The sequence below is a fragment of the Pseudomonas cichorii genome (genome assembly GCF_019719005.1).
GTDB classification, from domain to species: Bacteria; Pseudomonadota; Gammaproteobacteria; order Pseudomonadales; family Pseudomonadaceae; genus Aquipseudomonas; species Aquipseudomonas cichorii_E.
This window is the reverse complement of record NZ_JAIGPJ010000009.1, coordinates 27,115-72,931: the sequence shown is the minus strand read 5'-3', so window position 1 is coordinate 72,931 and position 45,817 is coordinate 27,115. Positions and strand designations below refer to the sequence as shown.

At 59.2% G+C, this 45,817-nt stretch carries 42 protein-coding genes; 21 read left to right on the top strand and 21 right to left on the bottom strand.

The window, feature by feature from the left end:
• Positions 1-57 precede the first annotated feature (57 nt).
• From mdtD to K5D32_RS09455, 9 genes are all read right to left on the bottom strand, one after another.
• On the bottom strand, positions 58-1,455 hold the full coding sequence (gene mdtD / locus K5D32_RS09495) for a multidrug transporter subunit MdtD (protein ID WP_221600019.1): 1,398 nt from the start codon (positions 1,453-1,455) through the stop codon (positions 58-60).
• A gap of 96 nt (positions 1,456-1,551) precedes the next feature.
• Complete coding sequence (locus K5D32_RS09490) at positions 1,552-2,877, bottom strand: TldD/PmbA family protein (protein WP_221600017.1); 1,326 nt, start codon at positions 2,875-2,877, stop codon at positions 1,552-1,554.
• The gene (locus tag K5D32_RS09485; RefSeq protein ID WP_221600015.1) at positions 2,877-4,319 is read right to left on the bottom strand and encodes a TldD/PmbA family protein; all 1,443 of its coding nucleotides are present in this window, start codon (positions 4,317-4,319) and stop codon (positions 2,877-2,879) included. The genes K5D32_RS09490 and K5D32_RS09485 overlap by 1 nt, the downstream gene beginning before the upstream one ends.
• Positions 4,320-4,435: 116 nt before the next feature.
• A complete protein-coding gene (gene betA / locus K5D32_RS09480; protein ID WP_221577069.1) occupies positions 4,436-6,142 on the bottom strand; it encodes a choline dehydrogenase in 1,707 nt (568 codons plus the stop codon).
• A 133-nt stretch (positions 6,143-6,275) separates the two neighbouring features.
• Positions 6,276-7,748 (bottom strand): betaine-aldehyde dehydrogenase, encoded by a 1,473-nt coding sequence (betB, locus tag K5D32_RS09475; protein WP_221600012.1) that lies wholly within the window; start codon positions 7,746-7,748, stop codon positions 6,276-6,278.
• A 106-nt stretch (positions 7,749-7,854) separates the two neighbouring features.
• On the bottom strand, positions 7,855-8,448 hold the full coding sequence (gene betI, locus K5D32_RS09470; protein ID WP_221596794.1) for a transcriptional regulator BetI: 594 nt from the start codon (positions 8,446-8,448) through the stop codon (positions 7,855-7,857).
• Positions 8,449-8,602: 154 nt separating this feature from the next.
• Positions 8,603-9,781: a choline ABC transporter ATP-binding protein gene (choV, locus tag K5D32_RS09465; protein ID WP_221577066.1), complete on the bottom strand. Its 1,179-nt coding sequence runs from the start codon at positions 9,779-9,781 to the stop codon at positions 8,603-8,605.
• Positions 9,778-10,623 carry a choline ABC transporter permease subunit gene (gene choW, locus K5D32_RS09460; RefSeq protein WP_025258191.1) on the bottom strand — a complete coding sequence of 282 codons (846 nt, stop codon included), beginning with the start codon at positions 10,621-10,623 and terminating at the stop codon, positions 9,778-9,780. The genes choV and choW overlap by 4 nt, the downstream gene beginning before the upstream one ends.
• Before the next feature lie 64 nt (positions 10,624-10,687).
• On the bottom strand, positions 10,688-11,635 hold the full coding sequence (locus tag K5D32_RS09455) for a choline ABC transporter substrate-binding protein (protein WP_200993913.1): 948 nt from the start codon (positions 11,633-11,635) through the stop codon (positions 10,688-10,690).
• A 706-nt stretch (positions 11,636-12,341) separates the two neighbouring features.
• On the opposite strand from K5D32_RS09455, the gene K5D32_RS09450 reads away from it, so the two are divergent.
• Positions 12,342-13,445 carry a GlxA family transcriptional regulator gene (locus K5D32_RS09450; RefSeq protein ID WP_198724245.1) on the top strand — a complete coding sequence of 368 codons (1,104 nt, stop codon included), beginning with the start codon at positions 12,342-12,344 and terminating at the stop codon, positions 13,443-13,445.
• Between the two features lie 155 nt (positions 13,446-13,600).
• Positions 13,601-14,059 (top strand): REP-associated tyrosine transposase, encoded by a 459-nt coding sequence (locus K5D32_RS09445; protein WP_221600011.1) that lies wholly within the window; start codon positions 13,601-13,603, stop codon positions 14,057-14,059.
• A gap of 65 nt (positions 14,060-14,124) precedes the next feature.
• Here the strand turns inward: K5D32_RS09445 and K5D32_RS09440 are convergent, their stop codons facing one another.
• On the bottom strand, positions 14,125-15,750 hold the full coding sequence (locus tag K5D32_RS09440; RefSeq protein ID WP_221600009.1) for a methyl-accepting chemotaxis protein: 1,626 nt from the start codon (positions 15,748-15,750) through the stop codon (positions 14,125-14,127).
• 379 nt (positions 15,751-16,129) lie between these two features.
• Between K5D32_RS09440 and K5D32_RS09435 the strand changes: the two genes are divergently transcribed.
• Together K5D32_RS09435 and K5D32_RS09430 are read left to right on the top strand one after the other, a co-directional pair.
• Complete coding sequence (locus tag K5D32_RS09435; protein ID WP_025258195.1) at positions 16,130-16,363, top strand: hypothetical protein; 234 nt, start codon at positions 16,130-16,132, stop codon at positions 16,361-16,363.
• Positions 16,360-16,662: a cell division protein ZapA gene (locus tag K5D32_RS09430; RefSeq protein WP_198724251.1), complete on the top strand. Its 303-nt coding sequence runs from the start codon at positions 16,360-16,362 to the stop codon at positions 16,660-16,662. The genes K5D32_RS09435 and K5D32_RS09430 overlap by 4 nt, the downstream gene beginning before the upstream one ends.
• 63 nt (positions 16,663-16,725) lie before the next feature.
• Here the strand turns inward: K5D32_RS09430 and K5D32_RS09425 are convergent, their stop codons facing one another.
• Positions 16,726-17,766 (bottom strand): low specificity L-threonine aldolase, encoded by a 1,041-nt coding sequence (locus tag K5D32_RS09425; protein WP_025258197.1) that lies wholly within the window; start codon positions 17,764-17,766, stop codon positions 16,726-16,728.
• Between the two features lie 103 nt (positions 17,767-17,869).
• Here K5D32_RS09425 and K5D32_RS09420 point away from each other — a divergent pair, with 103 nt between their 5' ends.
• The 10 genes from K5D32_RS09420 (at position 17,870) to K5D32_RS09375 (ending at position 30,183) form a co-directional block, all read left to right on the top strand.
• On the top strand, positions 17,870-18,613 hold the full coding sequence (locus K5D32_RS09420; protein ID WP_221600007.1) for a TraX family protein: 744 nt from the start codon (positions 17,870-17,872) through the stop codon (positions 18,611-18,613).
• Between the two features lie 224 nt (positions 18,614-18,837).
• Positions 18,838-20,040: an alanine transaminase gene (gene alaC, locus K5D32_RS09415; protein WP_221536589.1), complete on the top strand. Its 1,203-nt coding sequence runs from the start codon at positions 18,838-18,840 to the stop codon at positions 20,038-20,040.
• 219 nt (positions 20,041-20,259) lie between these two features.
• On the top strand, positions 20,260-21,513 hold the full coding sequence (gene glyA / locus K5D32_RS09410; RefSeq protein WP_221577061.1) for a serine hydroxymethyltransferase: 1,254 nt from the start codon (positions 20,260-20,262) through the stop codon (positions 21,511-21,513).
• A 17-nt stretch (positions 21,514-21,530) separates the two neighbouring features.
• Positions 21,531-22,781 carry a sarcosine oxidase subunit beta family protein gene (locus K5D32_RS09405; protein WP_025258201.1) on the top strand — a complete coding sequence of 417 codons (1,251 nt, stop codon included), beginning with the start codon at positions 21,531-21,533 and terminating at the stop codon, positions 22,779-22,781.
• A 158-nt stretch (positions 22,782-22,939) separates the two neighbouring features.
• Positions 22,940-23,236: a sarcosine oxidase subunit delta gene (locus K5D32_RS09400; RefSeq protein ID WP_221577060.1), complete on the top strand. Its 297-nt coding sequence runs from the start codon at positions 22,940-22,942 to the stop codon at positions 23,234-23,236.
• Complete coding sequence (locus K5D32_RS09395) at positions 23,233-26,253, top strand: sarcosine oxidase subunit alpha (RefSeq protein ID WP_221600004.1); 3,021 nt, start codon at positions 23,233-23,235, stop codon at positions 26,251-26,253. Before K5D32_RS09400 ends, K5D32_RS09395 begins: the two co-directional genes overlap by 4 nt.
• A 194-nt stretch (positions 26,254-26,447) precedes the next feature.
• Positions 26,448-27,080 carry a sarcosine oxidase subunit gamma gene (locus K5D32_RS09390; RefSeq protein ID WP_221600002.1) on the top strand — a complete coding sequence of 211 codons (633 nt, stop codon included), beginning with the start codon at positions 26,448-26,450 and terminating at the stop codon, positions 27,078-27,080.
• A 192-nt stretch (positions 27,081-27,272) separates the two neighbouring features.
• Positions 27,273-28,130, top strand: a complete 858-nt coding sequence (purU, locus tag K5D32_RS09385) for a formyltetrahydrofolate deformylase (protein ID WP_025258205.1) — start codon at positions 27,273-27,275, stop codon at positions 28,128-28,130.
• A gap of 128 nt (positions 28,131-28,258) precedes the next feature.
• The gene (gene fdhA, locus K5D32_RS09380; protein ID WP_221577057.1) at positions 28,259-29,458 is read left to right on the top strand and encodes a formaldehyde dehydrogenase, glutathione-independent; all 1,200 of its coding nucleotides are present in this window, start codon (positions 28,259-28,261) and stop codon (positions 29,456-29,458) included.
• Positions 29,459-29,616: 158 nt separating this feature from the next.
• Complete coding sequence (locus K5D32_RS09375) at positions 29,617-30,183, top strand: DUF2780 domain-containing protein (protein ID WP_216704738.1); 567 nt, start codon at positions 29,617-29,619, stop codon at positions 30,181-30,183.
• Here the strand turns inward: K5D32_RS09375 and K5D32_RS09370 are convergent.
• Positions 30,163-31,062 (bottom strand): acyltransferase, encoded by a 900-nt coding sequence (locus tag K5D32_RS09370; protein ID WP_221600000.1) that lies wholly within the window; start codon positions 31,060-31,062, stop codon positions 30,163-30,165. The genes K5D32_RS09375 and K5D32_RS09370 overlap by 21 nt on opposite strands.
• A gap of 187 nt (positions 31,063-31,249) precedes the next feature.
• Between K5D32_RS09370 and K5D32_RS09365 the strand changes: the two genes are divergently transcribed.
• The 4 genes from K5D32_RS09365 to creD all read left to right on the top strand — a co-directional run bounded on the left by K5D32_RS09365 (position 31,250) and on the right by creD (position 35,377).
• Entirely contained in the window at positions 31,250-31,750 is a 501-nt protein-coding gene (locus K5D32_RS09365) for an ATP-dependent zinc protease (RefSeq protein WP_221577056.1), read from the top strand.
• 59 nt (positions 31,751-31,809) lie between these two features.
• On the top strand, positions 31,810-32,496 hold the full coding sequence (gene creB, locus K5D32_RS09360) for a two-component system response regulator CreB (protein WP_221599998.1): 687 nt from the start codon (positions 31,810-31,812) through the stop codon (positions 32,494-32,496).
• Complete coding sequence (gene creC / locus K5D32_RS09355; protein WP_221599996.1) at positions 32,496-33,911, top strand: two-component system sensor histidine kinase CreC; 1,416 nt, start codon at positions 32,496-32,498, stop codon at positions 33,909-33,911. Before creB ends, creC begins: the two co-directional genes overlap by 1 nt.
• A gap of 101 nt (positions 33,912-34,012) precedes the next feature.
• The gene (creD, locus tag K5D32_RS09350) at positions 34,013-35,377 is read left to right on the top strand and encodes a cell envelope integrity protein CreD (protein ID WP_221599994.1); all 1,365 of its coding nucleotides are present in this window, start codon (positions 34,013-34,015) and stop codon (positions 35,375-35,377) included.
• A gap of 121 nt (positions 35,378-35,498) precedes the next feature.
• On the opposite strand, the gene K5D32_RS09345 is transcribed toward creD, so the two are convergent.
• The 7 genes from K5D32_RS09345 to K5D32_RS09315 form a co-directional block, all read right to left on the bottom strand.
• Positions 35,499-36,128, bottom strand: a complete 630-nt coding sequence (locus K5D32_RS09345) for a glutathione S-transferase family protein (RefSeq protein WP_198724271.1) — start codon at positions 36,126-36,128, stop codon at positions 35,499-35,501.
• 123 nt (positions 36,129-36,251) lie between these two features.
• Positions 36,252-36,419 (bottom strand): hypothetical protein, encoded by a 168-nt coding sequence (locus K5D32_RS09340; protein WP_038399736.1) that lies wholly within the window; start codon positions 36,417-36,419, stop codon positions 36,252-36,254.
• Positions 36,416-37,522 (bottom strand): PepSY domain-containing protein, encoded by a 1,107-nt coding sequence (locus K5D32_RS09335; protein ID WP_221577051.1) that lies wholly within the window; start codon positions 37,520-37,522, stop codon positions 36,416-36,418. The genes K5D32_RS09340 and K5D32_RS09335 overlap by 4 nt, the downstream gene beginning before the upstream one ends.
• Positions 37,523-37,583: 61 nt before the next feature.
• The gene (locus K5D32_RS09330; protein WP_221599992.1) at positions 37,584-40,001 is read right to left on the bottom strand and encodes a TonB-dependent siderophore receptor; all 2,418 of its coding nucleotides are present in this window, start codon (positions 39,999-40,001) and stop codon (positions 37,584-37,586) included.
• 88 nt (positions 40,002-40,089) lie between these two features.
• A complete protein-coding gene (locus tag K5D32_RS09325; RefSeq protein WP_221599990.1) occupies positions 40,090-41,088 on the bottom strand; it encodes a FecR domain-containing protein in 999 nt (332 codons plus the stop codon).
• Positions 41,085-41,603 carry an RNA polymerase sigma factor gene (locus tag K5D32_RS09320; protein WP_221577048.1) on the bottom strand — a complete coding sequence of 173 codons (519 nt, stop codon included), beginning with the start codon at positions 41,601-41,603 and terminating at the stop codon, positions 41,085-41,087. Before K5D32_RS09320 ends, K5D32_RS09325 begins: the two co-directional genes overlap by 4 nt.
• Positions 41,604-41,752: 149 nt before the next feature.
• A complete protein-coding gene (locus K5D32_RS09315; RefSeq protein WP_221593190.1) occupies positions 41,753-42,574 on the bottom strand; it encodes a DeoR/GlpR family DNA-binding transcription regulator in 822 nt (273 codons plus the stop codon).
• 152 nt (positions 42,575-42,726) lie between these two features.
• Between K5D32_RS09315 and K5D32_RS09310 the strand changes: the two genes are divergently transcribed.
• From K5D32_RS09310 to K5D32_RS09300, 3 genes are read left to right on the top strand one after another with little or no spacing between them, the layout of a single operon-like run.
• A complete protein-coding gene (locus K5D32_RS09310; protein ID WP_221577046.1) occupies positions 42,727-43,566 on the top strand; it encodes a DMT family transporter in 840 nt (279 codons plus the stop codon).
• Between the two features lie 9 nt (positions 43,567-43,575).
• A complete protein-coding gene (locus K5D32_RS09305; RefSeq protein WP_221577045.1) occupies positions 43,576-43,974 on the top strand; it encodes an MAPEG family protein in 399 nt (132 codons plus the stop codon).
• 30 nt (positions 43,975-44,004) lie between these two features.
• Entirely contained in the window at positions 44,005-44,454 is a 450-nt protein-coding gene (locus K5D32_RS09300) for a cytochrome c (RefSeq protein ID WP_221577156.1), read from the top strand.
• A gap of 28 nt (positions 44,455-44,482) precedes the next feature.
• Here K5D32_RS09300 and K5D32_RS09295 read toward each other — a convergent pair whose 3' ends face one another.
• Positions 44,483-44,884: a DUF1090 domain-containing protein gene (locus tag K5D32_RS09295; protein WP_038399737.1), complete on the bottom strand. Its 402-nt coding sequence runs from the start codon at positions 44,882-44,884 to the stop codon at positions 44,483-44,485.
• Positions 44,885-44,939: 55 nt separating this feature from the next.
• Positions 44,940-45,817: helix-hairpin-helix domain-containing protein (locus tag K5D32_RS25935; protein ID WP_260407326.1), on the bottom strand; the 878-nt coding region annotated here is incomplete at its 5' end.

Below are 45,817 nucleotides of genomic sequence, written 5' to 3'. Positions count from 1 at the left end.
GGGCCTTGGCCGCGACAGTCGCGGCCAAGGCCCCTCCCACAAAATCAGAGGCAATATTCAAACCGCCGCCTTCTTACCCTCCTGCGCAGGCAATTGCAGAAATATCCCCGCCGCAAACATCGCCAGTACGCCCACGCTCAGGAAGGTCAGCTGGAAAGCACCCAGCACACTGCTGACTTCGCCCGCGGCTACATCATCGGTAAAGCCGCCCAGCAGGGCGGCAGCGGATGCCACGCCCAGGCTCAGTGACAATTGCGCGACGACCGACAGCAAGCTGTTGCCACTGGCGGCGCTGGCGTCGTCCAGGTCGATCAGGGTGACGGTGTTCATGGCGGTGAACTGCAAGGAGTTCACCGCGCCCAGCAATCCCAGATGAACCAGCAGAATCCAGTAAGGCGTTTGAGCGTCGACCAGCGCCAGGGTTGCCAGCAGTATTCCCAGCAGCAACGTGTTGCCGGTCAGGATGGTGCGATACCCCAGGCGCTCGATCAGCCAGCGGGCCACGGTTTTGGCGAACATCCCGGCGGCTGCCAGTGGCAACATGCTCATGCCGGCCTGCGCCGCTGAATAACCCAGGGCGACCTGCAGCAGCAACGGCACCAGAAACGGTAATGCGCCGCTGCCAAGGCGGGCAAACAGATTGCCCAAGATGCCCACTGCAAAGGTCCGGGTGCGAAACAACGACGGTGCAAAGAGTGGAAATTCCACATGCCCGGCCCGCAGCCAGTAGGCCGCCAGACAGCCCAGGCCGGCGAACAGCAGCAAGACCACACGCATATGTGGCAGGTGCAGTTCGCCCAGGCCTTCCAGTGCAATGGTGATCAGCACCATCGAGGCGCCGAAAAGAATGAACCCTGTGCCGTCGAATCGCGTGCGCCCGCCACCTGGGATATCCGGGATGAAATGCTTGACCGCATAACAGCCCAGCAACCCCACGGGAATATTGATCAGGAAGATCCAGTGCCAGCTCATGTACTCGACCATCCAGCCGCCCATGGTCGGCCCGAGTAACGGCCCCAACAGGCCGGGCACGGTAATGAACCCCATGATCCGCACCAGCTCCGAACGCGGGTAGGCGCGGAGCACGATCAGGCGCCCGATAGGCAGCATCAACGCGCCGCCAAGCCCCTGAATGACCCGTGCTGCCACCAGCATATTCAGCGAGTTGGACAGTGCGCACAGCAACGAACCAAAACTGAACAACAGGATGGCGCTGAAAAAGATGCGTTTGATGCCGAAGCGATCGGCAATCCAGCCCGAAGCGGGAATCAGCAAGGCGATGGTCAACATGTAGGCAATGACCACCGACTGCATGCGCAGCGGGTCTTCTTCCAGCGAGCGGGCCATGGACGGCAGGGCGGTGTTGAGGATCGTGCCGTCCAGGCTTTGCATGAAGAAGGCGATGGCGATGACCCAAGGCATCCAGCGCAGGGTTTTTTCGTCCAGGTGCGGCATGTGATTTCCTGTGATTCTTTCGCGAATAAGCGGAGCGCCGCCCGATTCGCTCCCACGGGGTTCATTCGTAGGAGCGAATTCATTCGCGAAGAAGGGCTACAACGTCAACGTCAGTTTGCTTATCAAAGCCCCAGGCAACTGAATGGAGGCTGTCTGGCGCTGGCTATACGTGCTGGCCGACAGAATCAGCTCCCGCTCGCGGGTCAGATTCTCCAGAGCGTTGCCCAGCAGGCTGTAGGCACTGTCATCAAAACGCATGCTGCTGACCGGCGCCACGATCTTGCCGTCTTCGACCCAGAAGGTCGCAAAACGGGTCATGCCGGTCAGGCGTGCGGCCGACTGGTCGGAAAAATTCAGATACCAGAGGTTGCTGATATACAGGCCAGTGCCGAGCTGCTTGAGAATCTGTTCCTGCTCCAGAGTGCCACTTGCCATGCTCAGCGCACTTGGCCATTCCCCGTTGTCCGCGCCGTTGGCTTGCAGGCCGTATTCAGCGGCGCTGCTGGAGTCGACCAGTTGCTCGCGGGCTTCACCGCCGGCAATCAGGGACAGGTCCTTGCGTGGATAACCTTCGCGGGAGAACGCCGGTGACAGCGAACCGCTGACCTGTTCATCCAGGCTGAACAGCGGGCTGAAACGGGTATCGCCGCTGTACAGCCGCTGCAACGGGCTGTGCTTGCTGGCCAGCGCCTGTGCGGAAAACCCGCCCCAGCACAGCATGCCGATGATTTCATCCAGTGCGGCAGGTGCCAGGTAAGCGCGGTATTGACCAGGCTCCAGAGTGCGCAGCGGACGACCGAGAAACTCCAGCTGCTCGCGAGCCTGATTGAAGCGTCTGCCAAAGGCCTCGCTGTTCCAGTCATGTCCGGCATAGTTGGCCTTTACGGCCTGGCCGTTCTCGTGGAACAGGCTCCAGTCGAAATTGAAGCTATTGGCCTGATGCCAGCCCAATGCGCCCCAGGAACTGGCGAAGCCGCGATAGACCGGCCCGGCAGCGTAGAAGCCCACCAGATCCAGACCTTGTGACAATTCGCTGATCTGCTCCACGACTTGCCCGCTGTCCGGCAACGGCGGCTCTTGCAGGTTGTTGCTGTGCCAGGCCTCGGTATTGGGCAGCAGATACGGGTCCCTGGCGAGTGATACCAAGGTTTCGCGCAGTTGAACCAAAGCCTCGCTCAAACGCTGGCTGTCGACCTGTGCATCGCCCGAAAGCGTCAGTTCCAGATCGGCATGCCGACCGTCGTCGATCAGTTTGAAGGTCACGCTGGCTTGCTGCACATGTCCGGCCTGACGCACCTGGCCATGATTGAAGCGAATGAAGTCCGACGCTTCGGCGTTATAGGTCAGGGTGAAGTGTTCGTTCGGGCCGATATCGGCCTTAAGGGCGGCGACCAATGCCTCGAATTGCTGTTGATGAGACATCAGGCGTCACCTCCAAATACATCGACATTGGCGAACACACAGGCTGGGGAAGCGTGACCGACACGCACCACCTGATTGGGTTCGCCTTTCCCGCAATTGGGTGTGCCCAGAACCTTGAAGGTGCTGGCGTCGCCGACCGCGCTGAGGTTGCGCCAGAACCGCGCGGAAATCGCCCGATAGTTGGGGTTCTTGACCACGCCCTTGAGTTCGCCGTTTTCGATCAACTGGCCCCACTCGCAACCGAACTGGAATTTGTTGCGCGCATCGTCGATGGACCACGAGCGGTTGGTGGACATCAGGATGCCGTGCTCGATATTGCCGATCAGTTGCTCCAGCGACTGGTCACCCGGCTCGATATTCAGGTTGGCCATGCGGTCGATGGGCGGACGGTTCCAGTTGCAGGCGCGGCTGTTGGCGACGCCCGGCAGGCCTGAGCGGTATTGCGACAGCGCACCGCCCAGAGGGCGCTGCAACAGGCCGTTGCGAATCAGGAATTGTTTGCTTGCTGCGGTGCCATCGTCATCATGCCCGTAGCTGGCCAGTTGCTCGGGAATCTCGGGGTCGAACGTCACGTTTAGCAGGCTGGAGCCGTATTGCAGCGTGCCGAAGTCCGATGCCTTGACGAAGCTGGTGCCGGCGTAATTGCGCTCGTCGCCCAGAATCCGGTCCAGTTCCAGCGGATGGCCGATGGATTCGTGGATCTGCAGGATCATCTGGTCCGGCATCAACAACAAGTCACGAGGGCCTGTGGGCGTATTGGGGGCCAGGATCAATTGCAGCGCCTGATCGGCCACCTGTGCGGCAGCGCCGATCAGCCCGCAATTGCTGATGATCTCTGCGCCGCCTTGCTGGCCAAAGTTATCGCGGCCCAGGCTGCGGGTCTGGCTGTCATGCCCGTCATAGGCGGTCACTGTCATGCCCGGAAAGACAAAACGCTGTGCCTGACGAATCTCGGCCCCGGCGCTGTTGAGGTAAATCTGCTCGACGTTTTCAAGACCCAGACCGGCCTGCCAGTTCACCAGACGCTCGTCTTTTGGCACCGAGTTCGACTCGCTCATCAGCAGGTCGATGCAATCGCTCAGGCTCGGGAAGGCATTGCTCAGGTTGGGCGACAGGTAATCGGCGCGGGCTGTCGAGACAGCCTGGTCGGTGAGGTTCAGTAGCGAGTGTGGTGCCAGGCGGCGAGCCAGCTCTTCAGCCTGTTGCAGGGCTGCCTGCAAGCCTCGCTGGGAAATATCGTTGGTGGCAGCGTAGGTTTCGACACCGTTGAGGCGCACGGTCAGCATCGCGCCTTCATCGCTACCCAGCGACGGCGGCTCGGCCACATTCTTGCGCACGCTCAGGTGCTGGCTGGTCCTGCGCACATAACGTACGGAAAAAAATTGCGCATCGCTCTGCAGTGCGGCGAACCGCTGCTTGAGCTGAGCGGAGAAATCGAACATGCAGAGAGGCTCCTTGTTGAGAGGGGCAAGGTGTTCGCAAATGAATTCGCCCCTGCTGTAGGAGCAAATTCATTCGCGAAGGGGGTATGACTTGCCCGCAAATCATAGAGCCTGAATCACACCTGTGCTACTGCGCCTCGCACCGGCGTACCGCGTGCCGGTTTGTCGCCTGCCACGAAGTAGTCGGCGGTGCTGCGCGGCAACGGCTGACGGCCACGGATCCTGTCGGCGATCTTCTCGGCGATCATGATGGTCGGGGCATTCAGGTTACCGGTGGTGATGATCGGCATGATCGAGGCATCCACCACGCGCAGGCTTTCCAGGCCATGGACACGGCCCTGACCATCGACCACGGCCATGTCATCGGTGCCCATCTTGCAGGTACACGAAGGGTGATACGCCGTTTCGGCGTGTTCACGGACGAACTTATCCAGCTCTTCGTCGGACTGCACTTCGATGCCAGGGCTGATTTCGCGGCCACGGTACGGGTCCAGTGCCGGTTGCTGCATGATTTCCCGGGTCAGGCGGATGCCGTCGCGAAACTCCTGCCAGTCCTGCTCGGTAGACATGTAGTTGAACAGGATGCTCGGGTACTCGCGTGGGTCCTTGGACTTGACCTGCACCCGGCCACGGCTCGGTGAGCGCATGGAGCCGACGTGAGCCTGGAAACCATGCTCTTTCACACCTTTGGTGCCGTTGTAGTTAATGGCAACCGGCAGGAAGTGGTACTGGATATTCGGCCACTCGAATTCTTCGCTGGAGCGGATGAACCCGCCCGCTTCGAACTGGTTGCTGGCGCCTATGCCTTTGCCCAGGAACATCCACTCGGCGCCAATGGCTGGCTGGTTCCACCACAACAGGGAAGGGTAGAGCGAAACCGGCTGGGTGCAGCTGTATTGCAGGTACATCTCCAGGTGATCCTGAAGGTTCTGGCCTACGCCCGGCAGGTCGTGAACCACGGGAATATCGAGCTTGTTCAGCAGTTCGGCCGGGCCGACACCCGAGCGTTGCAGGATCTGCGGCGAAGCGATGGCTCCGCTGCACAGCAGGACTTCCTTGCGGGCACGGGCTTCGATGCGAGTGTCGCTGTCGCCGCGCAGATACGCCACGCCGACGGCACGTTTGCCCTCGAACAGGATGCGATCGGTCAGCGCGTGAGTGACGATGGTCAGGGTCGGGCGCTTCTTGGCTTCGTCCAGATACCCGCGAGCGGTGCTTGCGCGACGGCCATTGGGCGTCACGGTTCTGTCCATCGGGCCGAAGCCTTCCTGTTGATAACCGTTGAGGTCGTCGGTGCGCGGATAACCCGCCTGCACCCCAGCTTCGACCATGGCGTGGAACAACGGGTTATTGCCTGCCTTGGGCGTGGTCACGCTGACCGGACCGTCGCCGCCGTGATAATCGTTGGGGCCGATGTCGCGGGTTTCGGCCTTGCGGAAATACGGCAGGCAATCGAGGTAGCTCCAGTCTTCCAGACCCGGCTCCTTGGCCCAGCCGTCATAGTCCATGGCGTTACCGCGGATGTAGCACATGCCATTGATGAGCGACGAGCCACCCAGGCCCTTGCCGCGACCGCATTCCATGCGGCGGTTGTTCATGTGCGGTTCCGGCTCGGTTTCATAGGCCCAGTTGTAGCGACGGCCTTGCAGGGGAAACGCCAGCGCTGCGGGCATCTGGGTACGGAAATCCAGCCGGTAGTCAGGGCCGCCGGCTTCCAGCAACAGAACGGTGACGCCCGGATCTTCGGTGAGACGGGCTGCCAGGGTGTTACCGGCAGAGCCGGCACCGATGATGATGTAGTCGAATTCGGATTGCGTGGTCATAGAAAGTCCTTCGTAGGGCTGCAAGCCTCAAGTTTCAAGCTGCAAGCAAAGGCATTCAGGTGCTGCCTGTGAGAATGAGGGCGGCAAGCTACTTCACTTGAAGCTTCTAACTTGCCGCTTGAAGCTGACGGTCTTAAAACACCGACGCGTAATCGCCCAGTTCCACCTGCACGGATTTGATGCGTGTGTATTGCGCCAGCGAGCTGATGCCGTTTTCGCGGCCAACGCCCGATTGCTTGTAGCCACCGACCGGCATTTCTGCCGCAGACTCGCCCCAGGTATTGATCCAGCAGATGCCGGCTTCAAGCTGGTGAATCACGCGGTGCGCACGGTTCAGGTCGCGGGTGACGATACCGGCGGCCAGGCCGAAGTCGGTGTCGTTGGCGCGGCGGATCACTTCGTCTTCGCTGTCGTAACCGAGGATGCTCATCACCGGGCCGAAGATTTCTTCGCGCACGATGGTCATCTCGTCGGTGCAGTCGGTGAACACGGTCGGCGCCACGAAGGCACCTTTGGCGAGGTCGCCTTCGGTCAGGCGTTCGCCGCCGCACAGCAGGCGCGCACCTTCTTCCTTGCCTTTGCTGATGTAGCCCAGCACGCTTTCCATATGCTCGAAGCTGACCAGCGGGCCGAAGTTGGTGTTGTCATCTTCCGGGTTGCCGATGCGGATGCGTTTTACGCGCTCCAGGATTTTGGCTTCCAGTTGCGCCTTCAGGGCGTTGGGGACGAAAACCCGTGTGCCGTTGGTGCAGACCTGACCGGAGCTATAGAAGTTGGCCATCATTGCAATGTCGGCGGCGCGATCCAGGTCCGCGTCGTCGAAGATGATCAGCGGCGACTTGCCGCCCAGCTCCATGGTCACTTCCTTGAGCGAAGAACTCGAAGCACTGGCCATGACTTTCTTGCCGGTGTCGGTGCCGCCGGTGAAGGACACCTTCTCGATGCGCGGGTGCTCGGTGATCCAGGTGCCGACTTCTCGGCCGCTGCCGGTCAGCACGTTGAACACGCCATCGGGTACGCCGGCTTCGGTGTAGATTTCCGCCAGTTTCAAGGTGGTCAGGGAAGTGACTTCACTCGGCTTGAAGATCATCGCGTTGCCCGCTGCCAGTGCCGGAGCGGATTTCCACAGGGCAATCTGGATCGGGTAGTTCCAGGCGCCGATACCGGCCACCACACCCAGCGGCTCGCGGCGGGTGTAGACGAAGGAAGAATTACGCAGCGGGATCTGTTCGCCCTCGATAGCGGGGACCAGACCTGCGTAGTACTCCAGCACATCGGCACCGGTCACGACGTCGACATAACGGGTTTCGGAATAAGCCTTGCCGGTATCCAGGGTTTCCAGTGCTGCCAGTTCATCGTTGCGCTCGCGCAGTATGTCCACAGCACGGCGCAGGATGCGCGAACGCTCCATGGCGGTCATGGCGGCCCAGATCTTCTGGCCTTTTTCTGCACTGGCGACAGCGCGTTCGACATCGTCTTTGCCTGCGCGTTGTACTTGCGCGAGCACTTCGCCATTCGCCGGGTTGATGGCATCGAAAGTAGCGGGGTTGCTGGCGTCTACGTAGCCGCCATCGATATAGAGTTTCTGCAATTCAAAACGGGCCATAAAGTCCTCGCAAATTCATGTGGGGGGCGATGACTGATCTCAGCTTGCCGGTATGTTTGGTCAACATTCGGCGCCAGTCGTTCGATGAAAAGGGCTCTTGAGCGCTTCAGTCCACCGCTTTCGCCAGTTGAAAATCCATGTATTCGTAAGCGATCTGCTGCGCCTGCTCCGTGTCGAAAGCATCACCTGACAAGGCGCCGCGCAGCCACAAACCATCGATGAGCGCTGCCAGCCCGCGGGCTGCGCTGCGTGCCTGCTCCAGCGGCAATACGCGGCGGAACTGGCAGCACAGGTTCGAGTACAGGCGGTGATCGTTGATCCGCTGCAACCTGTGCAGTGACGGGTGATGCATGCTGGTGGCCCAGAAGGCCAGCCAGGTTTTCATCGCCGGGCCATTGACCTGGCTGGCATCGAAGTTGCCCTCGATGATGACTTGCAGATGCGCCCTGGGGCTGTCATCGGTCAGCGCCTGACGGCGTTCGTTCACGCTCTGGATCAGGGCATTCATCAGGTGGCGCATGGTCGCCGCGATCAGGCCGTTCTTGTCCTGAAAGTAGTGGCTGATGATGCCGTTGGAGACACCGGCCAGACGTGCAATCAGAGCAATGCTGGCCTCGCTCATGCCGACCTGATCCACCGCGGTGAGCGTGGCCTGGATGAGTTGCTGACGGCGGATGGGTTGCATACCAACCTTGGGCATTGGTTCGGGTCTCCGTGGCTTGCTGACCCTTTTTAGCCTAATTGTTTTTAATTGAACGATCAATCAATAAAAAATTACAGGCGTGACAAAATCGCCGTAGGAGCGAATTCATTCGCGAAAATTGACCTTCGCGAATGAATTCGCTCCTACGGATTTACCCCAGATTCTTGCCCAGCAGCGCGTGATACAACTCGCTGTCTCCCAGGATGCCGACCACCTTGTCGCCATCTTGCAGTACCAGTTTGTTGCCGGTCTGGTAGCGGATCTGCAAGGCATCGCGCATGCCGATATTGGAGTGAACCAGTGTCGGACGGCGATCCAGGCTGGCGACGTCCTGGCCTGGTGTCCAGTTCTGCAAGTCGAGCTGCGCAGCCCCCTGGCGAGCGCTTTTGATCACGTTGCCTTCGGCCAGATCCAGCCAGGAATCCACGCCTGGATCCAGGCACACCGAACCGTTGATCCGGGTGCAGTTGTCGACGCTGCGCATCAGGCTGCGGCCGCACAGCACGTTGAGCGGATTGGTGTGAGCGACGAAGGTACGCACGTAGTCATCGGCCGGGTTGAGGACGATCTCTTCGGGCACGCTGTATTGAATGATCCGGCCGTCTTTCATGATCGCGATGCGGCTGCCCAGCTTGAGGGCTTCATCCAGGTCGTGGCTGACGAAAACGATGGTCTTGCTCAGTTTGCTTTGCAGGGCCAGCAGTTCGTCCTGCAGGCCTTGGCGGATCAGCGGGTCGAGGGCCGAGAAAGGCTCGTCCATCAGCAGGATGTCGGCGTCCATCGCCAGCGCCCGCGCCAGACCGACACGTTGCTGCATGCCGCCGGACAGCTCATCGGGTTTCTTGTTACGCCATTGGGTCAGGCCGACCAGTTCAAGCTTTTCGTCGACCAGCTTGCGTCGTTCCTTTTCCGGTCGCCCCTGCATTTCCAGGCCGAAGCTGATGTTCTCGCGCACGGTCAGCCAGGGCATCAGGGCGAACTTCTGGAACACCATCGCGATGCGCTGGGTGCGCATCATTTTCAGTTCTGCTGCCGTGCAGTTGGCGATGTTGATCTGCGAGCCTTCATGCTCGACATACAGCGAACCACGGCTGACGGTATTGAGACCGTTGATGCAGCGCAACAGACTGGACTTACCCGAGCCGGACAGGCCCATCAGGACACAGATTTCGCCTTTCTCGATTTCCAGTGTGGCTTTTTCCACGCCGACGATCTGGCCGATTTTTTTCAGGATCTGGTCACGCGTGAGGCCTTGGTCCAGCAGCTTGAGAGCCTCACGCGGATCCTTGGCGAAGATGACGTCTACCTGATCGAATTTGATGATACTCATGCGTCGGACCCTACCTTGGCTTCGGGTTGTTTGCAGATACGGTCGAGCATGATTGCCAGCAATACGATCGCCAGACCGGCTTCGAAGCCCAGGGCGATATCAGCGGTGTTCAGTGCGTTGACCACGGGTTTGCCCAGACCGTCGGCACCCACCAGTGCTGCGATCACTACCATCGACAGCGACAGCATGATGCACTGGGTAATGCCCGCCGCGATGCTGGGCATGGCGTATGGCAGTTCAATACGGGTCAGCAACTGGCGACGTGACGAGCCAAAGGCCTTGCCCGCATCGAGCAGTTCATGGGGCACATCGCGAATGCCCAGATACGTCAGGCGGATCGGCGCGGCGATGGCGAAGACCACTGTGGAAATCAGGCCGGGCACCACGCCCAGGCCGAACAGGGTCAGGGTTGGAATCAGGTACACGAAGGTCGGTACGGTCTGCATCAGGTCCAGCAGCGGACGGATGACGGTGTAGAACATGGGTTTGTGGGCAGCGATGATGCCCAGCGGCACACCGATGACCACGCAGACCAGTGTGGCGAACAGCACCTGGGCCAGTGTTTCCATCGTTTCCTGCCAGTAATGCAGGTTCAGGATCAGCAGGAAGGCCAGGATGACGAATACCGTCAGGCCCCATTTGCGCTGGATGTAATGCGCCAGTGCCGCAATCAGGCCAATCAATACCAACGGGTTGAACCAGGTCAGGCCGAAGGTCAGGCCGTGGATCATCATTTCCAGGGTCGAGGCGATGGCATCGAAGTAGTTGGCGCCGTTTTGCGTCAACCAGTCGACAAAGGCCGCGATGTACTCGCCCAGAGGGATTTTATGGTCAGTCAGCATGGTATCGATTGTCCGCTTGCGGGAAGAAATGGGACAGCAGGCGGGCAGGCCGCCTGCCATCGTCTTACTGTGTCAGTTTGGCCTTTGCAGCCTCCAGGCCTGGCTTGCCGTCTACGGTGGTGACTCCGGCGAGCCAGGTGTCGAGCACTTGAGGGTTGTTCTTGATCCACGCCTTGGCGGCGGCATCGGGTTTCATCTTGTCGTCCAGTACATTGCCCATCAGGGTACTTTCCATGTTCAGGGTGAACGAGAGATTCTTCAGCAACTGGCCGACGTTGCTGCACTCTTGCACGTAACCTTTGCGTGTATTGGTGAAGATAGTGGCCTGGCCGAAGTTGGGCCCGAAATACTCGTCGCCACCGGTCAGGTATTGCATCTTGAAGCGGGTATTCATCGGATGGGGTTCCCAGCCCAGAAAGACCACGTCTGTAGAACGTCGCGTGGCACGGTCAACCTGCGACAGCATGCCGGCCTCACTGGATTCGACGACCTTGAAGCCGGCGTCCTTCAGGCCGAAGGCGTTCTTGTCGATCATGCTCTGGATCAGGCGATTGCCGTCGTTGCCCGGTTCGATCCCGTAGATCTTGCCGTCGAGCTCTTTCTTGAATCTGGCTATATCGGAGAAGTCCTTCAGGCCCTTGTCGTAAAGCGCCTGTGGCACGGCCAGCGTGTACTTGGCGTTTTCGAGGTTGGCGCGAACGGTTTCCACGGTGCCCGCTTCGCGGTAGGCCTTGATGTCGTTTTCCATGGTGGGCATCCAGTTGCCCAGGAAGACGTCCATGTTCTTGCCATCAGCCAGGGACTTGTAGGTCACTGGAACTGAAATCATGGTGGTCTTGGTCTGGTAGCCCAGAGACTCGAGTACGACGCTGGTCACCGCAGTGGTGACGGTAATGTCAGTCCAGCCGACGTCCGAGAATTTGACTGTGTGGCAGGCCTCTGGCTCGGCGGCCTGGGCCAGCAGCGGCAAACCGAGCGTGGCGGCCAACAGCAAGGATTTAGAACCTTTCATGGGGTGGACTCCTGTGAATTCTGTCTATTCATCTCATCAGCAACGGGGCGCTGACGCGGCTTGTTGTGTTGGCAACGTTTATTGCGAAGCTCTTTCACTGCGCCCGGCGATCGAGTCGAAGCCGATCATGTAACAGTGAAAATCAAACGCCTACAGGGGGCGTCGTATCCAGTACAGGCGGGGTCGCATCCAGTGTGAGCAACGTCGCTTACAGCTTTTTTCCCACCTGCAAGCGCACTTTTACCGGGTTGGGCCAGCTAAAAACGGCCAGATAATGGAGACGACAAGGTGTATTGAAGTTCACTTGTACGGCACCTTCTTGCCTTTGGACAGTGAATGGCTTGCTCGCTTTTCGACCATGGCTGCCAGGAGCCGCCACCTTTTAGCGCGAAAAGAATGGGTTATGGCGCCGTGCTATTGCCCTGTGCGATGAGTGACACCGTCGGGCAACATCATTCGTTCCCGTTTCCCGAAAGTGCTACCGAACTGCTCACGCTTCCTTGTCGTGCGTGGCTCCCACGTCGCAATTGGATACGCCGGTCGCGCCTGAATAGACACATCACGACGTCGCTTTCAGGGGTTATTGAATGGCTATTCAGTTTTCGGCATGGGATTTGCGATGGGGTTGGAAGGCCATGCATGAAGCAAGGCTACTAAGAAGAGCCTCGCCTGAGGCCAACTACCGCCAAGAGTGAGGAGATACGTGATGACTTCGTTCAATGCAGGGGCACAACCCCAGAACCGCGCGCCACAGTCCATCGGCTTTCTGTTGCTGGACAACTTCACCCTGATCTCACTCGCATCGGCGGTCGAACCCCTGCGCATGGCCAATCAGCTTTCCGGTCGTGAACTCTATCGCTGGACCACCTTGAGCGTGGACGGCAACCAGGTCTGGGCCAGTGATGGTCTGCAGATCACTCCGGATGCCGCGATGCAAAAGGCACCGGCACTGGACACCATCATTGTCTGTGGCGGCGTCGGGATTCAGCGCACCGTTACCCGTGAACACGTGAGCTGGCTACAGAGCCAGGCCCGCCAGTCCCGTCGTTTGGGCGCTGTATGTACTGGCAGTTGGGCATTGGCCTGTGCAGGTCTGCTCGACGGTTTTGATTGCAGTGTTCACTGGGAGTGTCTGGCGGCGATGCAGGAAGCTTTCCCGCGTGTCTCGATGAGCACTCGCTTGTTCACTCTGGACCGCAACCGTTTCACCAGCTCTGGTGGCACCGCGCCGCTGGACATGATGCTGCACCTGATCAGCCGCGATCATGGCCGTGAACTGTCGGCGGCGATTTCCGAGATGTTCGTCTACGAGCGTATTCGTAACGAACAGGATCACCAGCGCGTACCGCTCAAGCACATGCTGGGTACCAACCAGCCCAAGTTGCAGGAAATCGTGGCCTTGATGGAGGCCAATCTCGAAGAGCCGATCGATCTGGATGAACTGGCGGTTTACGTGGCGGTTTCCCGCAGACAACTGGAGCGGTTGTTCCAGAAGTACCTGCATTGTTCGCCGTCGCGTTATTACCTCAAGCTGCGCCTGATCCGCGCCCGGCAACTGCTCAAGCAGACGCCCATGTCGATCATTGAAGTGGCATCGGTCTGTGGCTTCGTGTCGACGCCACATTTCTCCAAGTGCTACCGCGAATACTTCGGTATCCCGCCACGCGACGAACGTGTGGGTTCAAACACCGCCCAGCAAGTCGCCATGATGCCAATCCCTCAGGCTCTGGTACTGGCCCCACTGTCTGGCCCCATGTCGGCATTGAGTCAGGCGCGTAACGAGTCGACGTTTGCGAGTGTGCGGTTGTAAGGCCCCATTTCGCGAATGAATTCGTTCCTACCCCGACCGCAAGGAGCGAATTCATTCGCGAAGGCCCAGAAATATCCCGCCAGACTTTAGCGTAAGCACTGTTCTTTCATGCAACTAAACTCAGACTCTGTCTCATTAGCCATGGATGGCAAAAGATGTCTGAGCGCGCACAAGCATGCCGTCTGCGGATCGGTCGATATTCTCAAACAGGGCAAATTTATCTGGTGACATCGGTGGTAAAAGACCGCTGTCCGATATTCAGTGATTTGAGCTTGGGACGGCTGGTGGTCGAGGAGTTCAAGCGCGCCCAAATCCAGAGGCAGGCCACGTCGCTGGCCTGGGTCGTAATGCCTGATCACTTCCACTGGCTGCTGGAGCTAGGTGAATGTTCTTTAAGCTTGCTCATGAAGCAGACCAAAGCGTGCAGTTCTCTTTCAATCCAAAGAGCGACCCAGAGAGAAGGAAGACTCTGGCAGGCGGGTTTTCATGATCGAGCGATCCGGCGCGAAGAGTGTATTCAAGACGTGGCTCGCTATGTTGTGGCTAATCCGGTTCGAGCAGGTTTGGTAAAGCGTTTGGGGGATTACTCGCTGTGGGATGCCATTTGGGTTTGAGCAGGTTTTTCGCGAATGAATTCGCTCCTACGAAATCCGTAGGAGCGAATTCATTCGCGAAGGCATTACAGGCTGAATCGCGAAACCATGCTGTTCAGGTCGACTGCCAGACGCGACAGCTCATTGCTGGCGGCTGTGGTCTGGTTGGCGCCTGTGGTGGACTGGGCTGACAGGTCACGGATGTTCACCAGGTTGCGGTCAACTTCCCGGGCGACTTGAGCCTGTTCTTCGGCGGCGCTGGCGATGACCAGGTTACGTTCGTTGATTTCTTCCACCGCCGCGTGAATGGTTTCCAGCGCCAGGCCGGCGCCTTTGGCGATGCTCAGGGTCGATTCCGCACGCTCGGTGCTGTTGCGCATCGAGCTCACGGCCTGTTCGGTGCCGCCCTGAATGCTGCCGATCATGCGTTCGATTTCGCTGGTCGATTGCTGGGTGCGGTGCGCCAGTGCGCGGACTTCATCGGCGACCACCGCGAAACCACGTCCGGCCTCACCGGCGCGGGCGGCTTCGATGGCGGCGTTGAGGGCCAGCAGGTTGGTCTGGTCGGCCAGGCCGCGAATCACATCCAGCACCTTGCCGATATCCCGGGACTCATTAGCCAGATTGCTGATGAGTTCGGCTGTGCTTTGCACGTCGCCGCTCATGCGCTCGATGGCATTGACGGTTTCCACCACCAGATCGCGACCGTCGCCAGCCGACGTGGTTGCGCTCTTCGAGGCTTCGGAGGTGCTGGTTGCGTTGCGGGCAACCTCTTCGACGGCGCTGGTCATTTCGTTGACCGCAGTGGCTGCCTGTTCGATTTCGTTGTTCTGTTGCGACAGCCCCCTAGCACTTTCGTCGGTGACCGCATTCAGTTCTTCTGCTGCCGAAGCCAGTTGGGTAGCTGAGCCGGAAATGCGTTGCAGGGTGTCACGCAGCTTGCCTTGCATGGTTTGCATGGCCAGCAGCAAACGGCCTGCTTCGTCGGTGCCGTCGACTTCGATCGGACGAGTCAGGTTGCCTTCGGCGATGGTTTCGGCTGCATGCAATGCCGCTGAAATCGGGCGGGTAATGCTCTTGGTCAACAGCCAGGCGAACAGGATGGTCAGCAGGGTGGCGATGATCAGCAGGCCGATGACCAGATTGAAGGCCGAAGCATATTCCTGGGCGGCCTGTTTTTTGGTGTTGTTCAACTGTTCCGTGTTGATGTCCACCAGTTTGCTGAGCACGACGTTCATCTGGTCGGAGTTGCTGAGCATTTCGTTATTGAGCAGGTCTTGCAGCTCATCGACCTTGTTGGCCCGGGTCAGGACTTTCATTCGGTCTTCGAGCTGGCGATATTGACCGAGCAATTGCACGTACTGGTTGTAGAGTGCTTGCTCTTTCGGGTCACCGATCAGTCTTTCGTAAATGGCCTGGGCTTCGCTGATCTGCTTGTTGCGCATGGCCAGCAAGTCGATGGTCTTCTGCTGGATATCCGGTTCCCGATTGACCAGTAGTCGATAGGAGAGCACCCGCAGGCGGATACTCACTTCTGCAAACCGATCCAGACTTTTGATGCTGGGCACACTGTTCTCGGCCAGGGTATCGGTCGCTACGCGGATCTTGCTCATCTGCGAGAGCGCGAAAAAACCGAGAATCAGCATGAGTGCGCCGATCACGGCAAACCCGAGAAACGCGCGTGGCGCGATATTCATATTACGTAATGACATGGAAGCTTCCAGAAGTCAGGCGCGTTCCATGCGTCGTATAAAAGAAAAGGCAATTTCGTGATGTTGGCTGCCTATCGGTTCTACGATGAAAGTCTTGAGGCCAGGGCACGTGCTTTGACGTGTATCAATTTCTGACGGTTTTGGAAAAAAATCGAAAATAGCCTGCAAGTGCTTGAAACCACTGGGTCGGGCGCTTTCGGAGGGATGACACCGAAATTTTTGCTGTGCGCTTTTGTCGCAGCGGCGGTGTTCTGACGGGCCGCAGGAACCTGGTGGTTAAAATGCAGTCACATGGCCCCTGAAGCCTTGCTTTGTTCTGGCATGCGTAGAGACTTTTCTTTATCGTGTGCGCCCGTTGAAATTTGCTTGAGAAATCAGAATGTTGGAAACCTCCCTTAGCCAGTTGGAACAGCTTGTCGGTGATCTGGTGCAACAGAACCAGCAGCTACAGGACACAAACGCGCAACTGAGCGCCGAACTTGCCAAAGCCAGGGATGAGAACGACAGCCTGCAATTGAGCCTGATGGAACAGGAAGAGAAACAAGGCAGTACCGCTGCGCGCATTCAGGCACTGGTCGAACGCGCAACCAGCGCCAGTGCTGTCAGCGCATGAACTACGACAGAAACGGGGTAACCGTTCTCTCCATTCTGGGTAACGAGTATTCGGTCAAGGCGCCGGCAGGCGAGGATAAGACTCTTCTGCAGGCCGCGGCGATGCTCCAGGCATCCCTGACCGATACCAAGCGCAAATACCCGACCCTGATCGGCGACCGCCTGCTGGTGCTGGCGGCTCTGAACCTGTGTTCGCAGCAGATCGAGCTTGAGCAGCAGCACAAGGTCGAGCTGGCACGTTACCAGGAACAGGTGAGTGCGACGGTGGATGTGATTTCAAAGACGATTTCACAGGGTTGAGTTGTTGCCGGTTGTGGGAGCGGATTTGTCCGCTCCCACACAGTCTGCACAAGGCGATAACCCTTAACCCTGCATCACCAGGCGAATATCCGCCGCCAGTTCCCGCACCCGTGCTTCTTCGGTATCCCAGGAGCACATGAAGCGTGCGCCGCCCTTGCCGATGAAGGTATAGAAACGCCAGCCCCTGGCGGTCAATGCGGCAATTGCCGGCTCCGAGAGTTGCAGGAACACGCCGTTGGCCTGCACCGGGAACATCAGCTCCACGCCTGGAATATCCTTGACCAGTTCGGCCAGCAGTTGCGCGCAATGGTTGGCATGGCGCGCATGTTTGAGCCAGGCGTCGTTTTCCAGCAGCCCGACCCATGGCGCGGACAGGAAGCGCATTTTCGAAGCCAGTTGCCCGGCCTGTTTGCAGCGATAGTCGAAGTCTTCGGCCAGATCATGGTTGAAGAACAGGATGGCTTCACCCACCGCCATGCCGTTCTTGGTGCCGCCAAAGCACAGCACATCGACGCCCGACTTCCAGGTCAGCTCGGCGGGTGAGCAGTCCAGATAGGCGCAGGCATTGGAGAAGCGGGCGCCATCCATATGCAGATGCAGGCCCAGCTCCTTGCAGGTTGCGCTGATCGCCCGCAGTTCTTCCGGCAGGTAGACACCGCCGACTTCCGTTGCCTGGGTCAGGGTTACGACCCGGGGTTTGGGATAGTGGATATCCTGACGCTTGAGCGCCACTTCGCGGATCGATTCAGGCGTCAGCTTGCCGCCAGCGCTTGGGGCTGTGAGCAGTTTCGAGCCGTTGGAGAAGAACTCCGGTGCGCCGCATTCGTCTGTTTCGACGTGGGCAGTTTCCGAACAGATGACACTGTGATAACTCTGGCACAGCGACGACAGTGCCAACGAGTTGGCCGCTGTGCCGTTGAAGGCAAAGAACACTTCGCAATCGGTCTCGAACAGTCGACGGAAATCGTCGGAGGCGCGGGCAGTCCACTGGTCATCGCCATAGGCACGTTGATGCCCTTTGTTCGCCTGTTCCATGGCCGCCCAGGCTTCGGGGCAGATGCCGGAATAGTTGTCGCTGGCGAACTGTTGGCTTTGGTCTGTCATGGCCGATTCCTTGTGGTCGTTTATGGTGCGCACTTTAGCGAACAATGCCGTGTTGAGTAACGCCATTGTTAATGGTTGAAATGCTTTTATTTTCGGGAGCGACATGGATCTTTCAAACCCGCCCTTTCTGCCGGGACGCGACAAGGCGCTGGATCTGCTCAAATGGCTGGCGATGCTGAGCATGGTGCTCGATCACCTGCGCTATGTGGGCTGGGCGGTGAATGTTCTCTACGTGCCGGGGCGTCTGGCCTTTCCCTGGTTTTGCCTGGCGATTGCCGTCAACCTGGCGCGCCGCAGCGCCGCGTTGGTGACGCCCCGGGTGCAGTGGCGTTACTTGGGCTGGGTGTTGGCGTTTGCGGTCTTGTCTGAGATTCCCTATCGATTGTTCATGGCCGATGCCACGACCCTGAACGTGATGCCGACCCTGCTGCTCGGGCTTCTGGTTGCCCAAGGCTGGCGACACCGCAATGTCATGACACGACTCATGGCCATTGTTGCCTTGTTGTTTGCCGCGCTCTTTCAGCAACACCTGATGTTCGGTTTTGCGGGCGTGCTGCTGCCGCTGGCATTGCTGCTGGTCTTGCAAAAACCGCTCGGGTACGCGGTTTTTCCGGCGGTGCTCTGTGTCGCAGCCAATGCCTGGCCCGACATGTTCGCCGGTGCAGCGTGGGGCGATCCGATTTCCATCGGCTCAATCATCGCCTGCCTGATCGCGCCAGCCATGGGCATTGCACTGCTGCGCAGGAAACCAGGGTTTGCGGTAGCTCCCATGCGGCGCTGGGCTTATGCGATCTATCCCGGCCACTTCCTGGTGCTGCTGGGGCTGCGGGAGTTGCTGGCTCTCTAACCATACCTCAACCCCGTAGGACCGAATTCATTCGGGAAGAGGCCAGCCCGGACGCCAGATTTATATCTGGCCCACCAACGCCTTCCCGAATGAATTCGGTCCTACACAGTCTGTACAGATATCTGTAGACAAATCGCCATGACTGCACTTATCTTCGCCGCAGGCCGCCTCATGTGGCCAACGTCGCTCGGACGGTTCCGGGCGCTTACGTCTGCGAGATACCCATGGCTGACCAAGGTTTGCCGCGCCGCTTTGCGCGCATAGATCGACTCCCCCCTTACGTGTTCAATATCACTGCCGAGCTGAAAATGGCGGCTCGTCGTCGTGGCGAAGACATTATCGACTTGAGCATGGGCAACCCCGATGGGGCGACGCCACCGCATATCGTCGAAAAACTGGTCACCGTTGCCCAGCGCGAAGACACCCACGGTTACTCGACCTCACGGGGTATTCCTCGTCTGCGTCGTGCCATTTCCAACTGGTACAAGAAACGCTACGAGGTCGATATCGATCCGGAAAGCGAAGCCATTGTCACCATCGGTTCCAAGGAGGGCCTGGCGCACCTGATGCTCGCCACCCTCGATCAGGGTGACACGGTGCTGGTGCCCAACCCCAGTTACCCGATCCACATCTACGGTGCCGTGATTGCCGGCGCCCAGGTGCGTTCAGTGCCACTGGTGCCGGGTGTGGACTTCTTTGCCGAACTGGAAAAGGCCATTCGCGGCTCGATTCCCAAGCCAAAGATGATGATCCTCGGCTTTCCGTCCAACCCCACCGCCCAGTGCGTGGAGCTGGATTTCTTCGAGCGCGTGGTCGCACTGGCCAAGCAGTACGACGTTCTGGTGATTCACGACCTGGCCTATGCCGACATCGTCTATGACGGCTGGAAGGCTCCGTCGATCATGCAGGTACCCGGTGCCAAGGACATTGCGGTGGAGTTCTTCACCCTGTCCAAGAGTTACAACATGGCGGGCTGGCGTATCGGCTTCATGGTCGGCAACCCGGAACTGGTCAGCGCTCTGGCACGGATCAAGAGCTATCACGACTACGGCACCTTCACACCCTTGCAGGTGGCGGCGATTGCCGCGCTCGAAGGCGACCAGCAATGCGTGCTCGACATCGCCGAACAGTATCGTCAGCGTCGCAATGTGCTGGTCAAAGGGCTGCACGAACTGGGCTGGATGGTGGAAAACCCCAAGGCCTCGATGTACGTCTGGGCGAAAATCCCGCCTGCCTACGCGCACCTCGGCTCGCTGGAGTTCGCCAAGAAGCTGCTGGCCGAAGCCAAGGTCTGTGTGTCGCCGGGTATCGGTTTCGGTGAGTACGGCGACGACCATGTCCGCTTTGCCCTGATCGAAAACCAGGACCGCATCCGTCAGGCCGTACGTGGCATTCGCGCCATGTTCCGGGCCGACAAGCCTGCCTGAATGTAAGTTTCCCCGGATGAACCCGCTCCTTCGGACCTCGCAGGAGCGGATTCATCCGCCAATCGATTTATCCCTCCCCGCCATGCCATGTCGTAAACGCACCTTTGTGTGGCGTCCGTAGGCATTTGGCCGGTTTGCGTCGGCCCTACCATCGCATCCAAAGGGCACTCACAGCCCTGCCGACAAGCCAGGCGCAACGCCGCCGCTGGGAGAACCGCGATGTTCAGCAAGCAAGACCAGATTCAGGGATATGACGATGCACTGTTGTCGGCCATCAATGCCGAGGAGCAGCGTCAGGAAGACCATATCGAGCTGATCGCCTCCGAGAACTACACCAGCAAGCGCGTCATGCAGGCCCAAGGCAGCGGACTGACCAACAAATATGCCGAAGGCTACCCGGGCAAGCGTTATTACGGTGGCTGCGAGCACGTCGACAAGGTCGAGCAACTGGCAATCGAGCGGGCCAAGCAACTGTTCGGTGCCGATTACGCCAACGTTCAGCCGCATTCCGGCAGTCAGGCCAACGCCGCTGTCTATCTGGCTCTGCTGCAAGCGGGCGATACCGTACTGGGTATGAGTCTGGCCCATGGCGGTCACCTGACCCACGGCGCCAAGGTGAGTTTCTCCGGTCGCCTTTATAACGCTGTGCAATACGGCATCGACACCAATACCGGGCTGATCGACTACGACGAAGTCGAGCGTATCGCCCTGGAAACCAAACCGAAGATGATCATTGCCGGTTTCTCGGCCTACTCGAAAACCCTGGATTTCCCGCGTTTTCGCGAAATCGCCGACAAGGTGGGCGCTTACCTGTTCGTCGACATGGCCCACGTGGCCGGGCTGGTGGCTGCTGGCTTGTACCCGAACCCGCTGCCATACGCCGATGTGGTGACCACCACCACCCACAAGACCCTGCGCGGCCCGCGTGGCGGTCTGATCCTGGCCAAGGCCAACGAAGAGCTTGAGAAAAAACTCAACTCCGCCGTATTTCCTGGCGGGCAGGGCGGTCCGTTGATGCACGTCATCGCCGCCAAGGCCGTGTGCTTCAAGGAAGCGCTGGAGCCAGGTTTCAAGGCTTATCAGCAACAAGTGATCGACAACGCCCAGGCCATGGCGCAGGTCTTCGTGGATCGTGGTTACGACGTGGTATCGGGCGGAACCGACAACCACCTGTTCCTGGTCAGCCTGATTCGCCAGGGCCTGACCGGCAAGGACGCGGACGCCGCTCTGGGCCGTGCGCACATCACCGTCAACAAGAACTCGGTACCGAACGACCCGCAATCGCCGTTCGTGACGTCGGGTCTGCGGATCGGCACCCCGGCCGTCACCAGTCGCGGTTTCAAGGTGACCCAGTGCACCGATCTGGCCGGCTGGATCTGCGACATTCTCGACAACCTCGGCGATGCCGATGTCGAGGCCAACGTCGCCAGTCAGGTCGCGGCACTGTGCGCCGATTTCCCGGTTTATCGCTGAGTCAGGAGTAGCCTTTCATGCAGCATTACTCAGGCTTCGGCCTTTTCAAACACTCCCTCAGCCACCATGAAAACTGGCAGCGCATGTGGCGCACGCCGACGCCCAAGAAAGTCTACGACGTGGTGATCGTCGGCGGTGGCGGGCATGGCCTGGCAACGGCCTACTACCTGGCCAAGGAGCACGGCGTGAAAAACGTGGCCGTGGTCGAGAAGGGCTGGCTGGGCGGCGGCAACACGGCGCGCAACACCACCATCGTGCGTTCCAACTACCTGTGGGACGAGTCGGCTCATCTCTATGAGCACGCAATGAAACTGTGGGAAGGCCTGTCCCAGGACCTGAACTACAACGTCATGTTTTCCCAGCGCGGCGTCTACAACCTGTGCCACACGCTGCAAGACATGCGCGACTCGGAACGTCGGGTCAGCGCCAACCGCCTGAACGGCGTGGATGGCGAACTGCTCAATGGTAAACAGGTCGCTGAAGAAATTCCGTACCTGGACTGCTCGAAGAACACGCGTTACCCGATCATCGGTGCAACGGTCCAGCGCCGTGGTGGCGTTGCCCGTCACGATGCCGTGGCCTGGGGCTTTGCCCGCGCCGCCGATGCCCTGGGTGTGGACCTGATCCAGCAGACCGAAGTGATCGGTTTCCGCAAGGAAAACGGTGTTTGCATCGGCGTCGAAACCAACAAGGGCTTCATCGGCGCCAAGCGTGTCGGTGTGGTGACAGCCGGTAACTCCGGGCACATGGCGAAACTGGCAGGCTTCCGTCTGCCGATCGAATCCCATCCGTTGCAGGCGCTGGTGTCCGAGCCCATCAAACCCATCATCGACAGCGTGATCATGTCCAACGCCGTTCACGGTTATATCAGCCAGTCCGACAAGGGTGACCTGGTGATCGGTGCCGGTATCGACGGCTGGGTCGGCTATGGCCAGCGCGGCTCGTACCCTGTGATCGAACACACCATCCAGGCCATCGTCGAGATGTTCCCTGTGTTGTCGCGGGTGCGCATGAACCGTCAGTGGGGCGGCATCGTCGATACCACGCCGGACGCCTGCCCGATCATCTCCAAGACACCCGTACCGAACATGTTCTTCAACTGCGGTTGGGGCACCGGTGGCTTCAAGGCAACGCCTGGCTCGGGCAACGTGTTTGCCGCCAGCCTTGCCAAGGGTGAAATGCACCCGTTGGCCAAGCCTTTCTCCATCGACCGTTTCCACAACGGCGCCCTCATTGATGAGCATGGTGCTGCCGCGGTCGCCCACTAACAAAAACCACGTGAGAACTACTGCGCTCGGTAATACGGCGTTAAAAACAGGCGAGAAATGCTCATTTAGATTTCTAAACTCCGCTTTCTCGCCTGTTTTTGCCTTGTCTTACCTTCGCTCGCTACGTTCTCACGAGGTTTTAAGAAGGAGAGCTTTTTATGTTGCATATCTTCTGTCCTCACTGTGGCGAACTGCGCTCCGAAGAGGAATTTCACAGCTCTGGTCAGGCGCATATCCCGCGTCCGCTGGACCCGAACGCCTGCACCGATGAACAGTGGGGCGATTACATGTTCTTCCGTGACAACCCCCGTGGCCTGCATCACGAGTTGTGGATTCACGCTGCCGGTTGCCGCCAGTATTTCAATGCCACCCGCGACACCGTGACCTACGAGATTCTGGAAACCTATCCGATTGGCGCCAAACCACAGTTCACGGCCAAGGGAGACAAGGCATGAGCCAGACCAACCGACTGCCCCACGGTGGCCGTATCGACCGTAGCAAGGTGCTGAATTTCACCTTCAACGGCCAGTCTTATCAGGGTTTCGAGGGTGATACCCTGGCCGCTGCGTTGCTGGCCAATGGTGTGGATATCATCGGCCGCAGCTTCAAGTATTCCCGTCCTCGCGGCATTTTCGCGGCGGGCTCCGAAGAGCCGAATGCGGTCTTGCAGATCGGCGCGACCGAAGCGACCCAGATCCCCAACGTGCGTGCTACCCAGCAGGCGCTGTATCCGGGTCTGGTGGCGACCAGCACCAACGGCTGGCCGAGTGTTAACAATGACGTGATGGGGATTCTCGGCAAGGTCGGCGGCAAGCTGATGCCACCGGGTTTCTACTACAAAACCTTCATGTACCCGCAATCGTTCTGGATGACTTACGAGAAGTACATCCGCAAGGCCGCCGGTCTTGGCCGTTCGCCGACCGAGAACGATCCGGACAGTTATGATGCGATGAACCAGCACTGCGACGTGCTGATCGTCGGCGCCGGGCCTGCCGGTCTGGCCGCGGCCCTGGCCGCTGCGCGCAGTGGCGCACGGGTGATTCTGGCCGATGAGCAGGAAGAGTTTGGCGGCAGCCTGCTCGACAGCCGTGAAAGCCTCGATGGCAAACCGGCAGCCGAATGGGTCGCGACCGTCATCGCCGAACTCAAGGGCCTGAAGAACGTGACCCTGCTGCCTCGCGCCACGGTCAACGGCTATCACGATCACAACTTCCTGACCATTCATGAGCGCCTGACCGATCATCTTGGCGATCGCGCCCCCATTGGCATGGTGCGTCAGCGCATGCATCGCGTACGCGCCAAGCGTGTCGTATTGGCCACCGGTACTCACGAGCGCCCTCTGGTCTACGGCAACAACGACGTTCCGGGCAACATGCTGGCTGGCGCCGTCTCCACTTATGTTCGCCGTTATGGTGTGGCTCCGGGCCGCAAGCTGGTGCTGTCCACCAACAACGATCACGCCTACCGCGTTGCGCTGGACTGGATCGATGCCAGCCTGCAAGTGGTGGCGATTGCCGATGCACGCCATAACCCGCGTGGTCCGCTGGTTGAAGAAGCTCGGGCCAAGGGTATTCGTATCCTCACCTCCAGCGCTGTGATCGAAACCCGTGGCAGCAAGCGCGTAACGGCTGCCCGTGTGGCGGCCATCGACGTCAAGACACTGAGCGTCACCAGCCCCGGTGAATGGCTTGAGTGTGATCTGGTTGCCAGCTCCGGCGGTTACAGCCCGATCGTGCATCTGGCTTCGCACCTGGGCGGCAAGCCGGCCTGGCGTGAAGACATTCTCGGTTTTGTACCGGGCGAAGCACCACAGAAACGTGTCTGTGTCGGCGGCGTGAATGGCGTCTACAGCCTGGCTGATACCCTGGCCGACGGCTTTGAAGGTGGTGCTCGTGCTGCCAGCGAGGCCGGTTTCAAGGCGGTGGAGGGCGTCATGCCCAAAGCCCTGAGCCGCGCAGAAGAACCGGCGCTGGCGCTGTTCCATGTGCCCCATGAAAAAGGCACGGCCCGCGCACCCAAGCAGTTCGTCGACCTGCAGAACGACGTCACCGCCGCCGCCATCGAACTGGCGACCCGGGAAGGCTTCGAGTCGGTCGAGCACGTCAAGCGCTACACCGCGCTGGGTTTCGGCACTGATCAGGGCAAGCTGGGCAACGTCAACGGTCTGGCCATTGCTGCCCGTTCGCTGAAGGTTTCCATCCCTGAGATGGGCACCACCATGTTCCGCCCGAACTACACGCCTGTGACCTTCGGCGCTATTGCAGGCCGTCACTGCGGACACATCTTCGAGCCAGTACGCTTTACCGCACTGCATGCCTGGCACATCAAGAACGGTGCCGAGTTTGAAGATGTCGGCCAGTGGAAGCGCCCATGGTACTTCCCGAAAAACGGTGAAGACATGCATGCCGCTGTCGCCCGTGAATGCAAGGCCGTGCGCGCAAGCGTCGGTCTGCTGGACGCCTCGACCCTGGGCAAGATCGACATTCAAGGCCCGGACGCTCGTGAGTTCCTGAACCGCGTCTACACCAACGCCTGGACCAAGCTGGATGTGGGCAAGGCGCGTTATGGCCTGATGTGCAAGGAAGACGGTATGGTCTTCGACGACGGCGTTACAGCCTGCGTCGCTGACAATCACTTCATCATGACTACCACCACTGGCGGCGCAGCCCGTGTGCTGCAATGGCTGGAAATCTATCAGCAGACCGAATGGCCTGACCTGAAAGTGTATTTCACTTCCGTGACCGACCACTACGCGACTCTGACGTTGTCCGGCCCCAACAGCCGCAAGCTGCTCAGCGAAGTGACCGACATCGATCTGGGCCGCGAAGCCTTCCCGTTCATGACCTGGAAAGAAGGCCTGGTGGCTGGCGTGCCGGCGCGTGTGTTCCGTATTTCCTTTACGGGCGAGCTGTCCTACGAGGTCAACATCCAGGCGGACTACGCCATGGGTGTTCTGGAAAAGATCGCCGAGGCAGGCAAGAAGTACAACCTGACGCCTTACGGCACCGAGACCATGCACGTGCTGCGGGCCGAGAAGGGTTTCATCATCGTCGGTCAGGATACCGACGGCTCCATGACCCCGGACGACCTGAACATGGGCTGGTGCGTGGGGCGCACCAAGCCGTTCTCCTGGATCGGCTGGCGCGGCATGAACCGCGAAGATTGCGTGCGTGAACAACGCAAGCAACTGGTGGGCCTCAAGCCGGTCGACCCGACCAAATGGCTGCCGGAAGGTGCGCAACTGGTCTTCGACACCCAGCAGACGATCCCCATGAACATGGTCGGCCACGTCACCTCCAGCTATGCCCACAACTCGCTGGGTTATTCGTTTGCGATGGGCGTGGTCAAGGGCGGTTTGCAGCGCATGGGCGAGCGGGTCTTTGCACCGCTGGCCGATGGCAGCGTGATCGAAGCCGAGATTGTGTCCTCGGTGTTCTTCGACCCGAAAGGCGATCAGCAGAACGTTGAGTAAAACCCTGTAGAAGCGAATTCATTCGCACACAGGCTGTGTGAAAACGTAGCGAGCGAAGGTCAGGCAAGGCGAAAACAGGCGAGGAAGCGGAGTTTACGTGTTGTAAATGAGCATTCCGAGCCTGTTTTCAACGCAGCATGACCGAGCGCAGTAGTTTTCACAGGGTAAAAAACAGAATTCATGACAGGTGTCCCATGACCACAGTCAACGTATACCAACAGCGTCCCGAAGCGGGCGTAAAGGCTGAATCGCCGCTGTTCCACGCCGACCTCGGCAGCCTGGTCGGCAAAGGGCGCGCCAACCCCGGCGTGATCCTGCGCGAGAAAAAACTGCTCGGCCATTTGACCATTCGTGGTGATGGTCGTGATCCGGCGTTCGCTGCCGGAGTTCACAAGGCTTTGGGCATGGAATTGCCTGCTGCACTCACTCTGGTCACCAGCGGCGAAAGCTCGCTGCAATGGCTTGGCCCGGACGAGTGGCTGCTGATCGTGCCCACCGGCGAAGAGTTCGCCACCGAGCAACGCCTGCGCGAAGCACTGGCGGGGCTGCATATCTCGGTGGTGAATGTCAGCGGTGGCCAATCGATTCTGGAGCTGACTGGCCCCAATGTTCGTGACGTGCTGATGAAGTCCACCAGCTATGACGTCCACCCGGATAACTTTCCGGTGGGCAAGGCGGTCGGCACGGTGTTCGCCAAGTCGCAACTGGTTATTCGCCGCACCGGCGAGGAAACCTGGGAACTGCTGATTCGCCGCAGCTTCTCGGATTACTGGTGGTTGTGGTTGCAGGATGCCAGTGCCGAATATGGGTTGAGCATCAAGGCGTAGGAGACTCCAACAGGTAGGAGCGAATTCATTCGCGAGACGCCATTCCAGGCAGTGAATTTTTATGGGATGTACCGGCCCTTCGCGAATAAATTCGCTCCTACGGAAATTCCATTCAATTCATGATGTTGTGTTTTCTTTGGTGAGCGCGAATTCATTCGCGAACAGCGGCAGTAAACAGGAGTCACCTTTTATATGAGTCGCGCCCCCGATACATGGATTTTGACTGCCGATTGCCCCAGTGTGCTGGGGACGGTGGACGCGGTAACCCGCTATCTGTTCGAGCAGGGCTGCTATGTTACTGAACACCATTCGTTCGATGACCGGCTCTCGGGACGTTTTTTCATTCGTGTCGAATTCCGTCAGCCCGACGGCTTTGACGAAGCGGCCTTTCGCTCTGGCCTGACCGAGCGCGGTGAAGCCTTTGGCATGATCTTCGAGCTGACGGCACCGAATTATCGGCCAAAAGTCGTGATCATGGTTTCCAAGGCCGACCACTGCCTGAACGATCTGCTCTATCGCCAACGCATCAACCAACTGTCTATGGATGTGGTCGCGGTGGTCTCCAATCACCCCGATCTTGAGCCTCTGGCTGGCTGGCACGGAATTCCGTACTACCATTTCCCACTCGACCCGAACGATAAGCCTTCTCAGGAAGCCAAGGTCTGGCAGGTCATCGAAGATTCAGGTGCGGAACTGGTGATTCTCGCCCGTTACATGCAGGTGCTGTCACCGGACCTGTGCCGCAAGCTCGACGGCAAGGCGATCAACATTCACCACTCGCTGCTACCGGGCTTCAAGGGCGCCAAGCCTTACCACCAGGCTTACAACAAAGGCGTGAAACTGGTGGGCGCGACGGCACATTACATCAACAACGACCTGGACGAAGGACCGATCATTGCCCAGGGCGTCGAAGTGGTAGACCACAGCCACTATCCCGAAGACCTGATTGCCAAAGGCCGGGATATCGAAGGACTGACCCTGGCACGGGCCGTCGGGTATCACATTGAGCGGCGGGTTTTTCTGAATGCCAACAGAACGGTAGTGCTCTGAAGCTGCAAGCGACAAGTTTCAAGCTACAAGCAGCAAGCTGAAGGCTGGCGAGATCCTCTTGCCGCTTGAAGCTTGCCACTTGCAGCTACCCCCTCTTTTTTCCAACAACAAAACATAGAGGTGAAAGCATGTCTGGTAATCGCGGTGTGGTGTATCTCGGCGCTGGCAAGGTCGAGGTGCAAACAATTCCTTTCCCGAAAATGCAGGATCCAAGGGGCAAGCGCATCGAACACGGAGTCATTCTGCGCGTTGTTTCCACCAACATCTGCGGCTCGGACCAGCACATGGTTCGCGGTCGTACCACTGCCCAGACCGGTCTTGTGCTCGGTCATGAAATTACTGGCGAAGTGCTCGAAGCCGGGCGCGATGTCGAACACCTCAAGGTCGGCGATCTGGTCTCCGTGCCGTTCAACGTGGCGTGCGGTCGTTGCCGCAGTTGCAAGGAACAGCACACTGGCGTCTGCCTGACCGTCAACCCGGCGCGTGCCGGTGGGGCGTATGGTTATGTCGATATGGGCGACTGGGTCGGCGGCCAGGCGGAATACGTGCTGGTGCCTTACGCCGATTTCAACCTGCTGAAACTGCCTGACCGCGATGCGGCCATGGAGAAAATCCGCGACCTGACCTGCCTGTCCGACATTCTGCCAACCGGTTATCACGGCGCGGTCACGGCGGGTGTTGGCCCAGGCAGCACCGTATATGTCGCCGGTGCGGGGCCTGTGGGTCTGGCGGCTGCTGCTTCGGCACGTTTGCTGGGCGCTGCGGTGGTGATCGTCGGCGATGTGAACCCGACGCGTCTGGTTCACGCCAAGGCTCAGGGGTTCGAGATCGCCGACCTGTCGCTGGATACGCCACTCCACGAACAGATCGCCGCGCTGCTGGGCGAGCCGGAAGTGGATTGCGCCATTGATGCCGTGGGCTTTGAAGCGCGTGGTCATGGTCATGCGGGGGCGCAGTCCGAGGCGCCGGCCACGGTGCTCAACTCGTTGATGGGCGTGGTACGTGTTGCCGGCAAGATCGGTATCCCCGGCCTGTACGTCACCGAAGATCCGGGTGCTGTGGATGCCGCAGCGAAAATGGGCAGCCTGAGCATCCGCTTTGGCCTGGGCTGGGCCAAATCCCACAGCTTCCATACCGGCCAGACCCCGGTCATGAAGTACAACCGCCAATTGATGCAGGCCATCATGTGGGACCGCATCAAGATCGCCGATGTGGTGGGTGTCGAAGTCATCAGCCTGGATGACGCGCCACGTGGCTACGGCGAGTTCGATGCGGGCGTACCGAAGAAATTCGTGATCGACCCGCACAAGCTGTTCAGCGCAGCCTGATAGCTGTGGGAGCGAATTCATTCGCGAATGAATTCGCTCCTACGGGGTAGGAAATAACCTGTATTCAACTGTTTCTGGCGGGAACAAGCCCTCCATCCTCCAGTCAAACCGTCTGTTTTACCATCCACCGATGGTTTCGGTTTTAGAGGTTGACTGTAATGAACACTGTTCGCGGTATGGCACTTGCTACATTGATGGCCCTGGCGGCAAGCCCGGCTTTTGCGTTCAATCTGAATGACGCGGCCAATGCGGTTTCCAACGCCACAGGCGGTAATCAGAAAGCCACGGCGGCACCTGAGGCTGCCGGTCTGCTCAATACCCTCGGCACACAACTGAATGTCACCCCCGAACAGGCTGTTGGCGGTACGGGCGCTTTACTTGGGTTGGCGAAGAACAAACTCACCGGTCCCGACTACTCCCAACTCACTAAATCCGTTCCGGGGCTTGATCAGCTGTCGGGGCTTTCCGCGTTGAATACGCTGGGTGACGGCGGGCTTGGTGCCTTGCTGGGCGGCAGCGGCAAATCGGGAAACAGTTCGGCGCTCGGCAGTGCGTTGGGCAATGTGCAGAACATGGATGACGTGAACAACGCATTCAAGGCGCTGGGCATGGACAGCAGCATGGTCAGCCAGTTTGTGCCGGTGATCCTGCAATACCTCGGCCAGCAAGGCGCCAGCGGCTCCGCATTGCAGAGCCTGAGCGGTCTATGGGGTGCCGGTAGCTGATTCGTTACGCAAGGCGCTGATATGGGCGTCCTTTTCGACCCAGAGCTGGTTGACCCAGTTCTGGATCCGCTCGCGAAACAGCGGATCGTTCTCGTAGTCGCCCTGCCACAGTGCCGGGTCCAGTTCCCGGGTCTTGATGTCGACGATCACCTTCGGCACTCGCCCGCACAGCATGTCCCAGAACCCCGGAATCCTTGAGCCGGGATACACCACCGTCACATCCAGAATCGCATCCAGTTGTTCACCCATTGCAGCCAGCACGAACGCCACGCCTCCGGCCTTGGGTTTGAGCAGGTTCTTGTAGGGCGATGCCTGTGCCGCATGCTTGGCTTTTGTGAAGCGTGTGCCTTCCAGATAGTTGACGATGGTCACCGGCTGGCGCTTGAACAGCTCGCAGGCGGCCTTGGTGATTTCCAGGTCCTTGCCCTTGAGTTCCGGGTGCTTTGCCAGGAACGCCTTGCTGTAGCGCTTCATGAACGGGTAATCCAGTCCCCACCAGGCCAGCCCCAGAAACGGCACCCAGATCAGTTCCTTTTTCAGGAAGAACTTGAAGAAAGGAGTACGACGGTTGAGCGCCTGTACAAGGGCCGGGATATCAACCCACGACTGATGGTTGCAGATCAGCAGGTAGGAGGTATCGCCGCGCAGGTCTTCGTGGCCGCGAATCTCCCAGCGGGTCGGGGTGAATGCGCCGAAGATGTATTTGTTGATATGCGCCCAGGTTTCCGCAAACCACATCACCGCCGCTGAGCAGTGATCACGCATATGCCCCTGGAACAGCAGTTTGAGCAGGGCGCAAACCAATAGCGGGCCGATCAGCACGAGGGTGTTGATCAGCAGCAGAAGGGTGACGAAACAGCCACAAAGCACTCGACGCATAAGGTTCTCTTGAGTCTCTTCAAGGTTGGCAATGATAGAGACACTGATTTGCCGCGCCAATTACACAGGTGCTTACAAATGTTTCACGCGCTTACGATTATGCTGATTCTGTCCGAACAAACTTCAAGTTCGCTGTCTAAAACCGGGCGTCAATTAAGGCGCTGCCCCCCTGCGAGGAACCTGCCACGTGAAACCGATTCTGGCGCTGTTGTCCCTGCTGGCGTTGCCTGTCATGGCCGCCGAACCGACGCTGTATGGTCGCTATGAAAACATCAAGGTCGCCGAGATCGGCCAGACCTTCAAGGCCAAGATGGACACCGGAGCACTGACCGCATCGCTGTCGGCCAAGGACATCGAGTTGTTCCAGCGTGATGGCGAGGACTGGGTACGTTTCCGTCTGGCGACCAAGGATGCCGACAAGAAAGTCTACGAGCACAAGGTTTCCCGCATCAGCACGATCAAGGGCCGCGCCGAGGGCGATGACGACGATGAAGCCATCGATTCCGCCAAGCGCCCGGTCGTTGATCTTGAACTGTGCCTGGGCAACAAGAAGCGCACGGTCGAAGTGAATCTTGTGGACCGCAGCCACTTCAACTATCCATTGCTGATTGGTGCCAAGGCCCTGCGCGAGTTCGATGCCGCAGTAAACCCGGCGCGTCGCTATACCGCCGACCAGCCCGATTGCTGATTGACGTCACGGGCTGAAATGGCGAATCCTTGCGCCCTTACTTCAAGCGCCCGGATGCCATGCCGCATATTTTGATTGTCGAAGACGAGGCCGCGATAGCCGATACGCTGGTCTATGCGCTGCAAGGCGAGGGTTTCACCACGACCTGGCTGGGCCTCGGTCAGGCGGCGGTCGAGCATCAACGCCGCACACCGGCTGACCTGATCATTCTCGACATCGGCTTGCCGGACATCACCGGTTTCGAGGCCTGCAAGCAATTGCGGCGCTTCAGCGATGTGCCGGTCATGTTCCTCAGTGCCCGTGATGGCGAGATCGACCGGGTCGTGGGCCTGGAAATCGGCGCTGACGATTACGTGGTCAAGCCGTTCAGCCCCCGTGAAGTGGCGGCGCGGGTCAGGGCGATTCTCAAGCGCATGCTGCCCCGTGCGGCCACTGCGACAAGTAACGACAACGAGCTGTTTCAGATCGACCGCGAGCGGGTCCAGATCACTTATCGCGGCCAGCCCTTGAGCCTGACCCGACATGAATTTCGCTTATTGCAGTGCTTGCTGGAGCAGCCCGAGCGAGTGTTCAGCCGCGAACAGTTGCTCGATGCCATGGGCGTAGCGTGCGATGTCGGTTATGAGCGCAATATCGACAGCCACATCAAAAGCCTGCGCGCCAAATTGCGGCTTGTGGCCGCCGAGGCCGAGCCGATCCAGACGCATCGCGGCCTCGGTTACAGCTACAGCCCGAGCCATAGCTGATGTCCCTGAGTATCCGGATTTTCCTGGTCTATGCGGTGTTCATCGCCCTGACCGGTTACTTCGTGCTCAGCACGGTCATGAAAGAAGTGCGCCCCGGCGTGCGTCAGTCCACCGAAGAAACCCTGGTGGACACGGCCAACCTGCTGGCTGAAATCCTCCAGAGCGATGTCAGCCACGGCACCTTGAACCAGAGCCGTTTTCCCGATGCGCTCAAGGCTTATGGCCTGCGCCAGCCAGCCGCGAAAATCTGGGGTTTGCCCAAGACTCAGGTCAATAACCGCATCTACGTCACCGACGCCAAAGGCATCGTGCTGTTCGATTCCATCGGCGAAGCGACGGGTCAGGATTACTCGCGCTGGAACGACGTCTATCTGACCTTGCGCGGTGAATACGGTGCTCGCTCGACCCGCAGTGATCCTCAGGACACCAATTCGTCCGTGATGTATGTCGGTGCGCCGATTCGCGACAACGACACGATCATCGGCGTGGTTACCGTCTCCAAACCCAACAGTTCGTTACAGCCCTATGTGGACCGGGCCGAGCGTCGCCTGCTGTGGTACGGCTCTGGCCTGATTGTCTTGGGTTTGCTGCTGGGCGCACTGTTTTCCTGGTGGCTCAGCTCGGCATTGCGTCGCCTGACTGGCTACGCCCAGGCGGTCAGCGAAGGGCGTCGCGCCGAACTGCCGCATTATCGCGGTGGCGAGCTGGAGCAGTTGTCGGCAGCGGTGGAACACATGCGCACTCAACTGGAAGGCAAAGCCTATGTCGAGCGCTATGTGCATACCCTGACCCACGAACTGAAAAGCCCGCTGGCAGCGATTCGCGGTGCTGCCGAGTTATTGCAGGATGAAATGCCTGCCGAGCAGCGCCAGCGCTTCGTCAGCAATATCGATGGCGAAAGCGAGCGCATGCAGCAACTGATCGAACGCCTGCTGAACCTGGCCATGGTCGAGCAGCGTCAGGGGCTGGAAGAAAGAGTGGCTGTGCCTCTGGCCGAGCTGGTCGATGAACTGCTGGGTGAGCGTGGCGTTCGCACCGAGCGCCAGGATTTGCAGATCGAGCAATTGATCGACACCGACCTGTATCTGTCGGGCGAGCGCTTCCTGTTGCGTCAGGCACTGGCCAACCTGCTGGACAACGCCCTGGACTTCACCCCTAGCGGCGGGACCTTGCGTCTGGCGGCCGAACGGGTGGGTGAGCGAGTTCGCTTCACGCTCTTCAATACCGCCGCGCCCATTCCCGATTACGCCTTGCCGCGCCTCTGCGAGCGCTTCTACTCCTTGCCCCGCCCCCACAGCGGTCGCAAGAGCACCGGGCTGGGGCTCAACTTCGTCGAAGAAGTCGTGCAATTGCATGGCGGCGAACTGCAGGTGGGTAATGTCGAAGGCGGAGTGCGGGTGACCCTGTTGCTGTAATCGGCCTTTTTGCTGCTGACAACACACAATCTCCACACGCTCCCCATCATCGCTCCACATAGCGGCTCCAGACTTTCCCTATCGAAAACAGGGAGAGCTCCATGAACCGAAGTCTGGCCACAAAACTGGGAATGATCTCAGCGCTGATCATTCTGTTGTTGATTCCGTTGATGATGATCGGGAACCTGATTACGGACCGGCAGACACAACGCGATGCGGTGCTGGAGAATATCGCCAGCAGTTCAAGCCTCAGCCAGCAGTTGAGCGGGCCGGTCATGGCGGTGCCGTATCGCAAGGCGGTGCGGGTCTGGAAGACCAATGCGCAGACCAACGAGTCCTATCTGGAGCCTGCACAGGAAAAGGGCTACCTGTATTTTTTGCCGGAACGCTTCGAACTCGATGGCAAGGTCCAGACAGAGTTGCGTTCGCGGGGTATCTACGAAGCCCGTCTCTACCATGCCGACAATCACGTCAGTGGCCATTTTGTGCTGCCGGAGAACTTCGGGATCACCGAGAACCTGGCCGATTACGAGTTCGAGCGACCGTTTCTGGCCGTTGGCATCAGCGATGTGCGTGGCATAGAAAGCGCCATGAAACTGCAACTGGAAGGCCAGACGCTGGATTTCGTTCCTGGTACACGGCTGGGCTGGCTGGGCGAGGGTGTCAGCGTCAGCCTGCCGATGCAGGATGGCAGAGAGCAGGTCAGCCTGACGTTCGCTTTCGATCTGCGCCTGCAAGGCACCGGGCAATTCAAGGTGATCCCCGTGGGCAAATCCAGCGCGGTAAAACTGGCTGCCGACTGGCCGCATCCAAGCTTCATCGGCAACTACCTGCCGTCCCGCCGGGAGATTTCTGCAGAAGGTTTCAGTGCCAACTGGCAGACGTCGTTCTTCTCCACCAACCTGGAAGATGCTCTGAGCCGCTGCCAGCAGGCAAACAAGTGCCAGGAATTCAAAAGCCGCAGCTTCGGTGTCAGCTTTATCGAGCCTGTGGATCAATACCTCAAGAGTGATCGGGCGATCAAATATGCGCTGTTATTCATTGCCTTGACCTTTGCCGGCTTCTTTCTTTTCGAAGTGCTCAAGAGCATGGCAGTACACCCGATTCAATACGCTCTGGTGGGCGCGGCGCTGGCGTTGTTCTTCCTGTTGTTGCTTTCACTGTCCGAGCACATTGGGTTTGCAATTGCCTATCTGGTGTCGGCCGTGGCCTGCGTGTTGCTGATCGGCTTCTATGTCTGTTACGTGTTGGGCAGCGTGTTGCATGGTCTGGGTTTCGCCGCCGGGCTGACGGCCTTGTATGGCTTGCTCTACGGGCTGCTCAGCGCTGAAGACTACGCGTTGCTGATGGGCGCGCTGCTTTTGTTCGGTCTGTTGGGTGTGTTCATGGTCCTGACCCGCAAGCTCGACTGGTACGGTATCTCGGTGGGCAAGTCGGCGAAGGTTCAGGAGGTCGAGCATGAGTAACTGGCTCGGGTTGCGGGAAGAGCAGGTGCAGGCAAGGCAGTTGATAGACGGAATCAGGCGTCTGTTCGCCAACGCCGGTTCGGCCCGACGCTGTGCGTCAGGCGAACGGGCGGTCGATCACTCAAACGAACGGCTGGGTCGCCAGCATCGAGGGTCGCTGGCTGACGTCGGCGTACCAGTTGGCCAGTCGCGGGTAGCTGCTGCGCCAGCGCAGGTCCGGCTGACGGAAGTCCAGATAGCCAAGGGCGGCGGCCACGCTGATGGAGGCTACATCGAAGGATGAGCTGAGTTCGGTGATTGCATCCTGTTCGAAATAGCTCAGGGCGCGCTCGATCTTTTCCTGCTGATTATCGAGCCACTGGTCCCAGTGCTTTTCCTGGGGGCGCAGCGCGGTTTCGTAACGGATCAGCAGGGCGGCGTCCATCAGGGCATCGGCCAGGGAAGCCAGGGTCAGACGCCTCCAGCGCGCCGAGCCTTCACGAGGGATCAGCGGGTTGCCTACGTGCTGGTGGTCCAGATAGTCGAGGATCACCCGGCTGTCATGAATGATATTGCCGTCAGCCAGGCGCAAAGCCGGGATCTTGCCAGCGGGATTGTCATCATTGAGTTCGGCAGAAGGATTGACCGGTGTGAGCAGTGTCGTCTGCAACTGCACCCGGTCGAGCTGCCCGGTTTCATGCAGCAGGACAACCACCTTGCGGGCGAAAGGAGAGGCGGGGTTGGAATACAGCGTCATGGTCGGTGCTGACATGAATGTTCCTCGGCAGGTACAGATTCATAGATTAGTCAGCGGGTTGTCGGTCTGCAATCCGTTTTCCGCGAATCAATTCACTCCTACACCGCGGCGAAGGAGCGAATCCATTCGCGAAAAAGATCACCCCCGACGTTTCATCAAACCCCGAATACTCAACCCCGCTGCAATACCCATCCCGACCCAGGCCAGGGTATCCCACCAGCCATCTCCCAGCAGGGCCATGAACAAGCCCGCGCCTGTCAGCGCGCCAACCAGACCGGGCACGGCAAAGGTCGAGCCCTTTTTCATGGTTTCACCTGCGTTCGACGCCTTACCCACCATAGATAAAGCCCGCTGCCCAGCACGATGATGGTCAGTACATCCAGCACCGCCCACAGGATTTTCATCGGCATGCCGCCGTAGTCACCGAAATGCAGCGGTTGCGACATGCCCAGAGCATCCATGTACCAGGGCCGTCCGACGATGGCCGTGACTTTCAGGGTTTGCGCATCGATCAAGACCGGCGTCGCCAGGTGAGCCGTCAGGTGCGTATTGCCTTTGAGAAACACGGCGTAATGGTGCTCGCTGGAAAAGCGCGTGCCGGGGAAGGCGATGAAGTCCGGTTCCATGCCCGGCGCGGCGGCTTCGGCGATGTCCAGCAGGTTTGTGGCAGGCGCTCGCTGGAGCAGTGGCGGCGCATCGCGATATGGCTCGATCATGGTGGCCAGCGCGTCGTTGCGCCACGAGGCAATCAGCAGATCGGCGCAGGCACTGATCACTCCGGTCACACCCACCACCAGCGCCCAGGTCAGTGTGACGACGCCGATCAGGTTATGCAGGTCCAGCCAGCGGGTGCGGGTGGATTTGCTGGCGCGCACGGTGCCGAACTCAAGCTTGCGCATGAAGGGCGCATACAACACGGTCCCGGAAACAATCGCGACCACAAATAGCAGGCCCATGAACGCCAGCAACAGTTTGCCCGGCAGTTCGGCATACATGTCCACATGGAGGCGCAGCATGACCATCATGAAGCCGCCGTTTGCCGACGGCATTTCCTGAGCTTCACCGGTACGCGCATCCAGCGCGAAAGTGTGGGATGAGTTGGGCTCGGTGCCAGCTGTCGCCGCGGTGATCGCCATGACGCCATTGGGATCGTCTTCGTCCCAGCCGAAATATTGCAGCACTTCACCGGGGCGATGAGCCTCGGCGGCCTCAACCAACTGTTCAAGGTTCAGGCGTGGTGTGTCGGCGGGCATTTCCCGATAGTGCGGCGCATCGCCCAGCAGGTGATCGATCTCGTGATGAAAGATCAGTGGCAGGCCGGTTATTGCCAGCATCAGCAGGAACAGCGTGCAGATCAGGCTGCTCCAGGTATGGACGATGGACCAGCGGCGCACGGTTTGGCTTTTCATTGAATGTTCCAAAAGCAAAAAGCCCTCTGACGATCAGAGGGCTTTTGGTACAGGTGTTAAATCACCACTTGTAATTGACGCTGGCGACGACGTTGCGCTGATCGCCGTAGTAGCACCAGAAACCATCGCAGGTAGCCAGGTAATCCTTGTTGAAAATGTTCTTGGCATCCACTGCCACCGAAGCGCCTTTAAGGCTGCTGGCCAGACGGCCCAGATCGTAATGCACCGAGGCATCGTACACGGTGTAGGAGCCTACATGGCCTAGAGCGGTGTTGCTCTGGTTGCCGTAAGTGTCACCGACATAACGCACGCCTGCACCGACACCGAAGCCGTCGAGTGTGCCGTTGTGCCAGGTGTAGTCAGCCCAGGCGGTGGCTTGGTTGCGCGGAACTTGCGGGACGCGGCTGCCTTTGTCGTCGCCCTTGAGGATTTCGCTGTCGGTGTAGGTGTAGGAGCTGATCAGTTTCAGGTTGTCAGTCACGTCCGAAGTGGCTTCAAGCTCCAGGCCACGGACCTTGATCTCGCCAATCTGGCTGGTGATGCTGTTTTCAGTGATCGACACGTTCTTCTGGTGCAGATCGAACACTGCCGCAGTCAGCAGGGTCTTGGAACCGACCGGCTGGTACTTCAGGCCGGCTTCGTACTGACGGCCCTCGGTCGGCTTGAACGATTCAGTCGCACTGACGCCTGCGCCGGAGGCTGGCTGGAATGACTCGGTATAGGAAATGTACGGCGTGAAGCCGTTATCGAAGACATAGCTCAAGCCAGCGTTGGCGCTGAAGTTGCTGTCGCGCTGGGTGCTGGTCACGTCGTTGTTGTTATAGAACTTCGTGCCGGTATGAATCCAGTCTTCACGTCCGCCCAGGGTCAGGCGCCACTTGTCCAGAGAGATCTGGTCCTGTGCATAGAGGCCGGTCTGCTGGGTTTTCTGGTTGTAGTCGTACAGTGACGAGTAGAGCACGTTGGAGAAGTCAGCGCCGTACACCGGACGATTGACGTTGGTGCCCGGCACGTTGCCAAAGCCATACAGCCACTGGTAATTGGTATTGGAGCGCTGATGGTCCAGGCCCAGCAAGACGGTGTGGCTCAAGGCACCGGTCTGGAAGTCGGCCTGGAAGTTGTTGTCCACGGCAAACTGGCTGATGTCTTCGTTGACCACGCCTGTGGTGCGCCCGATGTTGCCGTCCGCATCGACGGCGGTCGGACCATTGTTGACGCTCAGGGCCTGGAACGACAGATCGCTCTTGGTGTAGCGCAGGTTCTGGCGGAACTGCCAGACATCGTTCAGGCGATGATCGAATGCGTAGCCCAGTGCGTAATAGGTGCGGTCGTAGAATTCCCAGTCCGGATCACCCAGGTTCTTGTGATGGGAAATCCTGCCGGCCGCCGAATCCAGCTTTGTACCCTGCAAGGGCAGGAACTGACCGGTAATCCCGGTATCGTCGCGGGTGTACTGTGAGATGAATGTCAGGTGTGTGTCGTCATCGATATTCCAGGTCACGCTGGGCGCAATGTTGTAGCGCTTGTCCGGGATGTGGTCGATGGCCGAGCCGCTGTCACGCACGACACCGCTGACGCGATACAGAAACTGGCCATCCTCGTCGATCTTGCCGGTGCTGTCGAAATTGATCTGCTTGTGTTCGTTATTGCCGACCTGCAGGCCGACTTCGTTGCTGCTTTCGGCCTGCGGGCGACGGCTGACCATGTCGAGCATGCCGCCTGGAGGTGTCTGGCCGTAGACCGAGGACGACGGGCCGCGCAGGACCGCGATGCGCTCAAGGTTCCATGGCTCGGGCTTGGGGTTGGCATAGGAGCCGACCGGCATGGGCAGGCCGTCGAGGAACTGGGTCGGGACAAAGCCGCGAATCCGCAGCCAGTCATTGCGCGAGTCGGAGCCATAACCGCTGCTGACGACGCCAGCGGTATAGCGCAAGGCATCATTGAGGTTGAGTACGGAGCGATCATCCATCTGCTGGCGGGTCACGACCGAGATCGAGCGCGGCGCTTCCACGATAGGCGTATCGGTCTTGCTGCCAGCCGCCGTGCGGGTCGCGGTATAACCCGTGACAGGGCCCCATGCGGTTTCATTGTCACCCTGCGAGCCCTGAATGGTGGTTTCCGGCAAGGCCAGCGTCCCTTCCGGTGCGGCTTCCAGGCTGTAAGTGCCTGCGCTGCTCTGCACCAGTTGCAGACCTGTGCCACGCAAGGCCTGACGCATGGCCGCAGTGGCCTCGAACTGACCTTGCACCGGTGCTGACGTGCGACCGCTGACCAGCGATGGGTTGATTGCCAGGGCCAGGCCTGCCTGACTGGCAATCTGATTCAGCGTGGTGGACAGCGCGGCGGCGGGCAGGTTGTAGGCGCGAACGCTTGAAGCCTGTTCGGCGGCAATCGGCGCGGTGCTCACCAGCGGTGCGCCGAGGGCGATTGCCAATGCCAGCAGGCTGGGACGCATAAGGGTTTCAAGCGGGCGAGACATACAAGGCTCCAGGGCAAACGGTATCTATTGCCTATCTGCCGCACGAGTCTGAAAAAGTGACAGGGCTGCTGGTGAAAATATTCCGGGCTCAGGGTTTTTCGGGCGATGAGCCGTCGTTTTGCCCGGTCCGTGCCTGGACTTTCACCCACCATGGCGTGTGCTGTTCGATCTGCACCGGCAAGGTCGGCATCAAGGCCTTGAGGGCCAGATCGGTATTGCCCAGCGGGAAGCTGCCGGTAATCCGCAGGTCTGCGACCTGAGGTGACACACCCAGATAACCGACCCGGTAGCGGCTCAGTTCGTCAAGCATGTCGCCCAGGCGGGCGTTGTCCATCACCAGCATGCCGCGGGTCCAGGCATCGGCGCCTGAAGGCAGGCTCAGTAGAGGGCCGAGCCCGTTGGCCGTCAGCAGGACTTGTTGGCCCTCGCGCAAAACCTGCTCGTTGCCGTTGTCACGAGGGTTGGCCGCAACCGCTGATTGCAGCACGCTCAGGCGCGTGCCATCGGTTTCGCGCCTGACGAGGAAGCGAGTGCCCAGAGCGCGCATCTTGCCGTCGCTGGTTTCGACGATGAAAGGACGTGGATCGTCATGGTTGCCGGTTTCCACCAGTATTTCGCCATCCTGCAGCACGACCCGACGCTGTTTCGCGTCATAGTGAACATCGATTGCGCTGTGGGTATTGAGACGAATCAGGGTGTTGTCCGCCAGACGAATGTCCCGTTGTTCGCCGGTGGCGGTGCGCTGATCGGCGAGCCAGTAATCCAGCGGCAGGTAGCGCTCGCTCATGAACAACGCCAGCCCACAGCTCAGCAATACTCCGGCCAGCCCTCCGCCCAATTTGCGTACGCGACGGCGAAGGGTGCCGGGTGATTGTTGCAAGGCCTTGCGTGCGGGACCTGCGGGAATGGCGAAGCGCTGGTTGAGCATGCCCAACTGCTTCCAGGCCCTTGCATGCTCTTCATTGGCGGTCAGCCATTTGCTGAACTCGTCCTGCTCGATCCCGTCGCCGGAGTCCAGGCACAGTTGCCACGCAATGGCGGCGTCCAGCACTTGCGAGGAAACGGGTCTGGAACCTGCGAATTTCATGTCGGCTCGCCGTAAAGGGCGATGTAGCACTGGCGCATGGCCTGGGCCAGGTATTGCCGCACCCGTGAAACCGAAACGCCCAGCCGCTCGGCGATTTCGCCATGGCTCAGGCCGTCCAGCCGGTTATACAGAAACGCCGCCCGGGCTTTGCTCGACAGCTTGCCCAGCATCCGGTCGATGGCCTTGAGGTCTTCAAGGATCAGTAGTTGATCCTGCGGGGAAGGGTGTTCGGCTTCCGGGATCAGCATCAGCTCGTTGAGATAAGCCTGTTCCAGCGCTGCGCGGCGGAAATAATCGAACAACAGGCCTTTGGCGACGGCGGCCAGAAACGCACGGGGTTCATTCGGGGCTTTGAGTTCGTCACGCCCGAGCAGGCGTACGAAAGTGTCCTGACTCAGGTCTTCGGCCCGCTGCGGGCAGGCCACATTGCGTCGAAGCCAGGCCAGCAGCCAGCTGCGGTGGTCGCGATACAACACGCCAACGATCTCGTTATGAGTGCTTGGGGCTGACGACACGAATGGCCTCGAATGGAAATGTGTTAAATAACGAGAACGATTCGCGATTCTGTCAGAGCGCGTGGATGCTGGCAATTGACGCTTATCGGAATGAGCGGTTCGCGAATGAGTTCACACCACCCCTGTAGCGAATTCATTCGCGAAATCAGTCAGCGCTTGTTACCGACCGGTGCCAGCAACAGCTCGATACGGTGCTTGCGAATACTATCGGCCGCAGCTTCTGCCAGCGCGGCATCGGTGATGATGGTGTCGAACTGTTCAAGGGCCGAAACCTTGTACATGCCGAAGGTGCCGTATTTTGAGCTGGTGGCGATCAGCACGGTCTGTGATGCCGACTGCATGGCCGCCTGTTTGACTTCGACTTTCAGCGCCGAAGGTGTGGTGGTGCCCCGTTGCAGGTCCCATGAGCTGGTGGACAGGAACGCCACATCCGTGGCCAGTTGGCGCAATGTCGCTGCAGCCAGGCCGCCCACGCTGGAGCGGTTGGGGTGGTCGAGCAGGCCGCCGGTATGGATGACATCCACATGAGCGGCATCGGCCAGGGCGTTGACGATGCCGAAGTCATTGGTGACCACGGTCATGCCGGACAGCGCCACGATATGCGGCACGATCTCCAGGGTGCTGGTGCCGGCGTCCAGATAAATGGTCATGTCCGGATGCAGCAACCCGGCTGCCAGCCTGGCCATGCCTTGCTTGTGGGGCAACTCCACGACAGCCTTGGATTGATGGCTGGGTTCGCTGTGGACCTGGCTGGCGATACGCACGCCACCGGTCACCGAATAGGCGCGTCCTTCCTGTTCCAGTACGGCGATATCGCGGCGGATGGTCATGTGCGAGCAATCGAACATCTCCATCAGCTGGTGAACGCTGAGTACCTGGTGCTTGCGCAATTGACGAAGCATCAGCTCGCGGCGCTGATCGGGGATCATCGGTGTACCGCCAACGATGGCGATATCCTCTTCGGTGGACATTCCTACTCCTGTGCATCCATGACCCGCCAGCGGCAAGCGGCGGTCGTGGCATCTTAGCCAATCGCAGCAGCTCTCTCTATGGCAACCTGCCGAATACACTATCCTCGGCGTCATGCCCTCAGGTGCGGAAAATTGTTTCAAGGAGAGAAAGAGTGCTGGCAACTGCTCTGGTGTTGATGGCAGCGGTGCTGCATGCAATATGGAACACCCTCGTCAAATTCAGTGTCGAACGGCTGCTGGTGATTGCCAGCATGGATGCCGTGGCGCTGCTCTGTGCAGTTTTGGCGCTGGGGTTTGTCACGGCACCTGAGCCATCTGTCTGGCCATGGCTGGTGGCTTCGGCGCTTTTCGAGCTGCTTTATCGCTATCTACTGATCAAGGCTTATCGGGTCGGTGACCTCGGGCTGGTCTATCCGCTGATGCGCGGGCTTTCGCCGTTGGTGGTGCTGGGGCTGACTCTGGTGTTTGCGGGCGAGCAATTGAGTGGGCAGCAGATTTTCGGGATCTTGCTGATTCCTCTGGGCATGGTCTGTCTGCTTTGGCAGGGTGGCGGCGGTGCTCGTCTGCCGTGGTCGATGTTGCCTGTGGTGGGCATGATTGGCGTATGCATCGGTAGCTACACTTGGATCGACGGGCAAGCCATCCGGCTTGGGGCGCATCCGCTGGACTATCTGGTCTGGCTGACGCTGATCAGCGCCTGGCCTTTTCCGTTACTTGCGGTCTGTCACAAGCGCCCGGTCTTCATGTTGTTCTGGCGTGAGCAGTGGCAGTTGGGCCTGAGTGTCGGGCTGTGTGTCCTGTTCAGCTATGCGCTGGTGCTTTGGGCCATGCAATTGGGATCGGTTGCCGAGGCTGCTGCATTGCGCGAGGTCAGCGTGGTGCTGGTGGTGTTGTTCGGTATGCGTTATCTGAAAGAGCCTTTTGGCCGCCCTCGGCTATTGGCTTGCGGGCTGGTGTTGTTCGGCATGTTTCTAATGAAGTTCAAGCTATAGGAAATGGTTATGACAGTTGCATTCTGGTGCGTGTTGGTTGCGATTCTTTTGCCGATCGTCTGTTCGGCCATCGCCAAATACGGGAGTGGCAAATTCACGTCCCGGCATAACCGTGACCCGCGAAACTTTCTCGATCATCTGGAGGGCTTTCCCAAGCGTGCTCATGCGGCGCAATTGAACAGCTATGAAATCACCCCGGCGTTCGCGGCTGCCGTGATCATTGCTCATATCGCGGGTAATGCGCAGTTGGTCACTATCGATGTGCTGGCTGTTCTATTCATTACCAGTCGCTTGCTCTACATCATCTTCTACCTTGCCGATCTGGCTACCATGCGTTCCATCGTCTGGCTGATCGGGTTGGGGCTTGTGGTCGGATTGTTTGGTGCTTCCGCCTTCCCGGCTGCCTGAGGTCACCGTTACCTGTTTGATGTATCGAGCATTGATTTGAAAAGACTGTGTGCTGTCCTGTTGTCCTGTCTGGCATTGAGCGCCTGCGGCGGTGTCGACCCCGATTCACCGTTGGGGCAGCGCAAGACGATCTTCAAGGAAATGCTCAAGACCAGCGAGGATCTGGGCGGCATGTTGCGCGGGCGCATTGCTTTCGATGGCCAGCGTTTCAGCGATGGGGCCATCCGGCTTGACAGCCTGGCCCATGACCCCTGGAAGCATTTTCCGCAGGTCAAGGAAGCCGACCGGACCAGCGCAACGGATGCGGTCTGGCAGCAACAGGCACGCTTTCAGGAAATGGCCCGCTCGCTTGAGGCGGCGACAGGTGAACTGGTGACGGTGTCTGAAGCCAGGCCGTTTTCAGCCAGCAACCTGACACCGGCGGTCGACAAGGTCGAGGCCGCGTGCCAGGCGTGTCATCGGGAGTTCAGGAATCATTGAAGCCCTGTTGGAACGGATTCATTCGTTCCTACTGGACTTTTTCCAGCTCGGTCTGGGCTTCCTGCAATTGCTTGCGCGACTCGGCGAGCTTGTCTTTGCGCTTGTCGATTTTCTCCGGGTCGCCCTTGGCCATGGCCTTGTTCAGGTCGTTCTGGCGGCGGCTCACTTCGCGCTTGGCATCCAGCACGTTCTGTTCCCGCTGCTTGAGCAATGATGTTTCGGTGCAGTTGGCGTTGACCTCGCTCAGGGCTTTTTCCAGGCCTGCCTGCTCACGTTTATTGCCATCGGCCTTGGCTTCCTGAATCTTGCTGCTGATCTCCTGGCTCTTGACCAGACACTCCGATGGAGGCGGGGCCTGTTCGGCGGCGAGTAACGAGGGCGCTGACAGCGTGAAGCTGCCGAGCAGAATCAGTGTGGAAAGAAACTTCATGTGAACTCCTTGAAAAACCATAACGTCCGGGTACGCGGGCGATGAAAAAACGATATTAAAAACCTGCGATACCTTGCTCCCGTAGCTGCTCGCGCAATGCCTGCACCTGCGGGTCCTGAAAAAACTCCCAGAGTCGTGCCGCCCTTCCTGGACCTATACCGGGTACGCTTTGCCACTGTTCGACACTTCTTGCTGCCAGTTCGGGCCATTCCATGCCAAGACTTATCCCGCCTGCCGGAGGCAGACCGATAGCTACCAGCCAAGTGTGAAACGACCTTTCACGAGCCATTTGCAGGCTGTCGAACAGTTTAGTGCTGCTGCGTTCTGCAAAACCCGGAATTTTAGCAAGCTGCGCACGATCCAGGGTCATCCAGTCGAGCAGACCGTTGATTTGGCCGGCTTCGATCAGTCTGTCCCAGGTTCCCGGTCCAACTCCCGGTAATGCCAGCCCCTTCTTGCTGCTGAGCCATACGAGTCTTGCCCGGAACTGACTTTCACATCCAGGTGTCGGCTGCCAGCAACTCAGACCATGAAAATCGCTTTGTTGTGGAACCGACAGCACAATTCTTTCGCTATTGCGTGAAACCACCTTGTCCAGGCGTGGAATGGTAAGGCCTGCAAGGCTCAGGGAAACCTGATCGCCGGGTCGGATATCCAGCGTTTGCCAGCGTTGCAGTGAACCGACGCTGAGCCTGCTGATGGTCCGGTCATCCAGTCGCACAGGGTTTAGCTCCAGCACCGGTGTGATCCTGCCACTGCGTCCGATAGTGAAGTTGACCTTGCGTACTTCTGCCAGCACCTGGGCGTAGGGGTATTTCCAGGCCGCGATCCAGTAGGGTGCCTTGGCCTGCCAGCGTTGTGCCGGTGGTAGCCCCCCCCGCCGCCGGCGCGCCGCGGGTATGGGGGACGGACGGGCGGGGCGGCGCCACAGGT

What these genes read in the sequence shown, in the direction of transcription:
- mdtD (WP_221600019.1), bottom strand. Translation starts at nt 1,455, where the DNA reads ATGCCGCACCTGGACGAAAAAACCCTGCGCTGGATGCCTTGGGTCATC.
- K5D32_RS09490 (WP_221600017.1), bottom strand. Translation starts at nt 2,877, where the DNA reads ATGTCTCATCAACAGCAATTCGAGGCATTGGTCGCCGCCCTTAAGGCC.
- K5D32_RS09485 (WP_221600015.1), bottom strand. Translation starts at nt 4,319, where the DNA reads ATGTTCGATTTCTCCGCTCAGCTCAAGCAGCGGTTCGCCGCACTGCAG.
- betA (WP_221577069.1), bottom strand. Translation starts at nt 6,142, where the DNA reads ATGACCACGCAATCCGAATTCGACTACATCATCATCGGTGCCGGCTCT.
- betB (WP_221600012.1), bottom strand. Translation starts at nt 7,748, where the DNA reads ATGGCCCGTTTTGAATTGCAGAAACTCTATATCGATGGCGGCTACGTA.
- betI (WP_221596794.1), bottom strand. Translation starts at nt 8,448, where the DNA reads ATGCCCAAGGTTGGTATGCAACCCATCCGCCGTCAGCAACTCATCCAG.
- choV (WP_221577066.1), bottom strand. Translation starts at nt 9,781, where the DNA reads ATGAGTATCATCAAATTCGATCAGGTAGACGTCATCTTCGCCAAGGAT.
- choW (WP_025258191.1), bottom strand. Translation starts at nt 10,623, where the DNA reads ATGCTGACTGACCATAAAATCCCTCTGGGCGAGTACATCGCGGCCTTT.
- K5D32_RS09455 (WP_200993913.1), bottom strand. Translation starts at nt 11,635, where the DNA reads ATGAAAGGTTCTAAATCCTTGCTGTTGGCCGCCACGCTCGGTTTGCCG.
- K5D32_RS09450 (WP_198724245.1), top strand. Translation starts at nt 12,342, where the DNA reads ATGACTTCGTTCAATGCAGGGGCACAACCCCAGAACCGCGCGCCACAG.
- K5D32_RS09445 (WP_221600011.1), top strand. Translation starts at nt 13,601, where the DNA reads ATGTCTGAGCGCGCACAAGCATGCCGTCTGCGGATCGGTCGATATTCT.
- K5D32_RS09440 (WP_221600009.1), bottom strand. Translation starts at nt 15,750, where the DNA reads ATGTCATTACGTAATATGAATATCGCGCCACGCGCGTTTCTCGGGTTT.
- K5D32_RS09435 (WP_025258195.1), top strand. Translation starts at nt 16,130, where the DNA reads ATGTTGGAAACCTCCCTTAGCCAGTTGGAACAGCTTGTCGGTGATCTG.
- K5D32_RS09430 (WP_198724251.1), top strand. Translation starts at nt 16,360, where the DNA reads ATGAACTACGACAGAAACGGGGTAACCGTTCTCTCCATTCTGGGTAAC.
- K5D32_RS09425 (WP_025258197.1), bottom strand. Translation starts at nt 17,766, where the DNA reads ATGACAGACCAAAGCCAACAGTTCGCCAGCGACAACTATTCCGGCATC.
- K5D32_RS09420 (WP_221600007.1), top strand. Translation starts at nt 17,870, where the DNA reads ATGGATCTTTCAAACCCGCCCTTTCTGCCGGGACGCGACAAGGCGCTG.
- alaC (WP_221536589.1), top strand. Translation starts at nt 18,838, where the DNA reads ATGGCTGACCAAGGTTTGCCGCGCCGCTTTGCGCGCATAGATCGACTC.
- glyA (WP_221577061.1), top strand. Translation starts at nt 20,260, where the DNA reads ATGTTCAGCAAGCAAGACCAGATTCAGGGATATGACGATGCACTGTTG.
- K5D32_RS09405 (WP_025258201.1), top strand. Translation starts at nt 21,531, where the DNA reads ATGCAGCATTACTCAGGCTTCGGCCTTTTCAAACACTCCCTCAGCCAC.
- K5D32_RS09400 (WP_221577060.1), top strand. Translation starts at nt 22,940, where the DNA reads ATGTTGCATATCTTCTGTCCTCACTGTGGCGAACTGCGCTCCGAAGAG.
- K5D32_RS09395 (WP_221600004.1), top strand. Translation starts at nt 23,233, where the DNA reads ATGAGCCAGACCAACCGACTGCCCCACGGTGGCCGTATCGACCGTAGC.
- K5D32_RS09390 (WP_221600002.1), top strand. Translation starts at nt 26,448, where the DNA reads ATGACCACAGTCAACGTATACCAACAGCGTCCCGAAGCGGGCGTAAAG.
- purU (WP_025258205.1), top strand. Translation starts at nt 27,273, where the DNA reads ATGAGTCGCGCCCCCGATACATGGATTTTGACTGCCGATTGCCCCAGT.
- fdhA (WP_221577057.1), top strand. Translation starts at nt 28,259, where the DNA reads ATGTCTGGTAATCGCGGTGTGGTGTATCTCGGCGCTGGCAAGGTCGAG.
- K5D32_RS09375 (WP_216704738.1), top strand. Translation starts at nt 29,617, where the DNA reads ATGAACACTGTTCGCGGTATGGCACTTGCTACATTGATGGCCCTGGCG.
- K5D32_RS09370 (WP_221600000.1), bottom strand. Translation starts at nt 31,062, where the DNA reads ATGCGTCGAGTGCTTTGTGGCTGTTTCGTCACCCTTCTGCTGCTGATC.
- creB (WP_221599998.1), top strand. Translation starts at nt 31,810, where the DNA reads ATGCCGCATATTTTGATTGTCGAAGACGAGGCCGCGATAGCCGATACG.
- creC (WP_221599996.1), top strand. Translation starts at nt 32,496, where the DNA reads ATGTCCCTGAGTATCCGGATTTTCCTGGTCTATGCGGTGTTCATCGCC.
- creD (WP_221599994.1), top strand. Translation starts at nt 34,013, where the DNA reads ATGAACCGAAGTCTGGCCACAAAACTGGGAATGATCTCAGCGCTGATC.
- K5D32_RS09345 (WP_198724271.1), bottom strand. Translation starts at nt 36,128, where the DNA reads ATGTCAGCACCGACCATGACGCTGTATTCCAACCCCGCCTCTCCTTTC.
- K5D32_RS09340 (WP_038399736.1), bottom strand. Translation starts at nt 36,419, where the DNA reads ATGAAAAAGGGCTCGACCTTTGCCGTGCCCGGTCTGGTTGGCGCGCTG.
- K5D32_RS09335 (WP_221577051.1), bottom strand. Translation starts at nt 37,522, where the DNA reads ATGAAAAGCCAAACCGTGCGCCGCTGGTCCATCGTCCATACCTGGAGC.
- K5D32_RS09330 (WP_221599992.1), bottom strand. Translation starts at nt 40,001, where the DNA reads ATGTCTCGCCCGCTTGAAACCCTTATGCGTCCCAGCCTGCTGGCATTG.
- K5D32_RS09325 (WP_221599990.1), bottom strand. Translation starts at nt 41,088, where the DNA reads ATGAAATTCGCAGGTTCCAGACCCGTTTCCTCGCAAGTGCTGGACGCC.
- K5D32_RS09315 (WP_221593190.1), bottom strand. Translation starts at nt 42,574, where the DNA reads ATGTCCACCGAAGAGGATATCGCCATCGTTGGCGGTACACCGATGATC.
- K5D32_RS09305 (WP_221577045.1), top strand. Translation starts at nt 43,576, where the DNA reads ATGACAGTTGCATTCTGGTGCGTGTTGGTTGCGATTCTTTTGCCGATC.
- K5D32_RS09295 (WP_038399737.1), bottom strand. Translation starts at nt 44,884, where the DNA reads ATGAAGTTTCTTTCCACACTGATTCTGCTCGGCAGCTTCACGCTGTCA.